This window comes from Mycobacterium sp. WMMD1722, from assembly GCF_049315205.1.
Classification (GTDB): Bacteria; Actinomycetota; Actinomycetes; order Mycobacteriales; family Mycobacteriaceae; genus Mycobacterium.
This window is the reverse complement of sequence record NZ_CP186056.1, coordinates 3705681-3762910: the sequence shown is the minus strand read 5'-3', so window position 1 is coordinate 3762910 and position 57230 is coordinate 3705681. Positions and strand designations below refer to the sequence as shown.

55 protein-coding genes (1 of these 55 only partly in view) are annotated in these 57230 nt (G+C 65.0%); 27 read left to right on the top strand and 28 right to left on the bottom strand.

Annotated elements, in window-relative coordinates; translation table 11 throughout:
- From ACN27E_RS17960 to ACN27E_RS17920, 9 genes are all read left to right on the top strand, one after another.
- Window positions 1–1671, top strand: partial view of a transglycosylase domain-containing protein gene (locus ACN27E_RS17960; protein ID WP_422749963.1) — the 3' portion only. Its footprint begins 690 nt before the window's first position; the window shows 1671 of its 2361 coding nt (coding positions 691–2361); its start codon lies off the left edge, out of view; it ends in the stop codon at window positions 1669–1671.
- Window positions 1668–3299, top strand: coding sequence for a glycosyltransferase family 87 protein (locus tag ACN27E_RS17955; protein WP_422743485.1), 1632 nt, complete (start codon window positions 1668–1670; stop codon window positions 3297–3299). The genes ACN27E_RS17960 and ACN27E_RS17955 overlap by 4 nt, the downstream gene beginning before the upstream one ends.
- Window position 3300: 1 nt before the next feature.
- Complete coding sequence (locus ACN27E_RS17950) at window positions 3301–3939, top strand: DJ-1/PfpI family protein (RefSeq protein WP_422743484.1); 639 nt, start codon at window positions 3301–3303, stop codon at window positions 3937–3939.
- A 248-nt stretch (window positions 3940–4187) separates the two neighbouring features.
- Window positions 4188–4478 carry a 30S ribosomal protein S6 gene (rpsF, locus tag ACN27E_RS17945; RefSeq protein WP_422743482.1) on the top strand — a complete coding sequence of 97 codons (291 nt, stop codon included), beginning with the start codon at window positions 4188–4190 and terminating at the stop codon, window positions 4476–4478.
- A gap of 85 nt (window positions 4479–4563) precedes the next feature.
- Window positions 4564–5085 (top strand): single-stranded DNA-binding protein, encoded by a 522-nt coding sequence (locus ACN27E_RS17940; protein ID WP_422743481.1) that lies wholly within the window; start codon window positions 4564–4566, stop codon window positions 5083–5085.
- Window positions 5086–5124: 39 nt separating this feature from the next.
- Window positions 5125–5385, top strand: a complete 261-nt coding sequence (rpsR, locus tag ACN27E_RS17935; protein WP_422743480.1) for a 30S ribosomal protein S18 — start codon at window positions 5125–5127, stop codon at window positions 5383–5385.
- Window positions 5386–5399: 14 nt separating this feature from the next.
- Complete coding sequence (gene rplI, locus ACN27E_RS17930) at window positions 5400–5858, top strand: 50S ribosomal protein L9 (RefSeq protein WP_422743478.1); 459 nt, start codon at window positions 5400–5402, stop codon at window positions 5856–5858.
- A 444-nt stretch (window positions 5859–6302) separates the two neighbouring features.
- Window positions 6303–8894 (top strand): replicative DNA helicase, encoded by a 2592-nt coding sequence (gene dnaB / locus ACN27E_RS17925; protein ID WP_422743477.1) that lies wholly within the window; start codon window positions 6303–6305, stop codon window positions 8892–8894.
- Between the two features lie 209 nt (window positions 8895–9103).
- Window positions 9104–9409: a hypothetical protein gene (locus ACN27E_RS17920; RefSeq protein ID WP_422743476.1), complete on the top strand. Its 306-nt coding sequence runs from the start codon at window positions 9104–9106 to the stop codon at window positions 9407–9409.
- A 112-nt stretch (window positions 9410–9521) separates the two neighbouring features.
- Here ACN27E_RS17920 and ACN27E_RS17915 read toward each other — a convergent pair whose 3' ends face one another.
- From ACN27E_RS17915 to ACN27E_RS17875, 9 genes are all read right to left on the bottom strand, one after another.
- Complete coding sequence (locus ACN27E_RS17915) at window positions 9522–10019, bottom strand: cupin domain-containing protein (protein WP_422743474.1); 498 nt, start codon at window positions 10017–10019, stop codon at window positions 9522–9524.
- Between the two features lie 72 nt (window positions 10020–10091).
- Window positions 10092–10655, bottom strand: coding sequence for a carboxymuconolactone decarboxylase family protein (locus ACN27E_RS17910; protein ID WP_422743473.1), 564 nt, complete (start codon window positions 10653–10655; stop codon window positions 10092–10094).
- A gap of 835 nt (window positions 10656–11490) precedes the next feature.
- Window positions 11491–12318 (bottom strand): MBL fold metallo-hydrolase, encoded by an 828-nt coding sequence (locus ACN27E_RS17905; RefSeq protein ID WP_422743471.1) that lies wholly within the window; start codon window positions 12316–12318, stop codon window positions 11491–11493.
- A 19-nt stretch (window positions 12319–12337) separates the two neighbouring features.
- Window positions 12338–12937 (bottom strand): carboxymuconolactone decarboxylase family protein, encoded by a 600-nt coding sequence (locus ACN27E_RS17900; protein ID WP_422743470.1) that lies wholly within the window; start codon window positions 12935–12937, stop codon window positions 12338–12340.
- Window positions 12938–12972: 35 nt separating this feature from the next.
- Window positions 12973–14175: an alpha/beta hydrolase family protein gene (locus ACN27E_RS17895; RefSeq protein WP_422743469.1), complete on the bottom strand. Its 1203-nt coding sequence runs from the start codon at window positions 14173–14175 to the stop codon at window positions 12973–12975.
- A gap of 385 nt (window positions 14176–14560) precedes the next feature.
- Window positions 14561–15250: a YoaK family protein gene (locus ACN27E_RS17890; RefSeq protein ID WP_422743467.1), complete on the bottom strand. Its 690-nt coding sequence runs from the start codon at window positions 15248–15250 to the stop codon at window positions 14561–14563.
- A gap of 88 nt (window positions 15251–15338) precedes the next feature.
- Window positions 15339–17030 (bottom strand): acetolactate synthase AlsS, encoded by a 1692-nt coding sequence (gene alsS / locus ACN27E_RS17885; RefSeq protein ID WP_422743465.1) that lies wholly within the window; start codon window positions 17028–17030, stop codon window positions 15339–15341.
- Between the two features lie 51 nt (window positions 17031–17081).
- Entirely contained in the window at window positions 17082–18101 is a 1020-nt protein-coding gene (locus ACN27E_RS17880) for an alpha/beta fold hydrolase (protein WP_422743463.1), read from the bottom strand.
- 3 nt (window positions 18102–18104) lie between these two features.
- Window positions 18105–19286 (bottom strand): DUF3500 domain-containing protein, encoded by a 1182-nt coding sequence (locus tag ACN27E_RS17875; RefSeq protein ID WP_422743461.1) that lies wholly within the window; start codon window positions 19284–19286, stop codon window positions 18105–18107.
- 149 nt (window positions 19287–19435) lie between these two features.
- Here ACN27E_RS17875 and ACN27E_RS17870 point away from each other — a divergent pair, with 149 nt between their 5' ends.
- Entirely contained in the window at window positions 19436–20146 is a 711-nt protein-coding gene (locus ACN27E_RS17870; RefSeq protein WP_422743449.1) for a cupin domain-containing protein, read from the top strand.
- Between the two features lie 272 nt (window positions 20147–20418).
- Here ACN27E_RS17870 and ACN27E_RS17865 read toward each other — a convergent pair whose 3' ends face one another.
- Together ACN27E_RS17865 and ACN27E_RS17860 are read right to left on the bottom strand one after the other, a co-directional pair.
- Window positions 20419–21177, bottom strand: coding sequence for a TetR/AcrR family transcriptional regulator (locus ACN27E_RS17865; protein WP_422743460.1), 759 nt, complete (start codon window positions 21175–21177; stop codon window positions 20419–20421).
- Between the two features lie 4 nt (window positions 21178–21181).
- On the bottom strand, window positions 21182–21385 hold the full coding sequence (locus ACN27E_RS17860; RefSeq protein WP_422743458.1) for a tautomerase family protein: 204 nt from the start codon (window positions 21383–21385) through the stop codon (window positions 21182–21184).
- 531 nt (window positions 21386–21916) lie between these two features.
- On the opposite strand from ACN27E_RS17860, the gene ACN27E_RS17855 reads away from it, so the two are divergent.
- Both ACN27E_RS17855 and ACN27E_RS17850 read left to right on the top strand, forming a co-directional pair.
- The gene (locus ACN27E_RS17855; RefSeq protein WP_422743456.1) at window positions 21917–22609 is read left to right on the top strand and encodes a cupin domain-containing protein; all 693 of its coding nucleotides are present in this window, start codon (window positions 21917–21919) and stop codon (window positions 22607–22609) included.
- A 39-nt stretch (window positions 22610–22648) separates the two neighbouring features.
- Window positions 22649–23305, top strand: a complete 657-nt coding sequence (locus tag ACN27E_RS17850; protein WP_422743454.1) for a TetR/AcrR family transcriptional regulator — start codon at window positions 22649–22651, stop codon at window positions 23303–23305.
- Between the two features lie 95 nt (window positions 23306–23400).
- Here the strand turns inward: ACN27E_RS17850 and ACN27E_RS17845 are convergent, their stop codons facing one another.
- Window positions 23401–24003: a carboxymuconolactone decarboxylase family protein gene (locus ACN27E_RS17845; protein WP_422743452.1), complete on the bottom strand. Its 603-nt coding sequence runs from the start codon at window positions 24001–24003 to the stop codon at window positions 23401–23403.
- A 38-nt stretch (window positions 24004–24041) separates the two neighbouring features.
- Window positions 24042–25241, bottom strand: a complete 1200-nt coding sequence (locus ACN27E_RS17840) for an alpha/beta hydrolase family protein (RefSeq protein ID WP_422743451.1) — start codon at window positions 25239–25241, stop codon at window positions 24042–24044.
- Window positions 25242–25442: 201 nt separating this feature from the next.
- Here ACN27E_RS17840 and ACN27E_RS17835 point away from each other — a divergent pair, with 201 nt between their 5' ends.
- From ACN27E_RS17835 to ACN27E_RS17825, 3 genes are all read left to right on the top strand, one after another.
- On the top strand, window positions 25443–26153 hold the full coding sequence (locus tag ACN27E_RS17835; protein ID WP_422743449.1) for a cupin domain-containing protein: 711 nt from the start codon (window positions 25443–25445) through the stop codon (window positions 26151–26153).
- Between the two features lie 291 nt (window positions 26154–26444).
- A complete protein-coding gene (locus ACN27E_RS17830) occupies window positions 26445–27101 on the top strand; it encodes a cutinase family protein (protein WP_422749961.1) in 657 nt (218 codons plus the stop codon).
- Window positions 27102–27106: 5 nt separating this feature from the next.
- Window positions 27107–27661: a WhiB family transcriptional regulator gene (locus tag ACN27E_RS17825; RefSeq protein ID WP_422743448.1), complete on the top strand. Its 555-nt coding sequence runs from the start codon at window positions 27107–27109 to the stop codon at window positions 27659–27661.
- Window positions 27662–27760: 99 nt separating this feature from the next.
- Here ACN27E_RS17825 and ACN27E_RS17820 read toward each other — a convergent pair whose 3' ends face one another.
- The 4 genes from ACN27E_RS17820 to ACN27E_RS17805 all read right to left on the bottom strand — a co-directional run bounded on the left by ACN27E_RS17820 (window position 27761) and on the right by ACN27E_RS17805 (window position 32302).
- Window positions 27761–29041, bottom strand: coding sequence for an amidohydrolase family protein (locus ACN27E_RS17820; protein ID WP_422743446.1), 1281 nt, complete (start codon window positions 29039–29041; stop codon window positions 27761–27763).
- Window positions 29042–29120: 79 nt separating this feature from the next.
- The gene (locus ACN27E_RS17815) at window positions 29121–30044 is read right to left on the bottom strand and encodes an MBL fold metallo-hydrolase (protein WP_422749959.1); all 924 of its coding nucleotides are present in this window, start codon (window positions 30042–30044) and stop codon (window positions 29121–29123) included.
- Between the two features lie 221 nt (window positions 30045–30265).
- Window positions 30266–31012, bottom strand: a complete 747-nt coding sequence (locus ACN27E_RS17810) for an alpha/beta fold hydrolase (protein ID WP_422749957.1) — start codon at window positions 31010–31012, stop codon at window positions 30266–30268.
- Window positions 31013–31351: 339 nt separating this feature from the next.
- The gene (locus ACN27E_RS17805; protein ID WP_422743444.1) at window positions 31352–32302 is read right to left on the bottom strand and encodes a LysR family transcriptional regulator; all 951 of its coding nucleotides are present in this window, start codon (window positions 32300–32302) and stop codon (window positions 31352–31354) included.
- 531 nt (window positions 32303–32833) lie between these two features.
- Between ACN27E_RS17805 and ACN27E_RS17800 the strand changes: the two genes are divergently transcribed.
- Window positions 32834–33442 carry a TetR/AcrR family transcriptional regulator gene (locus ACN27E_RS17800; RefSeq protein ID WP_422743442.1) on the top strand — a complete coding sequence of 203 codons (609 nt, stop codon included), beginning with the start codon at window positions 32834–32836 and terminating at the stop codon, window positions 33440–33442.
- 1057 nt (window positions 33443–34499) lie between these two features.
- Window positions 34500–35852 carry an MFS transporter gene (locus ACN27E_RS17795; protein WP_422743441.1) on the top strand — a complete coding sequence of 451 codons (1353 nt, stop codon included), beginning with the start codon at window positions 34500–34502 and terminating at the stop codon, window positions 35850–35852.
- Between the two features lie 136 nt (window positions 35853–35988).
- Here the strand turns inward: ACN27E_RS17795 and ACN27E_RS17790 are convergent, their stop codons facing one another.
- From ACN27E_RS17790 to ACN27E_RS17775, 4 genes are all read right to left on the bottom strand, one after another.
- Complete coding sequence (locus ACN27E_RS17790) at window positions 35989–36633, bottom strand: TetR/AcrR family transcriptional regulator (protein WP_422743440.1); 645 nt, start codon at window positions 36631–36633, stop codon at window positions 35989–35991.
- A 115-nt stretch (window positions 36634–36748) separates the two neighbouring features.
- Entirely contained in the window at window positions 36749–36955 is a 207-nt protein-coding gene (locus ACN27E_RS17785) for a tautomerase family protein (protein ID WP_422743438.1), read from the bottom strand.
- Between the two features lie 351 nt (window positions 36956–37306).
- A complete protein-coding gene (locus ACN27E_RS17780; RefSeq protein ID WP_422743437.1) occupies window positions 37307–37966 on the bottom strand; it encodes a TetR/AcrR family transcriptional regulator in 660 nt (219 codons plus the stop codon).
- Between the two features lie 470 nt (window positions 37967–38436).
- Window positions 38437–39156, bottom strand: coding sequence for an SDR family oxidoreductase (locus tag ACN27E_RS17775; RefSeq protein ID WP_422749955.1), 720 nt, complete (start codon window positions 39154–39156; stop codon window positions 38437–38439).
- Window positions 39157–39616: 460 nt separating this feature from the next.
- Between ACN27E_RS17775 and budA the strand changes: the two genes are divergently transcribed.
- Together budA and ACN27E_RS17765 are read left to right on the top strand one after the other, a co-directional pair.
- A complete protein-coding gene (gene budA / locus ACN27E_RS17770) occupies window positions 39617–40411 on the top strand; it encodes an acetolactate decarboxylase (protein ID WP_422743435.1) in 795 nt (264 codons plus the stop codon).
- Window positions 40412–40578: 167 nt separating this feature from the next.
- Window positions 40579–42045 carry a catalase gene (locus ACN27E_RS17765; RefSeq protein ID WP_422749953.1) on the top strand — a complete coding sequence of 489 codons (1467 nt, stop codon included), beginning with the start codon at window positions 40579–40581 and terminating at the stop codon, window positions 42043–42045.
- Between the two features lie 604 nt (window positions 42046–42649).
- Here ACN27E_RS17765 and mdlC read toward each other — a convergent pair.
- Window positions 42650–44266 (bottom strand): benzoylformate decarboxylase, encoded by a 1617-nt coding sequence (mdlC, locus tag ACN27E_RS17760; protein ID WP_422743434.1) that lies wholly within the window; start codon window positions 44264–44266, stop codon window positions 42650–42652.
- 1015 nt (window positions 44267–45281) lie between these two features.
- Here mdlC and ACN27E_RS17755 point away from each other — a divergent pair.
- The gene (locus ACN27E_RS17755; RefSeq protein ID WP_422743433.1) at window positions 45282–46271 is read left to right on the top strand and encodes an amidohydrolase family protein; all 990 of its coding nucleotides are present in this window, start codon (window positions 45282–45284) and stop codon (window positions 46269–46271) included.
- Between the two features lie 441 nt (window positions 46272–46712).
- Here the strand turns inward: ACN27E_RS17755 and ACN27E_RS17750 are convergent, their stop codons facing one another.
- The 3 genes from ACN27E_RS17750 to ACN27E_RS17740 all read right to left on the bottom strand — a co-directional run bounded on the left by ACN27E_RS17750 (window position 46713) and on the right by ACN27E_RS17740 (window position 48883).
- Complete coding sequence (locus ACN27E_RS17750; RefSeq protein WP_422743431.1) at window positions 46713–47126, bottom strand: nitroreductase/quinone reductase family protein; 414 nt, start codon at window positions 47124–47126, stop codon at window positions 46713–46715.
- A gap of 96 nt (window positions 47127–47222) precedes the next feature.
- On the bottom strand, window positions 47223–48218 hold the full coding sequence (locus tag ACN27E_RS17745) for a zinc-binding alcohol dehydrogenase family protein (protein ID WP_422743430.1): 996 nt from the start codon (window positions 48216–48218) through the stop codon (window positions 47223–47225).
- A gap of 62 nt (window positions 48219–48280) precedes the next feature.
- A complete protein-coding gene (locus ACN27E_RS17740; protein ID WP_422743429.1) occupies window positions 48281–48883 on the bottom strand; it encodes an NADPH-dependent F420 reductase in 603 nt (200 codons plus the stop codon).
- A 147-nt stretch (window positions 48884–49030) separates the two neighbouring features.
- Between ACN27E_RS17740 and ACN27E_RS17735 the strand changes: the two genes are divergently transcribed.
- Window positions 49031–49705 (top strand): TetR/AcrR family transcriptional regulator, encoded by a 675-nt coding sequence (locus tag ACN27E_RS17735; protein ID WP_422743427.1) that lies wholly within the window; start codon window positions 49031–49033, stop codon window positions 49703–49705.
- A gap of 30 nt (window positions 49706–49735) precedes the next feature.
- Here ACN27E_RS17735 and ACN27E_RS17730 read toward each other — a convergent pair whose 3' ends face one another.
- Window positions 49736–50542 (bottom strand): SDR family oxidoreductase, encoded by an 807-nt coding sequence (locus ACN27E_RS17730; protein ID WP_422743425.1) that lies wholly within the window; start codon window positions 50540–50542, stop codon window positions 49736–49738.
- 226 nt (window positions 50543–50768) lie between these two features.
- On the opposite strand from ACN27E_RS17730, the gene ACN27E_RS17725 reads away from it, so the two are divergent.
- Both ACN27E_RS17725 and ACN27E_RS17720 read left to right on the top strand, forming a co-directional pair.
- Window positions 50769–51503 (top strand): SDR family oxidoreductase, encoded by a 735-nt coding sequence (locus ACN27E_RS17725; RefSeq protein WP_422743423.1) that lies wholly within the window; start codon window positions 50769–50771, stop codon window positions 51501–51503.
- Between the two features lie 26 nt (window positions 51504–51529).
- Window positions 51530–52345: an SDR family oxidoreductase gene (locus ACN27E_RS17720; protein ID WP_422743422.1), complete on the top strand. Its 816-nt coding sequence runs from the start codon at window positions 51530–51532 to the stop codon at window positions 52343–52345.
- A 24-nt stretch (window positions 52346–52369) separates the two neighbouring features.
- Here the strand turns inward: ACN27E_RS17720 and ACN27E_RS17715 are convergent, their stop codons facing one another.
- A complete protein-coding gene (locus ACN27E_RS17715) occupies window positions 52370–52945 on the bottom strand; it encodes a MarR family winged helix-turn-helix transcriptional regulator (protein ID WP_422743421.1) in 576 nt (191 codons plus the stop codon).
- Between the two features lie 73 nt (window positions 52946–53018).
- Here ACN27E_RS17715 and ACN27E_RS17710 point away from each other — a divergent pair, with 73 nt between their 5' ends.
- The 4 genes from ACN27E_RS17710 to ACN27E_RS17695 all read left to right on the top strand — a co-directional run bounded on the left by ACN27E_RS17710 (window position 53019) and on the right by ACN27E_RS17695 (window position 56478).
- Window positions 53019–54218, top strand: coding sequence for an FAD-dependent monooxygenase (locus ACN27E_RS17710; RefSeq protein WP_422743419.1), 1200 nt, complete (start codon window positions 53019–53021; stop codon window positions 54216–54218).
- Between the two features lie 2 nt (window positions 54219–54220).
- The gene (locus tag ACN27E_RS17705; RefSeq protein WP_422743417.1) at window positions 54221–54934 is read left to right on the top strand and encodes a dienelactone hydrolase family protein; all 714 of its coding nucleotides are present in this window, start codon (window positions 54221–54223) and stop codon (window positions 54932–54934) included.
- A gap of 215 nt (window positions 54935–55149) precedes the next feature.
- Window positions 55150–55929: an MBL fold metallo-hydrolase gene (locus tag ACN27E_RS17700; RefSeq protein ID WP_422743415.1), complete on the top strand. Its 780-nt coding sequence runs from the start codon at window positions 55150–55152 to the stop codon at window positions 55927–55929.
- The gene (locus ACN27E_RS17695; RefSeq protein WP_422743413.1) at window positions 55930–56478 is read left to right on the top strand and encodes a helix-turn-helix transcriptional regulator; all 549 of its coding nucleotides are present in this window, start codon (window positions 55930–55932) and stop codon (window positions 56476–56478) included.
- A 108-nt stretch (window positions 56479–56586) separates the two neighbouring features.
- Here ACN27E_RS17695 and ACN27E_RS17690 read toward each other — a convergent pair whose 3' ends face one another.
- A complete protein-coding gene (locus tag ACN27E_RS17690) occupies window positions 56587–57081 on the bottom strand; it encodes an FBP domain-containing protein (RefSeq protein WP_422743412.1) in 495 nt (164 codons plus the stop codon).
- Between the last annotated feature and the right edge of the window lie 149 nt (window positions 57082–57230).

The following is a 57230-nucleotide window of genomic DNA, read 5'->3' as shown; positions in this document are numbered from 1 at the left end:
ATCATCTATTTCGGTCGCGGCGCCTACGGGGTGGCCGCGGCGGCGAAGGCGTACTTCAACAAACCGGTCGAACAGCTCAACGTCGCCGAGGGTGCGCTGCTGGCCGCCCTGATCCAGCGGCCCTCACAGCTCGATCCGGCGGTCGATCCGCAGGAGTCCGCCGAGCGATGGAACTGGGTGCTCGACGGCATGGTCGACATCGGTGCGCTGTCGGAGGCCGATCGCGCCGCGCAGGTGTTCCCCCCGACCGTGCCGCCGGATGCCGCGCAGAGCCAGAACCAGACCACCGGGCCCGACGGACTCATCGAACGTCAGGTGCAGAAGGAGCTGCTGGAGCTGTTCAACATCAGCGAACAGCAGCTCAACACCGAGGGTCTGCAGATCACCACCACGATCGATCCGAAGGCTCAGCAGGCGGCCGAGGACGCGGTCGCCGAGTACATGGACGGCCAGGAGCCGGACATGCGCACGGCGGTCGTGTCGATCGATCCGAAGACGGGCGGCGTCGAGGCCTACTACGGCGGTTCGGACGCCAACGGCTTCGACTTCGCGCAGGCCGGTCTGCCCACCGGATCGTCGTTCAAGGTGTTCGCCCTGGTGGCCGCGCTGCAGCAGGGTATGGGCCTGGGCTATCAGGTCGACAGCTCGCCGCTGACCGTCGACGGCATCCAGATCAGCAATGTCGAAGGTGCCGGCTGCGGCACCTGCAACATCGCCGAAGCCCTCAAGCGGTCTCTCAACACGAGCTACTACCGCCTCATGCTGGAGCTCAAGAACGGCCCGCAGGACGTGGCCGACGCCGCGCATCAGGCGGGTATCGCCGAAAGTTTCCCCGGCGTGGATCACACGCTTTCCGAGGACGGTAAGGGCGGTCCCCCGAACAACGGTGTCGTGTTGGGCCAGTACCAGTCGCGGGTGATCGACATGGCGTCGGCATACGCGACGCTGGCCGCGTCCGGCGTCTACCACAAACCGCACTTCGTCCAGAAGGTCGTGAACTCCGAAGGCCAGGTGCTCTTCGATGCGAGCCAGGAGGACAACAGCGGCGAACAGCGCATCGACAAGGCCGTGGCCGACAACGTGCTGGCCGCGATGCAGCCGATCGCGGCCTACTCCAACGGTCACGCACTGGCCGGCGGGCGGCCGTCGGCGGCCAAGACCGGCACCAATCAGCTCGGCGACACCGGAGCCAACCGGGACGCCTGGATGGTCGGGGTGACGCCGTCGCTGTCGACCGCGGTGTGGGTCGGCACCACGGACGGCACCCAACCCTTGGTGAACCAGTGGGGCTCGCCGGTGTACGGGTCGGGTCTGCCGTCGGACATCTGGAAGGCCACCATGGATGGGGCCCTCGAGGACACCGACAACGAATCGTTCCCCAAACCGGAGGAGATCGGCGGCTACGCCGGGGTGCCGCAGGCCCCGCCGCCGCCGTCGACGACAGCACCGCCCACCCCCTCGCAGACGGTGATCCAGCCCAGCCTCGAGGTGGCGCCCGGTATCACTATTCCGCTCGGTCCCCCCACGACGGTGCCGGTGGGCCCGGCGCCGCCGCCCGGCGCGCCGGTCCCTGCGCCCGGTGTGCCCGCGCCCGGGGTCCCCGCGCCGGGGGCGCCCGGCGTGCCCCCACCGCCCGGCGCGCCGGTCGTGCCGGGTCCGCCGCCTCCGTGACGGACGACTCCGGCCTGATCTCGCCGGACCCGCCGGCCGCCGATCGGCGCAGTGCGGACGGGCGCGATCTGCCCAGCCGCAACGATCCGATCGGCGCGGCGCTGTCAGAGGTGGTCGGCGGGCCGGTCGGGCGGCACGCCCTGATCGGCAGGCAGCGGTTCATGACGCCGTTGCGGGTCATGTTCCTGATCGCCGTGGTGGTGCTGGCGCTGGGCTATTCGACCAAGGCGGCGTGCCTGCAGACCGTCGGCACCGGTTCGGCCGACCAGCGGGTCGCCAACTGGGAGAACAACCGCGCATATTACGAGCTCTGTTATTCCGACACCGTCCCGCTCTACACCGCCGAGCTGCTCAACCAGGGCAAGTTCCCGTACAAGTCCAGCTGGATCGAGACCGACAGCAGCGGTGAACCGCGGATGCAGTACGACGGGACCGTCGCCGTGCGGTACATGGAGTATCCGGTGCTCACCGGGCTCTATCAGTACGTGTCGATGGCGTTGGCCAAGACGTATTCGGCGGTGACCCGCGCCGTGTCGATCCCCGTCATCGCCGAGGTGGTGATGTTCTTCAACATCGCCGCGTTCGGGCTGGCGCTGGCGTGGCTGGCGACGGTGTGGGCCACCGCGATGCTGGCCGGGCGCCGGATCTGGGATGCCGCGCTGGTCGCCGCGTCGCCGCTGGTGGTCTTCCAGATCTTCACCAATTTCGACGCGCTGGCAACGGCTTTCGCGGTCGGTGGGATGCTGGCGTGGGCTCGGCGAAAACCGGTGCTGGCCGGTGTGCTGGTCGGGCTCGGGGTGGCGGCGAAACTGTTCCCGGTGCTGCTGCTGTTCCCCCTGGTCCTGCTCGGAGTGCGGACGGGACGCCTGCGGGAAGTGGCCACCACGGTGGCGAGCGCCGGCGCGGCGTGGCTGGTGGTCAATCTGCCGATCATGGTGTTGTTCCCCCGCGGGTGGTCGGAGTTCTTCCGGCTCAACGCCCGTCGCGGTGACGACATGGATTCGCTCTACAACGTGATGAAGTCGTTCACCGGGTGGCGCGGCTTCGACGCTGATCTCGGGTTCTGGCAGCCCCCGACGCTGCTCAACGCGGTGACCGCCATGCTGTTCGCCGCATGCTGCATCGCGATCGGATACATCGCGCTGACCGCCAAGCAGCGCCCGCGCGTGGCGCAGTTGGCGTTCCTCGTGGTGGCGGCGTTCCTGCTGACCAATAAGGTCTGGAGTCCCCAGTTCTCACTGTGGCTGGTGCCGCTGGCGGTGCTGGCACTGCCGCATCGGCGGATTCTGCTGGCGTGGATGGCCATCGACGCACTGGTGTGGGTGCCACGGATGCTCTATCTCTACGGTGAATCCAACGGCGGACTCCCCTTGCAGGCGTTCACCACCACGGTGCTGTTGCGCGATATCGCCGTGGCGGCGTTGTGTGCCTTGGTGATCCGTCAGATCTATCGGCCCGAACTGGACCTCGTGCGGGCGGGTGGCCGGATCGACGATCCTGCGGGCGGGGGGTTCGACCGCGCACCCGACGATCCGCCACGCCAGTTGCCCGACTGGTTGCGTCCCACCGCCGACCGCGTGAAGATCGATCCCGCCGAGGACCGAGAACCCGCCCGATTGGTGCACTGACATGCAGATCGCGATCCCCCTGTTTCCCCGCTTCACCGCTCTGGACGCGATTGGTCCCTACGAGGTGCTGCAACGCATTCCGACCCTCGACGTGGTGTTCGTGGGGCACCGGCGAGGCGAATTGCGCAGCGACAACGGCATGCTCGGGGTGACCGTCGACCGCACCTTCGCAGAGGTGCCGCGCCCGGAGGTGCTGGTCGTGCCCGGTGGCATCGGCACGCGGTCGTTGCTGGAGGACGAGGAGATCGTCGGCTGGATCCGCGATGCCCACCCGCACAGCAGGTTCACCACATCGGTGTGCACGGGTGCCCTGCTGCTCGCCGCGGCGGGTCTGCTGTCCGGGCTGACCGCCACCACCCATTGGCGTGCGGTCGAGGTGCTCGAATCCCTCGGCGCCGGCTATGTGGCCGAGCGGGTGGTCGAGCACCTGCCCGAACGGGTGATCACCGCGGCCGGCGTGTCCAGCGGCATCGACATGGCGTTACGACTGGTCGAACTGCTCGTGGGGCGCGACGCGGCACAGGCCAGTCAGCTGATGATCGAATACGACCCGCACCCACCGTTCGATTCCGGTGCGGTGGCCACCGCCTCACCGGCGGTGCGGGCGCTGGCCGAGGAGTACTTCCGGCACCGGGCCTGAGCGAGAAGGCGGCGGTGCGGCTGTCGCCGAGTGTGCGCTCCGGGCCCCGGGTGTGCACCAGCGGCGGGATTCGCACCGATGCGCCGCCCTGATTGCACACCGAGCGCCCTCAGCGCACAGTCGCCGGGCCTGAGCGATTTCGCAGCTCAGCCCCTCGACATGTAGCCTGGGCAGGTTGCCGACGCAGGCGACCCTCCTGCCACGGATCGACCGTGGCCGACACGACCATAGGAGGTGATGGGTTCCTCATGCGTCCATACGAAATCATGGTCATCCTCGACCCCACCCTTGACGAGCGCACTGTTTCGCCGTCGCTGGAGACGTTCCTCAACGTCATCCGCAAGGACGGTGGCACCGTCGACAAGGTCGACATCTGGGGCCGCCGGCGCCTGGCGTACGAGATCGCCAAGCACGCCGAGGGCATCTACGCCGTCATCGACGTCAAGGCCGCTCCTGCCACGGTGTCCGAGCTCGACCGTCAGCTCAGCCTGAACGAGTCCGTGCTGCGCACCAAGGTCATGCGGACCGACAAGCACTAGCCGGAACGGACGTCGCGCGTCAGAGCAGTTCCGTAGGCTCACCTGCGACTCGTGCTCGCACACCGCCCCATCCCAGGAGGACATCGTGGCTGGTGACACCACCATCACCGTCGTCGGAAACCTGACCGCCGACCCCGAACTGCGTTTCACCCCGTCCGGGGCCGCCGTCGCGAACTTCACCGTCGCGTCGACGCCGCGGATCTTCGACCGCCAGAGCTCGGAGTGGAAGGACGGCGAAGCGCTGTTCCTGCGCTGCAACATCTGGCGTGAGGCTGCCGAGAACGTGGCCGAGAGCCTGACCCGCGGATCACGGGTGATCGTGACCGGGCGGCTCAAGCAGCGCTCGTTCGAAACCCGTGAGGGCGAGAAGCGCACGGTGTTCGAGGTCGAGGTCGACGAGATCGGCCCGTCGCTGCGTTATGCCACCGCCAAGGTCAACAAGGCCAGCCGCAGCGGCGGTGGCGGCGGAGGCTTCGGCGGCGGCGGCGGTGGCGGTTCCCGCAGCGGTGGCGGCGGTGGCGGCCAGTCGGCTCCGGCGGAAGACCCGTGGGGCAGCGCCCCGGCATCGGGTTCGTTCAGCGGCGCCGACGACGAACCGCCCTTCTGACCAAACTTCAGCATCACCTGAGAAAGAGATTCGAAAGACATGGCCAAGACCAACAAGCGCAGGCCGGCGCCCGAGAAGCCGGTCAAGACCCGCAAGTGTGTGTTCTGCTCCAAGAAGGGCAAGGGGCAGAACATCGATTACAAGGACACCGCGCTGCTGCGGACCTACATCAGCGAGCGCGGCAAGATCCGCGCCCGCCGCGTGACCGGCAACTGCGTGCAGCATCAGCGCGACGTCGCCATCGCGGTGAAGAACTCCCGCGAGGTGGCTCTGCTGCCGTTCAGCTCGTCGACGCGGTAAGGGAGGTTGGAGACATGAAGCTGATCCTGACCGCTGAGGTGGATCATCTCGGTGTCGCTGGTGACACCGTGGAAGTCAAGGACGGATACGGCCGCAACTTCCTGCTGCCTCGTGGACTGGCCATCGCTGCCAGCCGAGGTGCGCAGCGTCAGGCCGACGACATCCGTCGGGCGCGCGAGACCAAGACCGTCCGCGGCTTGGAGCACGCCAACGAACTCAAGACCGCGCTGCAGGGTCTGGAGTCGGTGGAGGTCCCGGTCAACGCTTCGGCGGAGACGGGCAAGCTCTTCGGTTCGGTGACGGCCGCTGACGTCGTCGCCGCGATCAAGAAGGCCGGTGGTCCCAACCTCGACAAGCGGACCGTGCACCTGCCCAAAGCGCACATCAAGTCCCTCGGGGCACATTCGGTGTCGGTGCGGCTGCACCCGAGCGTGGAAGCCACGGTCTCGGTGAACGTCGTCGCCGAGAAATAACACATACGACGAACGCCCGGGTCGGAATCTGCGGATTCGACCCGGGCGTTGTCGTGCGCGCTGGCGAACTCGCCGGCGCCGTCGACCGCCTAGCGAAGCTAACCTGCTGTTAACCCAGGTGGCGCCCGGTCGATACACAACACGCCCGAGAGCGCAACCATCGGCGACACGCCGACGATTTTCCATCCCCAGTCCCACACCGCCTCCGGACTGCGCTTATCAGCGCGAATAGCCGAGAAGCGAACGTTCATCCACAGGTTGTCCCCAACAAGTCAACATGGTCGTCCAGCACTATCCACACTCCGTCCACAGCTTGATCAACAGGGGGTCGTGGACACCCCGCCAGCAACGCCATAGCGTGACCGGTCGCGGGACTTGTCGGGGGTCTGTCCTACCCTCGCTCTGACCGTGTTCCGAACTGACGTTCGAGCTTGAGGGGGCCCCGTGGCGGTTGTGGACGACCTTGGCCATTCCGACATGGACGCTCCTCCGCCCAGCGAGGAGTTCGGTCGCCAACCCCCGCACGACGCGGCCGCGGAGCAGGCTGTCCTCGGCGGCATGCTGCTCAGCAAGGACGCCATCGCCGACGTCCTGGAACGGCTCCGCCCAGGCGACTTCTACCGGCCCGCGCATCAGAACGTGTACGACGCGATCCTGGATCTGTACGGCCGCGGCGAACCGGCCGACGCGGTGACCGTGGCCGCGGAACTCGACCGGCGCGGATTGCTGCGGCGCATCGGCGGTGCCCCGTATCTGCACACCTTGATCTCGACCGTGCCGACGGCCGCCAACGCCGGCTTCTACGCCGGCATCGTGGCCGAGAAGGCCTTGCTGCGCCGGCTGGTGGAGGCCGGCACCCGGGTGGTGCAGTACGGCTACGCGGGCGCTGAGGGCGCCGAGGTGGCCGAGGTGGTTGACCGTGCGCAGGCCGAGATCTACGACGTCGTCGATCGCCGGTCGACCGAGGATTTCGTGGTGCTGGAGAACCTCCTGCAGCCCACCATGGACGAGATCGACGCCATCGCCTCCCAGGGCGGCATCGCCCGCGGCGTGCCGACGGGATTCACCGAACTCGACGAGCTGACCAACGGCCTGCACGCCGGTCAGATGGTCGTGATCGCGGCCCGGCCGGGTATGGGGAAGGCACTGAAGACCGACACCTTGCTGCCGACGCCCGACGGTTGGACCACGATGGGCGAGGTCGCCGTGGGGGATTGGCTGATCGGCGATGACGGATTGCCGACACGCGTCGTCGCGGCGACCGACGTGATGGTGGGCCGGCCCTGCTACGAGGTCGAGTTCTCCGACGGCACGGTCCTGGTCGCCGACGCGGAGCATCAGTGGCTGACCGACACGCGGGCCTCACGACGGTCCGCGCGGGTGCCCGCAGCGATCCGGACCACCGAACAGATCGCGGCGACGTTGCGCTGTCCTACGGCCGACCGAAGACTCAATCACAGCGTGGTCAACGCCGCGCCACTGCAGGCACCTGACCGCGAGCTGTTGGTTCCGCCGTACACGCTGGGGGCTTGGCTGGGAGACGGCACGACCGCGTCAGCACAGCTCACGTGCGCCGACCCCGAGATCGTGATGCGCATCGAGGCCGAAGGAGTTGCGGCGCACCCGTCGTCCAGCGCTCCCTACCGGTACCAGCTGCGACTGCCGCAGGCCGAAACCACTGCACCGCGGGCGTGCCGGGTCTGCGGAGCAGAGTTCGTCCCCGCGACGAGTCAGGTCCGCACCTGTGGTCGTTCGTGCGGGGGACGGGCGCGGTTCCTGTCTGCACCGGTGCCCGCACCTACATGCACGAGGTGTGGAGGGAAGTCCTGCGGGCTGCGGCTGTGCCAGAGCTGCCGCAATGAGGTGGGGACACTGCAGGGTCGACTCCGCACGATCGGTGTGCTCGGCGACAAGCACATCCCTATGAACTACCTGCGCGCATCGGAGTCACAGCGGCGGGCGTTGTTGGCCGGGCTGCTCGACACCGACGGCACCGTCGCCGCCGGCGGAGGTGTCCAATTCAGCGTGACCAGCAAGCGTTTGGCGGACGACGTCGCCGAACTCGTGGTGAGTCTGGGGTACCGCTGCCAGACAGCCAGGAAGGCTGTCCGGGGACGCCAGGCCAACTCGTCCGTCGCCTATACCCTCAACTTCTCGACCGATGACGATGTCTTCGGGTTGAGCCGCAAGGCCATCCTGCACAAGGAGCGTCGCGGTGAGGTGAACACCGTGCGGTCGGGGTCGCGGTTCATCGTCGATGTCCGTCGAGTGGCGAGCGTGCCGGTGCGATGCGTCGAGGTGGACAACGCGAGCCACATGTACCTGGCGGGGCGGTCGATGGTGCCGACGCACAACTCGACGCTCGGGCTCGATTTCATGCGCTCGTGCTCGATCAAGAACCAGCTGCCGAGCGTGTTCTTCTCGCTGGAGATGAGCAAGTCCGAGATCGTGATGCGTCTGCTGTCGGCGGAGGCGAAGATCAAGTTGGCCGATATGCGGTCGGGCCGGATGAGCGATGACGACTGGACGCGGCTGGCCCGTCGGATGAGTGAGATCAGCGAGGCGCCGCTCTACATCGACGACTCACCGAACCTGACGATGATGGAGATCCGCGCGAAAGCCCGCCGGCTGCACCAGAAAGCGGGTCTGCGGCTCATCGTCATCGACTACCTGCAGCTGATGACGTCGGGCAAGAAGGTCGAGTCGCGGCAGCAGGAGGTGTCGGAGTTCTCGCGGAACATGAAGCTGCTCGCGAAGGAACTCGAGGTCCCCGTGATCGCGATGAGCCAGCTCAACCGTGGACCCGAGCAGCGCACCGACAAGAAGCCGATGCTGTCGGATCTTCGCGAGTCCGGCGCCATCGAGCAGGACGCCGACATGGTGATCCTGTTGCACCGTCCCGATGCCTTCGAACGCGACGACCCGCGCGGCGGCGAAGCCGATCTCATTGTGGCCAAACACCGTAACGGCCCGACCAAGACCATCACCGTCGCGCATCAGCTGCATCTGTCGCGCTTTGCGAACATGGCCCACTGATCGACAGCGGCTGTGACTTTTCATACTTCATGACCAAATCCCATCTGAAATGACCACCGAATGACCAATTGGTCACGAAGCGTGAGACAGACTCGTTACGGGCGCGTTTAGCAGAGAGCGCCGCGAGAGAGGTACCACCGCCGATGGGTAAAGGGGCTCGGAATCGTGAGAGACGTGAGCGAGAGCGCGAGCGCCAAGCCGCACGAGCGGTGAGCAGTGCTGGCGGCGGCTTGTTCGGCATGCAGCCGATGGGAGGGCCGTTCGGCGTCGCACCCCCGTGGAAGCAGCCGAGCACGCCCGACGAGGCCATTGACGCGATGAAGCAGTTCATGGAATCGATGCCGCGCCTGATCGTGTGCGGGCGCCTGGGCCTCGACCCGCTCACGGAGACGCAGCGACGCGACATTCTCGCCGGTGTCAATCTTTACAACGCTGTCGAAACTGTTGCCGACTTTCAGAGCCGCTGGGACGTCGCGTTCACCACCACGCAGCGCCCGGACCTCGTCGAGCAGTGAAAGCCGATGCGGCGCAGGGGCTGGCGACCTTCGACGAGTATGCCGCCGACATCGGCGGCTGATGTCCATGATGCGCGGTGGCCGGGCCGTCACGGGCGCTGACGAATTGGGGCTAGCCCGTGGGCCACAGGGTCGTCTCACCGGCCTGGATTGGCCGCGAGCCGGTCATGGCGAAGAACATGACGCAGGGCTCGGTTGTGTTGTTGATCCAGTTGTGGATGGTACCGCGCTGGATCAGCACGTCTCCTTCGTGCAGGCTGACGGTCTCTTCGTCGAGTTCGCAGTCGATCGAACCTGACAGTACGGCGACGAAGTCGATGGATGCGGTGCGGTGTGGCCGGGGTGCCACCCCCGGTTCGTATTGGACGATCCGCAGCAGGCTGCCCCATTCGACTGCGGTCGGAATGTCCTGCGTCGCGGTGTCGGCTGATCCGTTGTTGTCTGCGGGCAGTTCGGCCGTCGTCCACATGACCCGCGAGGTTGAACCATGTCGGTTCTCCTTGCCGGACTCGTCCGCCCCGCCCAGCAGTGGGAGGACCGAGTCGAAGACGACTTTCGATTTGCCTTCGGCGGTGTGTCCGGTCACGACACGGCGTCCAGTGAATGCCATTTAATTCGTCTCCCTGTGAGTGGGCAGGATTGTCGAGCAACTCTGTTTGAAGACCGGTTGAAGAATGGTGGTTTAGTCGTCTTCTTCGGGGATGTCGTACGCGTTCAGCGACATGGAGACCAGGCAGTACTGGCTGACTAGGTAGACGAGGTGCTCAAAGCCGTCTTTGCCGAGTTCGTCGACCGCGTGCCTGAAGACGGGACCGGGCAGGGGTCCGCCGCGTAGCAGCTTCTTCGCCACCCCGACAGCTACTCGAGTCTTTGGGTCGAGATCCGGGGGGCAGTCCCCGGCGCACAGCGCGGCGACGTGACGCTCCGGCACTCCAACCTCGGCTGCTACCGCGGAGTGCGCGTACATGATGTAGGCGGCGTCGAAATGCGAACCCACCGTGAGGATGACCGACTGCACTGTCGTCGGCTCAAGGCCCGGCATGTCACCGATGGCTTCAAGCAGCTGATCGATCGCGAGGCCCGTTCTGGGAGCTTGGATCCAGACAGACCACGGTCCCACCAACGCGCCGTCGGACGTCATCGTCGTGAAACTCGAGTAGTTGCTATTTACCCGCTCCACGAAGGTGTCGTACAACTCCTGCTGAGCCGGTGATACCTCGGACTTCTTGACCAGCGGAACTCGCATGTGACCCACACTCCTCCGAACATCGGCAACGCGCTTGCGAATCGCGGGACACAGGGCACACGCGTTGGGAGACAGCTTGACTGACATCAAATCTCTCGCACTGCGCAACCGCTGTCACATGCTCATTTGTGATCGACTGCATGCACGACATGCATGCATTGCTTCGCGTCGGGCCGCCGATAACGTTCTGGGCGAGAAAAATAAGCCGTCGCCGGTGCCTTCGTCGAGCGTGCACAACCCCATCCCGTTTGGCCACCACCCGTCAACAGGGGACTGGCTCGGTGTAACGGGACCGAGCGTGACAATCAGACGTCCCAGTCGTAATGACATGCTGGGAAGGAGATTTGGCCCACTTAGCCGACGCCCAGCAATAAACTTCGACTCATCGGTCTGGGCAAGACGATCCTGATACATCCGCACAGCCCGCTCACGGGTCTCACGGTCGATCTTCGTCGGCGCAGCCACAACATCGATAGTGCTCCATCCACTAGGAGCCACAACTACACAGACCATCTGACGCCCCGGAGCGACGGCACCGTCGATGGTGAGCCCGACAACGACCACCACGATCGCCAAAGTGACTACGCACCAGCGCAGCACGCGCAGCCGGATCACCGCACCGACCGATGAAAAGGGCTCATCCGATACAGCGAACCCAACATCATTGACGAGACTCCTGCGGCTCGAACGCTCCAACGATTCAGTACGAGCGCACCGGTAGCGGGCGATATACACGACATGCAGTCCGGCACGCCGGCCGGCCGAGCAGTGAGTGAGATAGCAGCCTGGGTGGCGCCGGGGACCAAAACTGAGGTGCTCCCCGAGAGCCACTCGGTCACTCGGTGTACCGGATGAGCAGGTCGGGCTGACCCCGATCCGCGGTCCAGCTTAGGTACTCGCTTTGATCGTGAGTACAGAACATCTGGATCTCGTCGGAGTGGGCCAACCGGAGTTCGCGTAGCTTGGCCAGTGTTGCCACCCTGTTGGTGTAGTCGGTCTGGAACGCGATTTCCAGCGGTAGCCCTGGGGCGTGGGCGAGGAAGTTCATCTTGTGATCGAAGTAGGAGTCGCCTGCGTGTAACGACCATTTGCCATTCTCGCGGTAGGCGACGCCGCAGTGTCCGGCTGTGTGCCCGTGCAGTGGAACGAGTTTCGCGTCCAGCACATCCGGGAGGTCCAGGGATCGGGCCGGCAGGCCGAACCACTTTTCGTCGGTGGGACCGTAGGGCTTGAACTTCGTCTGATGCGACACCTGATAGGGCATGTAGGGGCCCCGCTGCTGGGTGCTGTCGTATGCCGCCAGTTCCTCGGCGGCGACGTGCACCGTGGCGTGCGGGAAGTCGTGCAGCCCTCCTACGTGATCGTTGTCCAGGTGGGTGACCACGATGTCGGTCACCTGAGCGGGTTCGATCCCGCGCGCCTGCAGGCGGTGCAATGCGGTCAACCGCGGGTCGATGAGAATGCCGAGCTTGAATAGTGCGTCCGCACCAAGGAGTTTCTGCGGATCGTCCATCTCTTGCGTACCGAAACCGGTGTCGAGCAGGATGATCCGGTCACCGATGTGGAAGATCACACAGTGGATGGACATTGACGTCGTCGCGGTGTGCGCTAACGGGCCCATCAACCCGAACGTCGTGTGTTCGATTTCTAGCTTGGGTGTCATCTCATTCTCCTTGGAGCGGTCAAGCGTGGTCGGGTTTGGGGATTTGGAAGGCGTTGAGTAGTGCGCAGGTGAGTAGGTAGAGCCCGACGAGGTAGACGAGGTCGACCAATGTTGCTGACCCGAAATGGGTTTCGGCTTCCCGGTACAGGTCGTCGTCGACTTTGTATTCGCGGGTGAGTTGGCTGGCGAACCGGTGCGCCAGGAGTTGGCCGGATGTCAGATCCGGTGGCGTTTCGCCGCGGCACAGACCGTCGATGGCGGCCTCGGGGAGCCCGACGGTGCGTGCGACGGCTGAGTGGGCGTACATCTCGTAGGGTGCTTTCCAGATGGCGCCGACGGTGAGGATGACCACCTCGTGGGTTTGCTTGTCGAGGGTGGTGTGTGTGGAGTCGGCGTGCATCCAGGCCAGGAAGCCCGGCGTGATCCCGGTGCTGTACAGGTACGGGTTGAACGGGCCGATGAGCTTGCCGTCGTCGGTCATTCCTCGGAAACCGTTGCTGTCGGCCCACGTGATGAGGGTCGAGCGCATCGTCTCGTAGAGATCCTTCTGGTCACCGCTGAGGGTGGCGGGGTCGATCAGCGGCAGACGCCCGCCGAGGGTCGAGTCTGTGTTTGTCATCATGCATCCTTCTGACGTATCGGGTGTGGTGGGGCTCAGGCTTTGAAGGTGTCATCGAGCCAGTTGAAGACGACCTCGTCCTTGAAGGCCAAAGCACCTGACTGGCAGTGGTTCTCGGCCCCGTCCTCTTTGTGGAAGGCCACGAAGGTCTTGGGCGCATTAGTCAACGCGTCGTAGACCCTCTCTGGCTGCCCCTTAAAGAACTGGTCGCCATCGGCCTCCATGACCAGCGTGGGGCAGGTGATCTTCTCGGGGATGCCGCCGTCGAGGGTCATTTTCTTGCACTCGACCATGAAGTCGTACGGGGTCTTTTGCCCGAAGCTCCAGGTGCCCTGGTCGAACGTCCACCGCATCTGGGTGTTGGCGTCCATCAGTTTCTGGGCGAGCTTGTTGAAGGTGTCGGCGTCCTCGTCCTCGAGAGCCTTGGCGGCCTCGTCACCCATGATCTTCACGATGCTGTCGTAAAGGCTCCACACGCCGTCGAAGAGGATGGCCGCCTTCAACCGGGGTTCGAAGGCAGCGGCCCTGGCTGCGAGGTACCCGCCCAGGCTCATACCCTTGAGGGCGATCCGCTCGGGGTCGACGTCTGGGCGGGACAGGACGTAATCGACCGCCGGGGTGACAACCTTCTCCCAGTCGTACCGGAAGTACAGCTTCTGCTCGCGCACCGGTAGACCCTGACCCGGTCCGTCCCAGGTGAGGCAGTTGTAACCCCTGGCGACTGCGCCTGCGGCCGCGAAGTAGTACAGCTCCTCGACGCTGGAGTCGTAGCCACCGTGGAAGATCAGGGTGGGTCGCGGCTCGTTCGACTCGTCGGACTTGTAGAAGTAGCCGGGCAACGTCGTTCCCTCGTAGGGAATTTCGACCTTCTCCCAGGTGGGGCCCGTCAATTCGGCGGCCTGGCTGTACAGATCGGCCGAGGTCTTAGCCTCTTCCAGGATGCGCGGATCCTCGGGGTTGCCGTGCAGGTAGAACTCGCCGACCCGGTAGTAGGTCGACGCGCGCAGCAGTGCTCCGCGGGCGCTGACCAGGTGCCCCTGTTCCAGGTACTCCTTCGCGCGGGCGGCCACGCGCTTGCCGCGGGCGAGCCAGGCATCGTGCCAGCTGTCGAGGTCACCTTCGGTGATGTCCTCCACGGTGGCGTACAGCTCGCCGATGTCGGAACCGCCGTAGTAGGCGTATCCGAGGTTCCGGACGAACTCGAAAGCGAATGAATCATCTTTGAAGTAGACCTTCATGGCTTTGTCTCCTTGAGAGCGATTGTCGAGTGTGATCAGTAAGGAGTCGTGCGAGCGGCGAATCAGTCGACTGCACTGCACTGTACAGTCGCGTGCGAGCCGTCGACAAGAGTTACTCGTCGCCCTGTGAAGCTTTTCCCGTTCTCCTCCGTCACCTCTTCCGGCTAGCCCCCACCTGCATGCCCAGATGCGCAACCGACTGGCCGGCGAATCCCAGGGCAAGTGCTCACCTCCGAGGAATCGGGCCACCGACGTTGGCGCAGAAGTCTTGGAAGCGATGTGCATTCGTGCTGACGCCACACGCAGCGACATGGGCTTATGCTTGGCGAATGAGGCTGTGCGACAACCGTACCCAAGACGGCATTGGTGGACGACGCGGAGCCGATCACGGGGTGCCCGTCGCCCATTGAGGGCGAGCCACCAACAGCGTCACCGCGATGATGAACGCCAGCGTGGCCGAGATCAGCAACGTCGCGGCTTCGATTGCCATATAGCTGACGGTGCCCAGGACGGCCCCGCAGACGAAGAAGAACCACTGGCCGAAATCGGCCACGACATCCAGCGGGCCGCCGGATAACTTCGTCGCGATGGCTCGCCCGAGCCGAACCAGCGTTCCGGTGAGCATCGTGCCGACCGGACTGCCCCCTGCCTCGTGGAGGACCGCGTTCTGGATACCCATCGCCACGACGGTGCACGGGAAGGCGATGACGGTCGCGGTGGTCGTCTGGCCGGCCGGCACGGCGACGGCAGCCGTTCCCGCGACCGCTAGCAGGGCGCTCTCACCGAGCATGAGGTAGGCGCTGCTGAGTCGGTGTACGCGATACGGCACGAAGTGACCGATCGCGACCCCGCATACGAAGAGCAGTTGTGCGCCAAGGAACGTCGCGGCCGTTGACGGATTCCACTGTCCGATCTCAATACCGGTTTGGGTGACGTCCCCGCTCATGAAGGACACGTACAGCCCGGCGAAGAACAGGAACCCGACGGCGTCGGTGAGTCCCGCGATACCCATGAGGATCCAGCTGAACCACACTCGGCTGCCGGCCTGCCACTGCGTAGTCGACGATTCGGACACGGCCGCGCCCTCTCAATCCGAAGATGGGTATGCCTGGCGAGCGGACGTGGGGCGCGGGCCCAACGATCGACCGCCGGACCGGTGGTGTCTACTCGAAGGCGTCGTCGTGTAGTTCGGCGCTCAGTACGCCCGTCCGGCTGTAGTCCACGGCGACGTCGATCAGGGTGATGCCGTCGCGGTCGAGTGCGTCGCGCAAGGCAGTCCGGAACTCCGCGAGGGTCGACACCCGTACGCCGCTGGCCCCAAAGGCCGCTGCGTAGGAGGCGATGTCGTAGTCGCCCAGTTCGACACCGTTGGCACGGCCGTATTTGAGGATCGCCTCGAACTTCACCATGTCGTAGGAGTTGTCGCGCATGATGACGTGGGTGAACTTCAATCCCAGCCGCCGGGCTGTCTCCAGCTCCTGAGCGCTGAACAGGAAGCCGCCGTCGCCAGAGATCGAGACGATCTGCGTTCCCGGTCGCAGCATCGAAGCGGCCATGGCCCAGGGCAGCGCCACCCCCAGAGTCTGTTGACCGTCCGAGAACAGGAGGTGGCCGGGCTCGTAGGTTCTGAAGTGCCGAGCGAGATAGATGTAGTGCGTGCCGATGTCGCTGGCCAAAGTGGCGTCGTCGTCGAGTGCCTCCCGCAGGGCCAACACCACGGCGACCGGATCCACTGCCGTGGCGGGTGTCTCGTCGACATCGGGCACGTGGTCGAGACGCTGCAGAGCGGTGCGCTGTTCGTCGACGATCGCCGCTGCCGAGGGAGGCAGGCGCAGGCCGGTCAGCGACGCCGACATTGCGGCCACGGTGGCCGCGATGTCGCCGCGTAGTTCCTCGACCGGCTGGTAGTGGTTGTCCCAGTCGGGCAACGTGGAGTCGACGTGGACGATGTTGCGATGCTGGGGTTCGGTGTTGCGGAGCCGAGGGATGTTCCAGAGCCGAGGGTCGTATTCGACCGGGTCGTAACCTATGGCGATCACCAGGTCGGCATGGCTGACGACGACGTCGCCGGGCTGGTTACGGAAGAGGCCGACACGACCGAGGTAGTGCGACTCCAGTGCGCGGGAGACGGTCCCGGCGGCTTGGAACGTTTCGACGACGGGCAGCTCGGTGACGTCGAGCAGGCCGCGGATCGCGTCGGAGGCGGCCGTGTCGGCGGCCCGCATGCCGGCCAGTATGACGGGGAACTTGGCTTGTCTGATCCGCTCGACTGCTGAGGCGATGGCATCGGCCGGCGCGGGCCCGAGCCGGCCGGGAGCGGCGACGCGAGACATCGGTGTGCGCGTCTCGGCTCGGGCGACGTCTTGGGGCAGGATGACCGCGGTGGCGCCCTGCGGGATGCTCACCGCGACCCTGAGGGCGTTGGCGACCGCTTCACCGACGTTGTCCGGGTCGTCGACCTCGGCAACGTATTTGGTGAACGGCCGCAGTGCCTGTGCCGCATCCATCGACTGATGGGTTCGCTTGAGTCGGTCGGCACGGTCGACTGCTCCGCAGATCGCGATCAGCGGGTATTGCTCGGTGTTGGCGGTGAGCAGGCCGGTGGGCAAGTTGCTGGTGCCGGGGCCCGAGGTCACCAGCACTGCGCCGGGTGTGCCGGTCAGTCGCCCTACCGCCGCGGCCATGAATGCCGCGTTCTGCTCGTGCCGGCAGACCACCAGTTGCGGGCCGCCGTCGAGCAGGCAGTCGTACACGGCGTCGATCTTGGCTCCGGGAACACCGAACACGTAGCGCACCCCGAAGGCGTCGAGCGCGTCCACGACGCGCTGCGCGGACCGAACGGAGGGTGGGGTCATGACATCGTCCTTTCGACAACGGGGCAGTGGTCCTGCCGGCTGATCCGCAGTTCACGATCTCGGGTGGGCACCGGCTTCCGTCCACGCGAGAATCTGCCGGACGTGCGACGCCCACAGACGGGCGTCGGTAAGTGAGAGATGCCCGTCTGATTCCGGGCTGGCCGGGACGATCGCGGCACGTCCCCGTGCGACGCGCGCGATGGCATGCTGCAAAACGCCCAGTCGATTGGGATTGACCTCGTCGTCTTCGAAGTTGACCGCCAGCAGCGGCGCGGTGATGTCACCCAAACCGCCGCTGGGGTCGTAGTCGAAGGACGCCGCGAATTCCCAGATGACGTCGTTCGCGTCCTGGTGCCCCACGGCGTTGTCGCTTTCCTGCCTGATGCGCGCATCGGCGGTGGCGATCGAGTCGACCGCGCTCTCCAGCGCCCCGACGCCGTGGCTCATCAGCGCGACGACGTTGACGGCGAGGCCCACCGAGCGCGGCTGGCTGTCGTAGTCGCCATCCTGGTAGGCGGGATCGGTGCGGATGGCCTCGATGAGCAGGCGCCGATACAGTAGATTGCGTCCCCTGACCGGCTGAGGCAACGCCGCAATCGGCATCAACGCGCTCATCGCATCGGGATACATCTGGCCCCACATCCAGGTCTGCATGCCGCCCATCGACGTGCCCGCGACCAGTCGCAGCTTGCGGATGCCCAAGTGCTCGGTGACGAGTTGATGCTGCGCGGCGACGATGTCGACGTAGCCGTACTGCGGGAACCGGCTACCCAGACCGTCACTGGGCTTGCTGGAACCTCCGTGCCCGAGCGCATCGGGAACGATGACGTAATAAGTGTCGAGGTCGAGCGGCTGCCCAGGGCCGAACAGATGCTCAGCGGTAGCCGGCATCAGGAACTGCGCGCCGCTGCCGGTCGTCCCGTGCAGCAGCAGAACCCCGTTGGTGATCGCGCCGTCGGCGCCGTGTCGGGGGGTTCCGAGGGTGCGATAGTTCTGTGTGATCGCTGCCAGTGTCTGGCCACAGCTGAACCGGAAGTCGGTGAGCGTGACGTGAGCTTCGGTTGCCTGCATGGTTCAGCTGTGTGGTACCTGGGCGTAATGTTCCTTGAGAAGATCTATTCCGAAGTCGCGCAGTGGGTTTCGCAGTACCGAGTGAACGTGGTTGCCCTTGCGTTGGGTGTTGTCGTACTCGTAGAGGAACTCGGCGCCGGCTTGTAGGCGGAAGTAGGCGGGGGTGCCGTCGAGGGGTCCGCCCCAGGCGATGTGCATGTCCGCCAAGGGATCGGTTCCCTTCGACGACAGGTCGACGCGAACGCCCGACGATGCGGCGGCGACCAGGTTGTGCAGCAGTTGCTGCTGATCGGCGGCCAGGTCGGAGGCGGCCAGCCCTTTGGGCTTGACGGTGTAGGCCATCAAGCGGTGGTCGTCGCTAGTGAAGCCCGACTGTTCCTCGCCCTCGGTGTAGATGCCGTCCGCGAGCTTGAGCAGTTCGGGTTTTTCGAGTCTTCCGCGGAACAGATCTCTGGTGATCATCATCTCATCTCCGTCGGAGAGCCGGTCGCGGTTTCCGGTCACGATGTCTCCCACGGCGCGGTCGAGGAGTTGCATCTGTGAGCGCTGCACCCCGTCGAGCGACGCGGCGAATTGGAAGGCGAGGGCTTCGATGCCGCCGAGTGGTGAGTAGCGTCCGCCGCCGGGAAGTGGCGACGAGGCTGGGTCGGCGCCCAGGAAGAACGGCGTGGTCGCGGCGACCTCGCCATCGATCACCAGGACGTTGATGGAGAGGTGATGACCACCGAAACGCCAACTCCACGTGCCGCTTTCGCGAGGGTCACCGAAGATCCGCACGTAGTAGCGGCCGGTGTCGCGCCCGCGGGGGAAATCCCACTGAATGCTGAAGTCCTCGTACAAGTCGAGGATGTTCTCCAGTCCCATGATCGCTGCGGCGGCGACGTAGCCTTCTCGGCTCAGCCCGCTGGCGAGCAGGATCATCGCCAGCTGCCGCTGATGTGGATCCTGCTGTTCGAGGGTAAGGCCTCCGTGATCGGTCGGTACGTAGAAGAACAGTCGCCGCTCGCGATCGGCGTCCTGCTGGGACGGCGCCGGAAGCAGGGCCAACGCAATCTGGCTGTCCGACAGAGTGTTTAGCCACGCACGGGCACGCTCAGCCATCTGACCGGCGATCGCGGTGGCCGGCTTCGGGTCACCGCTCGACGACGCCGTGGGCAGCGGTTTCGAACTGTTGCCAGTGGCCATGTCGGTGCTCCTTTGATGCACGTAGCCGATGCTGCTGGGAACCTGGGGTACTTCACGTTGGGTGCACTGCACTGTACAGTCGTACCTGTCGGCAGACAAGAGACAGCTCTCGTCATCCGGCGTAATCCGTTTCCGCCTACCCGTATTGGATGACCATGACTGATGCTCGCCCGCACGGACTCGAGCCCTCCAGCGACGCACGCAATGTCGCCACGCCGACGGTTTCCGAAGCCGGCTTCCCTCCGCCGCCGCCCATCCCGATCAAGCCCGGCATCGGCTCACCCTGGCTGGGTCTGCCCGCCGCGGACTACACCCCCGATGCCGGCCTGGACCCCGACCACCCCCACGTGTTTCACCTGCAGACCGCACCGGGCAACTTCATGCCCGGTGGAAGCCTGCAGGGCGCACACGCCCAGAATTTCCCCATCCTGCGCGGCCAGAAGGCCGCGGTCTACCTGATCCACCTCGCACCGGGGGGAGTGCGTGAGCCGCACTGGCACCCCAGCGCGTGGGAGGTCAACTTCGTCATCTCCGGCACCACCCGCTGGAGCTTCGTCGGGCCCGACTCAACTCAGGACAGTTTCACCGTCAGCGCCGGTGATCTAGTGTTCGCACCCCAGGGCCACTTCCACTACTTCGAGAACGCCAGCGACACCGAGGACCTCTACGTCCTGGTCGTGTTCAACGCCGAGACCACCGAGCCCGAGGACGACGTGCCGCTCGCGCAGTCGATCTCCTCGGTACCCGCCGACGTCCTGGGTGCGGTCTTCGGCGTGGACCCCTCGATCTTCGAACAGCTCCCGGTGGTCAAGCACCGCAAACCCGTGGTGCAGAAACCCGGATACGGCAACGGCACCTAACCAACCCAGCCCAGGAGAACCCAGGCGGCGGTCACCCGCGCCGACCCCTGGGCGCGCCGGGGCCGGCTGGCGGGTCGACGACCAGGCGAATCGACCTTCCGACGGTCGAAAGGCGTCTGTCACTCTGGTCTCGGTAGCCGTGCAATTGTTCGCGAAGCGGACGACCCAGAGCGTCATGGGTCCGGCTCGTGTCCCGCGACAAGCTGGCCACCACCGGTCACCGGAGTATCGATCGGCCCTCGTCAAGTCGCCGATCGTTCGATGAGAGCGAGTCAGCGCCGTCGTGGAGAAGATCGGCGGTAGCGGGAAAGGAACAGTTCCAACGCCTCCCGCACCACGTAGTCGCACCGTTCCTCGTCCAGGACGATCGTCGACGTGGCAGAGACGAGTCGACCGAGTAACACCTCACCGAGAATGACGTCGATGAACTGCGCGGTCGCCAGATCGGGATCTTCGATGCGAAAGTGACGGTCGGAGCTGAGCCGGCGTATGTACTCGTTCACCGCGCCGCGAGCGGGCCCCCTACCGTTGTGGAAGAAGCTCTCGCCAAGCTCGGGGAATCGCGCACTCTCCCAGATCACCAACCGCATGAACGCCACCGACTCCGGCGGCGCCCAGAAGTTCGCGATCGTGCGGCCGATCGAGTACAGCACCTCTTCGGGTGGCCTTACCGCGGCGGTGGCTGAGATGATGGCGTCCAGCGGCATGCCGTCCCACATGTGGGCAATCGTGGCGTCGAAAAGCGCTTTCTTTGACCCGAATTGGTTGTACACCGTTCGCCGTGCCACTCCAGATTGCAGTGCGATCTGGTCCATGCTGGACTCCTCGTAGCCGTGCGCGAGGAAAACCTCCGCAGCGGTGCGCAAGATGGCCTCGCGGGTCGATCCCGCATCGACCGGAGAAGTTGACGCGCCGCGGCCGGCTTGAGTCATGTAATCACGGTACTTCGTGCGTGCGCCATAATCGGTGAAGGCTGGCGGCCCACCGGGCGGTCTGCTCGGCGGGAGACGGCCCCTGCCGCCCCTGGGCATCAGCTCACGATGCCAGCATCGCCTTGGCCAGAGCCTGCCCGCCGATGCCCCATCCACCGTCGACTACCTCGTTCACGATGGCCATGACGTTGGGCCCAGCCTGGTCGCCGTAGATACCGACGAAGAGGTCGGCTGCGCCGTCCACCAGTCGCTTGTTCATGTCGTCGGACGAAGTGCCGACGGAAACTTCGAGATTGGAGAGCGGCACGGCGTCACGTCCCTTCTCGCTCGCGGCAGCCCCGACTAGAGGGTGCCTCTCTAGCCTGCCTCCTGACGCCCCCGGTGTCACATGTTCCTTTGCGATGCGCACTATGCGTCGAGCGCATCTTCGGCTTCAGCGAAGGCGGGGTGGCCGTCATCGGCGCGTTAGCGTGGAAGCCTCGGAATGGTGACGCTGGCCCCTGGCGGGGCCACTCTTTCGCAGGTGTGTGTACACCGGGCCGTGTGCGATGCGCGTTGCTGCAGTTCGTGTCGGGGAATCGTGTGTGCATCGCAGATGTCAACACAGGCAACCCCATCGGCGTGGTGGTGGGCTTTGGACTGGACGACCTCGAAAGTGTCGCGGGCCCGCGTTGATCCACCGATTCCACGAATTCGAAACGCGGTCCTTGCGCTGTAATGCATATGCACTGTACGGTATAGTGCAGAACCCGTCACCCCGCGCAAATTTTCAGGCCGGTCTATCGCCGCCGAGGGCAGCGGATGGTTCATCGCCAGACACCTCATGGAGGGACGTTCGATGGGGATCAATCGTCGGAAGGTCTTGGGGGGAGCGGGCCTGGCAGGGGCCGCCGCCGCCACCGGCGCAGGCGTTGATCGCCTCCTCACCAACGGCACTCCCGATTTTCCCGCCGACCGCGTGGAGCCGCCGGCCGAGGATGCCACACGCTTCGGCGATCCACGTATACCCGCCGAGACGATCACCTCGGAATCCCATCTGTTCCGTCTCGGTGCTCAACCCCCCACGACTCTCGACGGCGGATCGTTCCAGCAGGCGGACGAGGACAACTTCCCGATCCTCAAAGGCCAAGAAGCCAGCATCCTGATGCTCACCTTGCAGCCCGGCGGAATTCGCGAGCCGCACTGGCACCCCAGCGCCTGGGAGATCAACCTGGTCACCAGTGGCGTCGCGACATGGGTCGTCATCGACGGGAACGGCAACCAGGAGGCCTTCGATCAGCACGTAGGAGACGTCGTGTTCGCCCCCCAAGGCTCTTTCCACTACTTCGAGAACGGGGGCCCGGCCGAGTTGAGCATTGTGATCATCCAGAACACCAGTGCCGCCGAGGGCAAGGACAACATTGGCATCGGTCAGTCGCTGAGCAGCCTTCCGCCGCGGGTGTTGTCCGCCGTCTTCGGAGTCCCCGCGGAGACGTTCACCCCCTTCAAGAAGATCGACCGCGCGATCGTCATTCTGAAGTCGTCGCCCTAGCCGACACCCGTCTGCCAAGAACCTCACCTCTCCAAGACCATGCCTCGCAGCAGCGAAATCGACGCATCTGCTGCGCCGCTCGGGCCGGAAGCGACCCGCGGTGCGATACTGCGTGCTGCTGGTGAGGTGTTCCTCGCCCGTGGTTACGAGCGGTCGAGTATGGCTCAGATCGCATTGCAGTCCGGGGTGGCTCGGCGGACGCTCTACAACCACTTTCCCGGCAAAAGGGCGCTTTTCGACGAAGCCATCGCCCGGCTGTGGGGGCAGATGTCCCTCAATCCCGTCATCGCGGCTACCTCCGGACCGCGATCTCCGAATGAGGTGCTGTATGCGATCGGGCTGGCAATCGTCAACTTCTGGAGTCGACCGGAAGCGATAGCCATTGTACGACTTGCAATCTGGGAGAGTCCGCGCCTCTACGAGATGGGCGTGAGCTTCCTCAACGGTGCCACTGAACCGGCCAGGGGAGCGGTCAAGCATTACGTACGCCGTCTGAGTCGTCTCCACGATTTCAGAATTGCCGATCCCGACTTCGCGGCCAACCAGTTCATCGATATCCTTCTGGGCGAGGTGGTCCTGGGGCGAATCGCGTCTTCTCGCGGCGAGACGATTGACCAGGACCGGCGCGGCTATGTGGTTCGTGAAGCGGTTGCGCTCTTCTTAGCGCGCTACCAGGTATCGACAACTCACCCGTGATCGAGTCACCGAAGTTCGGCGGCGCCGGGGGTAGGGCGGATGCCCAGTCGTTGACCCCACTGTTCACTCGAGCATCTCGTTGTTCCTCTGACCGGTCAGGCCCGGCCGGGTTTCGGGATCTGGAAGGCGTTGAGCAGTGCACAGGTGAGTAGGTAGAGCCCGACGAGGTAGACGAGATCGACCAACGTCGCTGACCCGAAGTGCATTTCGACTTCCCGGTACAGGTCGTCGTCGACCTCGTGTTCGCGGGTGAGTTGGCTGGCGAACCGATGCGCCAAGAGCTGTCCGGCTGTCAACTCCGGTGGGGTTTCACCCCGGCACAGACCTTCGATGGCGGCTTCGGGGAGCCCGACCGTGCGTGCGACGGCTGAATGGGCGTATGTCTCGTAGGGGGACTTCCAGATCGCGCCGACGGTGAGGATGACCACCTCATGGGTCTGCTTGTCGAGGGTGGTGTGCGCCAAATCCGCCTGCATCCAGGCCAGGAAACCCGGCGTGATCCCCGTGCTGTACAGACACGGATTGAACGGACCGATGAGCTTGCCGTCGTCGGTCATCGCTCGGACATCGTAGCTGTCAGCCCATGCGATAAGGGTCAAGCGCATCGTCGCGTAGAGATCCTTCTGGTCTCCGGTCAACGTGGCCGGGTCGATCAGCGGGAGCCGGCCGCCGAGCGTCGAGTCTGCACCGGTCGTCACGCGTCGTGAGTGTCGGGTGGGCATCGGGTCCGCTGCCGCTAGGCCTTGAGCGTGTCGTCGAGCCAGTCGAAGACCACCGCGTCCTTGTAAGCCAAAGCACCGGACTGGCAATGGTTTTCAGCCCCATCTTCTTCGTGGAATGCTACGAATGTCTTGGGCGCCGTGAGCGTGTCGTAGACGTGTTCGGGCTGCCCCTTGAAGAACAGATCGCCGTCGGCCTTCATCACCATGGTGGGACTGGTGATTTGTTCGGCGACCTCGCGGTTGAGAGAGAACTCTCGGCTGAAAACGGTGAGGTCGTAAAAGGACTTCTGGCCACAGCTGAACATGCCCTGCGTAAAGGTCCACCGCACTTGAGTATTCGCTTCCATTGCCTTGCCGACGAGTTCGTTGTAAGTCGACGCGTCCTCGTCGTCGAGTGCCTCCTTGGCCTCCGGTGACAGGATTCCCACGATGCAGTCGTAGAAGCTCCAGACCCCGTCGAACAGGACGACCGCCTTGAATCTGGGCTCGAAGGCGGCTGCGCGGGCGGCGAGGTACCCGCCGAGGCTCATCCCTTTGAGCGCCAGGCGATCCCCGTCGACGTCGGGGCGCGACAGCGCGTAGTCGACCGCTGGGGTGACGACATTCTCCCAGTCGTACCGGAACACCAGTTTCTGCTGGCGAAGCGGCATACCCTGACCGGGTCCGTCGAAGGTCAGACAGTTGTACCCCCGACGCACCGCCGCCGCGCCGGCGTAGTAGTAGAGCTCTTCGAGGCTGGAGTCGTAGCCGCCGTGGAAGATCAGGGTAGGTCGGGGCTCGTTCGACTCATCGGACTTGTAGAAGTATCCGGGCAACGTCGTTCCCTCGTAGGGGATTTCGACCGGCTCCCAGGTGGGGCCCATCAACTGGGCCGCCCTGGCGTAGGCGTCTTGAGAGGCCTTGGACTCGGCCATAATGCGCGGGTCCTCGGGATTGCCGTGCAGATAGAACTCGGCCATCCGGAAGTAGGTCGAGGCCCGCAGCAGGGCCTCCCGAGCACTGACCAGGTGGCCAGTGGACAGATAGTCGTTGGCTCGCCCAAGCACGCGCTCGCCGCGGTCGTGCCAGCCCTGATACCAACTGTCGAAATCACCTTCGACGATGTTGTCCGCAGTGGCGAACAGTTCGCCGATATCGGAGCCGCCGTAGTACACAAAACCCAGATTTCGGACCAGTTCGAAAGCGAACGAATCGTCTTTGAAACCAACCTTCATGGCTCTACTCCTTGAGACCAGATGTCGACGCGTGAGGTGAACACGTCTGCGCTCAACTCCGGCACGGCATCATCTACGCCCGTCGCCGAATCCCCCTGTGGGCTTCACGTTGGGTGCACTGCACTGTACAGTCGTACCTGTCGGCAGACAAGAGACAGCTCTCGTCATCCGGCGTAATCCGTTTCCGCCTACCCGTATTGGATGACCATGACTGATGCTCGCCCGCACGGACTCGAGCCCTCCAGCGACGCACGCAATGTCGCCACGCCGACGGTTTCCGAAGCCGGCTTCCCTCCGCCGCCGCCCATCCCGATCAAGCCCGGCATCGGCTCACCCTGGCTGGGTCTGCCCGCCGCGGACTACACCCCCGATGCCGGCCTGGACCCCGACCACCCCCACGTGTTTCACCTGCAGACCGCACCGGGCAACTTCATGCCCGGTGGAAGCCTGCAGGGCGCACACGCCCAGAATTTCCCCATCCTGCGCGGCCAGAAGGCCGCGGTCTACCTGATCCACCTCGCACCGGGGGGAGTGCGTGAGCCGCACTGGCACCCCAGCGCGTGGGAGGTCAACTTCGTCATCTCCGGCACCACCCGCTGGAGCTTCGTCGGGCCCGACTCAACTCAGGACAGTTTCACCGTCAGCGCCGGTGATCTAGTGTTCGCACCCCAGGGCCACTTCCACTACTTCGAGAACGCCAGCGACACCGAGGACCTCTACGTCCTGGTCGTGTTCAACGCCGAGACCACCGAGCCCGAGGACGACGTGCCGCTCGCGCAGTCGATCTCCTCGGTACCCGCCGACGTCCTGGGTGCGGTCTTCGGCGTGGACCCCTCGATCTTCGAACAGCTCCCGGTGGTCAAGCACCGCAAACCCGTGGTGCAGAAACCCGGATACGGCAACGGCACCTAACCAACCCAGCCGCGTCGGTCCCGCCGAGTTGGTCGGTCGTCGGGTGCCCGGATCGAGGTGCTGATGTCGATCCCCACCACGTCGTGTTGTTGGCGCGGAACGGATTTCCGTCCGCCTCCCAAGCGGCGGCGCCAACCCCGCGTAGCCAACGGAGACCGCACGTTCGAACAGTCTGCAGTGCACCGTGTTCGGGGTCCCAGCTCGTGACCATGACGCAATCGAGAGAGAGTCGGCGTGAACCACCTTGCATTGATCTGCCGTCGCGCGGTGCGGGCCGCCGCCGGCTGCGTGATCGCCGCTACCCTCACCGCACCCGGTGGCCTCGTCGCGATCGCGGTGGCCGAGTCCTGCCCCGACGTCGACGTCATCTTCGCCCGCGGCACCTTCGAACCCCCCGGCGTCGGTGTTACCGGCCAGGCGTTCATCGACGCGCTGCAGGCGCGTCTGGCTCCCAGGACCGTCGAGGCCAGCCCGGTAGACTATCCCGCTTCGCTTGACTTCACCAATGGCGCCGGTGCAGGTGTCGTCGACGCCAGCGCCAAGGTGACCGACGAAGCTTCGCGCTGTCCGAAGACCAAGATCGTTCTCGGCGGGTACTCCCAAGGTGCGGCGGTGAGCGGCTACGTCACCTCCGACACCATCCCGGCCACCTTCCCGCTACCCGAAGGGATCACCGGCCCACTACCAGCTCAGCTCGCCGGGCACGTCGCCGCTGTCGCGTTGTTCGGCAAGCCCTCCCCGGCGTTCCTCGACTTCCTGGTCCGCGGTGCCCCGCCGATAGACATCGGCCACCTCTACGCTGCCAAGACGATCGAATTGTGTGCCCCCGGGGACCCGGTGTGCTCACCAACCGGCGATCAAAGACAAGCCCACGGTTCCTATCCCACCAACGGGATGGTCGATCAAGCCGTCGACTTCGCCGTCCGTGCGATCCAGCGGCCCGTCTGACCTGAATGATCGACGAACGACGCGCCGCCTGCCACGAGGAGCCAGCTCATCTTTCACGCAGGACCCGGGTTTCCCCATCCCCGCCCTCCGCGGCCTCCTCCCGTTCACAGGGGGGACCGGCCGCCATGGCCACCGGTTCCGCAGTAGCCAGAACCACCACTGGTAGAGGCGGCACAGTCGAGCGGGTCGGTGGGCAACGCACCCCGCGGGCTGCCCAAGCCGCTGCCAGCTGCCGCCTGCGGCAGGACCACGGGATTACGGCGTGGCAGCTGTGCGCAGCGTGCGCTGGGATGCCCCAGGAGATGTTCTTCCCACCCGATGGCGAACGTGGACGCATGCTGTGGCGGCGCTACGAGACCGCGAAGAAGATCTGTCTGTCCTGCCCGGTCATCGAGGCGTGCCGCGCCCACGCTCTGGATACTGCCGAGCAATACGGCGTGTGGGGCGCGACCACCCCCTTGGAACGGCGACGCCTGATTCAGGCCCGCCTGCGCGCAAGCGCGTCGATGACTGCCCCCCTGTCTGACGACATCGACCCCGCCGGGATTGCTCGGCATTGACCGCGGCCCGGCGAATCGACCTCACCACGTCGGTGGGATGCGACCACGTCGCTGGCTCACCGGCGGAGGCACACGGCTCGCGCGTCGAAATCACGCACGTCACCGGTCCGGCAGCCGGCGGGTATCAGGGGGTGCGGTGCGCTTCACGATCGCCCCGGCTTGCATCACCAAATCCACTGACCGACCGTCCGGATCACCCAGCACGCTGAGATCCCGAAGCGGATCGCCATCGACGACGATGAGGTCGGCGACGTAACCGGGGGCCACCCGACCGATGCGATCGTCCATCCGCAGGATCGCGGCGTTGACCGTGGTCGCCGACCGCAGGATGTCACCGGCCGGGAAGACCTGGGACCGCAGCTCGAATTCAGTAGCCTGTCGATCCTGTTGTGGGCCAAGCAGATCGGTCCCGAAGCCGATCTGAAGGCCGTGTCGGCGCATCGTTTCCAGGCCCCGCAACACGCCTTCGGCGAGAGCTTGGGCCTTCTGCTGGCTGGCGGCGGGCAGGCCCTGGCGGGGTCCGTCTTCCAGGAGCGCCCAGACGGTGGCCATGGTCGGAACGACGTAGGCCCCTGCTTCGGCGACGGCGTGCGCCGCCTCGTCGTTCATGAAGGAGCCATGCTCGATGGAGCGGACACCCAGTCGAGCGCACCGTTCGATTGCGGATGCCGGATGGCAATGGGCCATCACGTAGGCTCCGCGCCGCTCGGCTTCCTCGACTGCGGTTGTGATCTCGGCATCGCTGAACTGCATGCGATCGAGTGGATCGGTGGGGCTGGCAACACCGCCGGAGGCCATGAGCTTCACCTGCTTCGCGCCCGTGCGCAGCTCCTCACGTACTGCGCGAATCATCTCATCGGTCCCGTCGACGATCGTCGCGAAGCGAGCTGCACCGCCGGAGAGACGCCCACATCCACACGGCGGGTCGAACCGTTCGGCAGTTCGCACATCGAAATGCCCTCCGGTCTGAGAGATGAACCGTCCGGTGTGCAGCAGACGTGGGCCCCGCACCAGTCCGGCTTCGAGTGCAAGGGTGTAGCCGACTTCCGTTCCTCCGGCATCACGCACGGTGGTGAAACCGCGGTCCAACATGCGTCCTAGGGTTTTGAAGGCGAATGCCGCGAGATAGGGGTTGCGGCGTTGTGTTGCCAAGGCGAGGTCGAGATCCGCCAGCCAACAGTGGACGTGGGCGTCGATTAGGCCGGGCATCAGCGTTCGTCCGGCTACATCGACGACCTCACATCCCGGCGGCCCGATCACCGGTTCAGGGCTCACCTGCTCGATTCGCCCGTCAACCACGAGCACGTTCATCGTCGGCTGCCGCTCGTCGGAACCGTCGAACACGGCCGCTTTGGTGAACAGCAACGGGGAGGTGGTCATGGCGACCCCATCGTCAACGGGAGTGAGCGCTCGGGGGCCGGGTCCGAACTGGGATGGTCGGCTGTGCTGATGTTGGGCATCAGAGGGGACTCAAAGCGGCCCAGTGCCCGGTGCGATAACCGTCGCCGTCGTCGTGCACCGTGGTGGCGCCGCGGCCGGGGTAATGCGCCGGTATGACCAGCGCCCCTCGACTGGACGCCTGGGCCAGTACTCGGCGGCGGCTGGCCGTCGCAGTCGCGGAATCCAAGTCAAAGGAACAGGGATCATCCGGGCGGTACACCTGCAGCGGCGTGTGGGTGAGGTCTCCTACGAAGACCGCGTCGTGATTCAGCCAGAGCACCGCAGATCCCGGCGTATGTCCGGGGGTGAGGAGAAGACTCAGCGACGGGCTCAGTCGATAGTCACCCGACCAGGTCACCAGCTGATCGCTGTCGGCGATCGGCGTGATGCTGTCTTCGACGACCAGCCGCATCCCCTCGAACCGGGCAGACTCATCGGGGGTCCGCGGAGCCCGTCGGGCAGAGGCATTGTCGGGGTGAAAGTAGCGATAGTCCTCGGCGCTGATAAGGTAACGGGCATTGGGAAACATCGGGCGCCAAGCCTGCCCGTCACGATAGGTGTTCCACCCCACGTGGTCGAGATGGATGTGGGTGTTGATGACGACGTCTACTCGTCGCCGGTCGACGCCGACTGCCTCCAGCGCCGAGTCGAATTCGGTGGCGAGCTGATGGAATACAGGGCTCTGCGGACGGATGCGGTCGTTGCCGACTCCGGTGTCGACGACGACGGTCAAGCCGTCGACCCAGATGACCCAGGTTTGTACCGCCAATCGGCATCGCCGCGTCACCGGATCCCAGAACGTCGGCGCCAATTCTCCCTGGTGATCGCGCCACGCGTCCTCAGGGGTCTCTGGAAATAGGTCCTCCGCGGCGGCGATCGGTCCTACCCACTCAACGACGCGCGCGACCTGAGCCTTACCGATCTGGCATCGATTGTCCGGCATCACTACTCCGCTCGTCGTGACGGTCCATCGAAACCACGTCGTGTCCCGGCAGGACATCTCGATGCAGCAACCCTGCGCGTCGGGTGAACAGACAACCGCACCACCGTGAGGTGCCGACACTCACCGGTGCGGCATGGCCGCGCCAGTGGGGCAGACGGTGGTGTCGAGCGGAGACGGGGACGGTCCTGTCATTCACAGGTGCCGCGGGCGTGGTTGAGGCATCAACGGACACCCGCCCAAAACCGGTTGAGCGCATCGGCGCTGCGCTGCGGGTCTTGGACCATCCACCAGTGCCCCAGCCCCTCGAGTTCCTCGATGCGCGCGCCGGCGCGGACGGCGGCCTGCCGAGTGTCCTTGGCTTCGTTGAAGGAGTCCTCGGTGGGCAACAACGCCAATCCGGGTCGCGTGCCGGCATGTTCGAGCTGGCTGCCGGCTTCGGCCATGGCCGGCTGCGTCGCCGATCGGTAGACCGCGAGGATCGCCCGACCCATATCGGCGTTCTGGTGCTCGGCAATCGCAGCGGCGATGTCGTGATCCGGGAAGCCGAGCGAGATCATCTGCTCCGTGCGCGCGGCCAGGTCGCGATCGAACATGGCTTGAACCGATTCCTCACCCTTCCCAGGTGTCTGCCACTCCTGGGCTAGGCCGTGCCACTTGAAGTCGGCGTTGAAAATCCCGAGTACGTCGCACACCCAGCTGCGGGCGAGTTCGGGTCGGTGCATCACGACGTTGACGACGTGGCCGCCGCCCCAATCGTGGCCGACGAGGTCGATGGGCCCGTCGATGGCCTCCAGCTCGACTTCGAGCCAGTCGCGGTAGTCGCGGTATGTCGCGCCGAACCCGCTGGGCAGGTGTGCACCAAATCCCGGTGGGGTGAGGAGAACCACGTCATCGCGATTCAATGCTGATACCAGCGGGCCCCAAATCGCCGACGTCTCAGGATTGCCGTGAACGAACACCACTGTCATGTTCCGCAGGCTATCGCGGATGCACTGCACCGTAAAGTACACAAACACAGGGGCCGTTCTGCGTGCCGACTACTGGTCGCCGCGCGCTGCGTCACTGGTGTGTGGAATCCCACGGCTTGGCGGTCGAGGTTCAGCCACGAGCAGTATTGGGCTGCATCCACGTGATGGGCGCGCGCGAGACGATCTGCCGGCGCGACGAGCACATCCCGTCCTCCCCTCAGCGGTGAGGGGCCGACGATCCGGGTGGTGGGTGCATTCGACCACCGTCCGTTCTGAAATGTCCGGACTACCACGGCCTCCGGCGTTCAGGCGAAACGGTCGTACGGCGCCCGCGATCGGTCAGCCGCTCGCCTCGCCCACGGACGGCGGGCGCGCATCCTTGTCTGCCGCCGGAGCGGCGTCGAGCGCGGTGACCGCTCCGATGACCAGCCGACGCAGCCAGCGATGACCTTTGTCATGATCGGCGCGGGGGTGCCACGACATGTAGTAGGGCAACGCACGGACCTCCGTAGGGAGGTCGAGCACTCGGAGTTCTTCGCGGTGGCGGTCGACGAAGTCGGGCAGTACCCGAGCGGGAATGGACAACACCAGGTCGGTGCCGGGCAGCGCGGCCGGCGCGGTTCCGTGGTACGGCATGGTGAGCCCCGGGCGCCGCTGTTCGCCGCGGGCGGACAGAACGGCGTCGATCGAGGGCTGCATTCCATCCATCATGTCGATCATGAGGTGTCGTGCGGCGAGATAGTCGTCGAGACCTACCGAGGCGTGATCACGCCAAGGATGGTCGCGCGCGACGACGGCGACCATGGTGTCGGTGAACAGCAGCTCGCTTCGCAGGGGCGGGCGGACGTGGATACCCGAGAACACGACGTCGACGTCCCCGTTGGAGAGCGCAGCCATTGCGTTCGCGTGCCAGGGAGAGAAGCGCAACGAGGCGTTCGGCGCCGACGACACCACCGTGGTGAACAGATGAGAGCCAAACGCGGCGATGGCGTAATCGCTTGCCGCGATGCGAAATGCGCGTGCTTCCTTGGCGGGGTCGAGGTCACGGTTGAAGAACATCTCCGACAGCCGTGGGATGATGTCGTTGAGTTCGACCTTGAGTTGCTCGGCGGCGGGAGTGAGGCGGTATCCGCTGTCTGCGCGCACCAGCAAGTCGTCGTCGAGGGTGCGGCGCAGCCGTTGCAGCGCACGACTCATCGCCGACTGACTCAGTCCGACCGCTTCTGCGGCGCGTGAGACGCTTCGTTCGTCGAGCAGCATCGCCAGTGCGGGAATCAAATTGAGGTCCACGCGACTCAGACGCATGCGTTGGTCAGAACGCCTCACCATGGCCAACCCTCGTCCGCCGTGATGGCCTTCATCGGGTCGATTGCGCCGCGCGCATACTGCCAATCACCATTCTGCATGTCGCTGACAACCCTCCGGTGTCCGCGTAATGGCAAGCTCCTTGCTGTCGGAGTTGCCAGTGGCGAACTGTGTCGCGCGATAGTCGTCGAGGAAGGTAGGCACGTGTTGTTCGTTGATGCAAAAGTCCCCGCCGCCAGCGTGAGTGACAATCATCGGTGACACTCGACTACACCGGTAGGTCCTCGTCGAGGCAGGGGCCATGTGCGGAACCGGCACGTGGCCGCTGCGTGAATGACACCGGGGATCGCCTTGACGTGGGCGCTCCGGCGATCCCGACCGGGGTCGAGCACGGCATCGTACTGCGGCGCAGTGAGGCCGTGCTTTTCTCCCCAGTCGGCGCCAGTTGGTCGCATGCGGGGTTGCGGCCGCTTGCCCGACACGTTGCGGGTCCCTTCCGCGTTGGGCGCAAGGGTCATGACACCAGATGCGAATCGAGGCGGCGAAATCCTGGCCGTCGCCGCGCAGGTCCTCCTCACGCACGGCTACGAGAAGTCCAGCATGGATGAGATCGCGGTGCGGGGAGTGGCGCGCCCGACGTTGTACAATCAATTCGCTAGCAAGAAGGCTCTTTTCGACGCAACGATGGCGCGCATGTGGGATGCTGCGCCGCAGGATGCGATCATCGAAGCGGCTGCAACCGTGCAGCCCCCCGAGGATGTGTTGTTCTCGATCGGACGCACGATCGCGAGTTTCTGGGCGCCCCCCGAGGCGGTGGACTTCATGCGATCGGTGATCTGGGACAGTGCCCAGTTTCCGGAACTGGGGGAGAGTTTCCTGCGGTCCGGCCATGAGCCGGTCCGGCAAGCGGTCCATCGGTTCGTCCAGCGGCTCAGCCGTGAGCCCGCGTTTTGCATCGATGACCCCGATATCGCCACTGCGCAGTTCGTCGACGTCATTTTGGGAGAGGTGCTGTTGGGTCGTCTGGTGGCGGCGTCGCCCCCAACGCTCGACCACGACCGTTGCGACTACGTCGTGCGTGAAGCCGTCGCGTTGTTCATGACTCGCTACCGCCGTCACTCGTGATGCCTGACGCGAGGTGCGGGCAGGCTGCGGTCGTCGATGCAGCTGACGTTCTGTGCGCGGTCGTCGAGGATGCCGGGGGCGAACGTGACTGTCATGGAGACCTTTCAGTCGACGGCGATGCGTCACCGGTTGGAGTCGTGAACGGGTGCGGCGCCGGTCGTCGTCGGTACTGCGGGCGTTGCATCCCGCTCGACCACGTGCGGTCAGACCGCCGCCGGCGCCACCGGGCTGCACCCCCATCACGCTGGTGATCCCCGTTGAGCAGCCTCCGGCCGTTTGTCTGCCCAACGTGGTGTCGGCGTCGCTGTCGGCATGGAGGCGGTGAGGGTGCAGCAAGCGCACCGCCGGGCGAGTTGACCTGACGATCCGACGCGTTTCGGCGCGAGCGGATTCACCCCGATGCCCAGACGTTGGTCTGCCGCGCGGGGCTCGCCATCAGATCCGTGGATACCGAGCAGGACATCGCCGACGTCGTCGCGACGGTGCTCTCGATGCGTGCGCCGACGTGATCCTTCGAGCCATGTCGACTACGGCTGTCAGTCTGGCGCCTCCTACGCTCTGGATGGTCGAAGTGGCGGTCGACCCGTTCGTCGGCATGCACTGTACGGTACAGTGCATATGTTGTGCAAAATCGCCTCGGCCGGATCCCGTCGCGGAAACCGCGCCCGGCGTCAGTTCGTGGAACTGCTGGAGGGTGTTAGAAGTGTGCGGACGCTCGACGACGCGGAATCGCGCTCCTCGCGCTGGTACACCTCGATCTGCACCCCAGAAACCTTTTCGCAGACCACAGGGCACCCGGCGGTGATCTCGCCGGGCGGCGTCGACCACCCCCCGCGAGTCGCCATAGAGGTCGACGATCACCGCGTCATCCATCCGCCCGAGGTCTGCCCAAGACGGGGAGCATTCGGCTCCGCTGGATCCGTCCGGCCAGAGCGCCGATCGCCGACTCGGCGCCCCGCGACACGCGATGCGTCGACCAACGCGCCTTGCACAACCCACGGGCAGGACAACCCCACACAGCGACACGATCGGTTCACGCTGAAGAACCGGACCTCCCGTGCTGGCCGCCACGACAGGCCAGGCCAGGCCCAGCGTGGCTGACGGCGAAGCGGACAGCACGCCGAAACGCGCGAAGGAACAGCCGACAACGGGCACCGCGCCGGCGAGGTCGGAGGGGGCCACGCACCGCGGCGGCGTTCGAGGTGCCTTCGGCGTGCCGAATTATCGGCGGTTCGTGGCGGGACAGTCGCTGAGTTTGATCGGATCGTGGGCTGAGACCATCGCGTTGGGACTTCTGGTCCTTCAGCTCACGCATTCGCCGCTCGTCCTCGGGTTCGTCATGGGCACCCGGTACCTGCCGGTGTTACTCGCGACGCCGTATGCGGGACTGATCGTCGATCGCAGCAGCAAACGGCGTGTGCTGATGCTGACCAACGGCGTACTCGGACTGACCTCGCTGATCCTCGGCGGATCAGTCCTCGCGGGAACGATCGCCTTGTGGCAGATCTTCGTTGCGGCGACGGTCTTCGGGGTCATGACGGCATTGGACAACCCCGCACGGACGGCGTTGATACCCGAACTCGTCGGCACGGACCTCCTTCGGCCGGCCATCACCGTCAACAGCACGATGGCCAACGTTGGGCGCGCCTTGGGGCCCGCCGTCGCGGCCGGCCTGATCCGGTGGCACGGCATCGGATGGTGTTATCTGTTCAATGCCCTGAGCTTCGCCTTGGTGATGGTCGCTCTGCTCGCCGTCGACACGCGTCAACTACACCCGACAACGCCGGCCGGTCGCAGCAAGAGGCAACTTCGAGAGGGATTAGCGGTCGCTCGGGCGAACCGCGACATCGCCGGCCCGTTGCTGATGATGGCCTGTGTCGGCACCCTGACCTATGAATTCGAAACCAGCCTGCCGGTGTTGGCCGAACAGACCCTCGACGTCGGTGTCAACGGGTACGCCTGGCTGACAATGGCATTCGGTATCGGGTCAGTGATCGCCGGTGTGGTGATCGCCCGCTGGCCCATTACGGGCTTGAAGCGGATGATCCGCGTGACGGTCGTGTACGGCATCGCGATGCTGCTGCTGACGGTGAGTTCGACCCTGCCGATGGCGCTGGTGTCCGCGGGGCTCGTCGGCTGTGCCAGCATCGCGTTCCTGACCACCGGGAACAGCACCATACAACTTGAGGCGCCCCCTCAGATGCGTGGTCGTGTGACCGGTTTGTGGACCACGGCATTCATCGGGTCCACCCCCATTGGCGCCGTCATCATCGGCGCGGTCGCCCACCGGTTCGGAGGCCACGCCGGCGTGGCCGCCGGGGTGGTCGGATGTGCACTCGCGGTGATCATCGGCACTGCACTCACACGCCGCGATGACCCTCCATCGATCACCGTTGCCGAGAGCCGATGACAGCCGAAGCATATTCGGCAGGGTGATGAGTCACACGCACGCACCGGGCGATCTCAGCGTGAATCGGCGACCCTGGTCAGTGGCTCGGTGCGCCTGCACGCAGGGCCCAGACCAGCGGCAGCCCGGCCGTCCGCTCTCAGAGCTGAGGTCGATACCGAGTCAAGAACAGCGTCACTGCTTCCCGCACCACGTAGTCGCAGCGCTCCTCGTCGAGGATGTCGGTGGGAGAGGCGACCAGCCGACTCAGCAGTACCTCACCCAGGATGACGTCGACGAACTGCGCGGTCGCTAAGTCGGGATCCTCGATGTGAAACCCACGTTCACCGCTGAGCCGGCGCACGTACTCCCTAACCGCAGTGCGAGCCGGCTCCCGGCCCCTGTCGAAGAAGCTCTCGCCGAGTTCCGGGAACCTCGCACTCTCCCAGATCACCAGGCGAACGAAGGCGACCGCCTCCGGTGGCGCCCAGAAACTCGCGATTGTTCGGCCGATAGAGTATAGAACCTCCTCCGGCGACTGCACCGCCGAGGCGGCGGCGATGATGGCGTCCAGCGGCATCCGATCCCACATCTGGGCCATGGTCGCGTCGAAAAGGGCCTTCTTCCCCCCGAACTGGTTGTACACCGTGCGCCGCGCCACCCCGGACTCCAGCGCGATCTGGTCCATGCTGCACTGTTCGTAGCCGTGAGCGAGGAAGAGTCGCGACGCGGTCGCCAAGACCATCTCGCGGGTCGACCGCGCCCCCAATGACGAGATCGGTGGACTAGAGGCGGCTGGCGGCATACCTCCACGGTACGTCGGCGGTCTCCTCGATCCGTGGAGGTCGCGACCCAAGCCGCTGGAAACGTCCATGGCCCGACGTGTGGGGCAACAGCCCGGCTGCACGTGCGACGCCGTGTTAGGACTCGTCGAGCAGTGCCTTGGTCAGGACCTGGCCGCCCATACCCCAGCCGCCGTCGACGACTTCGTCGACGAGGACCATGACGTTCGGTCTGGCCCGCTCACCGTAGACACCGACGAACACATCGGTGACAGCCTCGACGAGCCCGCGTTTCTGGTCGTCGGTCAGCGTGTCAGCGGGAACCTTGAGATTGGCGAACGGCACGATGGCGCCCCTTCCTCGTCGGTTGCGGCGACCTTGCCGTCAAGGCGCACAGATGGGTACTTATTCACCACCATGCCGCCCGAAAGGCCGTCAGGCACATGCATATTCGTGATCCGCACCATGCATCGCATGCAAACTCGCCCCGCCTTCCCCAACCCGCTCATCCCGAGGGCGCGGCGAAGACGTTCGCGGTGGTCAGGTGCAGCTCGCGAGAACCCGCGACGACGCGCAAGGCGACACATGAGACGGTGTTCGCGCACCGGCCAAGATCTCCCGGCGAAGCGGCCGACGAATCATGACTTCCGTGCCCCACGACGGGCGAAGGAGTTCGCTGTTCACGTTCACAGCACGTCAGCGCGCAGCGTTTGCGCCCGCTCTGTGATAGCGGGCGAGGAACATTCGCACCGCCTCCCTCACCAGGTAATCGCACCGATCTTCGCTGACTGTGGAGGTCGACGTGGCAACCAAGCGGCCCAGCAGCAATTCGCCCAAGATGGCGTCGATGAATTGCGTGGTCGCCAGGTCGGGATCCGCAATGCGGAAGTCACGCCTGCGGCCGAGCCGGCGCACGTACCGGTTCACTGCGCGCCGCGCGGGGCTTCGACCGTTGTCCATCATGCCCCGTCCGAGTTCGGGGAAGCGAGGACTCTCCCAAATCACCAATCGCAGAAATGCCACGGCTTCCGGAGGCGACCAGAAATCTGCGATGGCACGCCCAACGGCATACAACACCTCTTCGGCCGGACCGTCCTGGGTCGTCGCGTCGACGATCTCGTCCAACGGCATGCGGTCCCACAGTTGTGTCATCGTCGCGTCGAAGAGCGCCTTCTTGCTGGAGAACTGGTTGTACAAGGTGCGTCGCGCCACCCCGGCCTGCAAGGCGATCTCATCCATGCTCGACTGCTCATATCCCGACGCGAGGAACACCTGGCCGGCGGTTCGCAGAATCGTGTCACGGGTCGACTCCGTGTCGAGCGCACGGGCCGAGACGGCAGCATCAGCTCGCGGCATCCTCCTACTTTACGTGCCGTGACGGACAACGCCCGCGTCGAGCGCAGAGTGTCACTGGGACATGGTCTGCAGCCACGAGCCTGGTTCGGAGGCCTTCGAGCCAAAGGCGCGCATCAGACGAGCCCGGAAGCAGGAGAACCGGCCCGGACTTTTCGCTCGGGCCGAGGGACCCGAGCAGTGATTCGTCTTCCGTGCTGCGCGGTGTCAGCCCTGTTGCCCCCCGATGGGATTACGGGCGGGCGAACAATGGCGATCCCGCCAGGCACCAAGCCCACACCGACGGATGCCACTATCCCCGAACGGCCTCGGACGTCATCGGTCTCCTCTGGGTAAGAGGACGTCACGTCATCGAGGTCCAACGGTTGCGACGTCGGCGCGGGGGTATGGCGCCTGTGCGGGACCGAGAGACGAACGACGCGAACACCGTTCATCGGCGCTGATTGGTCGCCCAGGCCGACGCAGTGGCCCGGTCAGTTTGCGCTGAGGGCGGCGAAGATTCGTTCGTAGCGTTCGGAGGGCTCCAGTACCAGACCGTCCTTGACCAAGGTGGTCCAGTCGTCGGCGAGAACCTCGGTGCGGCCCGCCTCGATGGCATCCAGTCCCGCGTCGGCAAGGACGGACGGAGCGATCTTCGGTCCGTCGAAGCCCTTGGACATCGCGGTGTCGACGAGGCCCATGTGAACGGCGACGACGTGGGTCCGCTGGGCCATAAGTTCGAGTCTCGTGGCGTCTGTGAGGCTCCACGCGGCGGCCTTGGACGCTGAGTACGCCCCGACGCCCGAGACGGTGAACCAGGACAGGGCGGATATGACGTTGAGGATCGCCCCGCCTCCATTGGCTGCCAGGATCGGGGCAAACGCACGAGTTGTCAGCAGCGGGCCGTAGAAGTTGGTCCGCATCTCCCGCTCGATGCTGGTCAGATCACCGGAGATCAGGGAGGTACCCGTGGAGATCCCCGCATTGTTGATCAAGACCTGTACGTCCCCGGCGACGTCGGCGGCAGCTTGGACCTGGTCAGATTGGGTGACGTCCAGCTCGATCGGCTCGACGCCGTCGACACCAATGGTGCTGGCGTCGCGCGCGGCCGCATAGATTTTCGCCGCGCCGCGCTGCTTGAGCTGCGCCACGAATGCGGCTCCGATGCCGCGGTTGGCTCCCGTGACCAACACGACCGAATTTCTGAGCTGCACGTTTTCCTCATTTCCGTTGCCTCGACCGCCTTGGTTCGCGCGCGCCCAATGGACGTGACTCTTGTGCGGTGAACATGTGCACTGTACCGTATAGTGCATTGGGTGCCGCGCGGTTCTTGGCCGGTCAACCATCCGACACGACGGGGGGCCATGGACTCGCAACGTACGCAGATCGGCATCCCGATCGCACCGGACCGCGCCGAGTCTCGCAATTTTGTCGCACCGCAGCACATTTTAATTTGCCCAGTTAATTTGCCCAGCGGTTCGCTTAGCGCGATGTACTCGATGATCCCTCACGGACACAACCCAAGATCGGTGTGCCGCGGCGTCCATTCCACGCTCCCACGACGGACACCGACAGAAGATCACCATCGCACACTCATGAGCCCTGCATTCTCGCAGTTTCGTTAGGCGCCTAATCGGAGCGGCTTAGCCCGATCACACAGGACGGATTGACCAGATGCCGAACACCCAACATTCTCCGTGGCTGCGTACCTGGCTCGCTCACTGGGAGCATCCGCACGGCGTGCACCAAGACCCCCAGTGGGGGCGCGAGGTGTATCAACGGTCGACTATCGGTGCGCTTCTGGATGGCATCTACGACGGTGACGTGACCATTGCGGAGGTGCTGGCGCACGGCGATTTCGGGCTGGGCACGTTCAACCGTCTCGACGGTGAGATGGTCGTCCTCGACGGCGCGTGCTACCACCTCCACGCCGACGGCAGCGTCAACCGTGCCGACTCTCAGGACCGCACTCCGTTCGCGGCAGTGACCTGGTTTCGCCCCGACCACGCCTTCGACATCGACGCCCGCACCGACCGCGCCGGCCTCACCGCCGCCATCGACGACAAGATCGAAAGCACCAATCTCATCTATGCGATCCGAATCACCGGTCAGTTCAGCACTATTCACACGCGTACCGTGACGAAGCAAGACCCGCCCTACGTCGGGATGACGGAAGCGACGAAAAATCAGCGCGAGACCGTACTCAAGGACTCTGAAGGTGTCATGGCCGGTTTCCGCATGCCCGACTACGAACAAGGGATCACCGTCGCCGGGTACCACCTGCACTACCTCGACCAGGACCACACCCACGGCGGCCACGTGTTGGACTTCGTGATGACCCGCGGGCGCGTCGAGGTCAGCATGCAATCCGACCTACACCTGAGCCTGCCCACCACGCCGCAATTCCTACACGCCCATCTCGACCGCACCGATGTCGACGCCGATATCAACCGGGTGGAAGGCGGCTAAGCGTTGGGCCCGCCTTCGATGGGTTGAGTTCGCGGCAACCTACACCAGATGGCGTGCGCGCTGGCGTCGAAAACCATGACGCCGAGTCAGGGCACGCCGCAACGCAATTGGGGCCACCGACCACCGACCGCGGCGCCCACACCGTGGACAACGAAGGAGAACAGCTGATGGGATTCGAGGAGAACACCAAACCGTTGACGACCGCCGCGGGTGCGCCGGTGGTGGACAACCAGAACAGCATGAGCGCCGGGCCCAGGGGTCCGCTGTTGCTGCAAGACCTGTGGCTGATCGAGAAGCTCGCGCACTTCAGCCGCGAAGTCATCCCCGAGCGACGCATGCACGCCAAGGGAGCTGGCGCCTTCGGCACCTTCCGCGTAACCCATGACATCACCGCGTACACCAAGGCGGCGATCTTCGCCAAGGTCGGCAACACCTGTGAGATGTTCGCCCGGTACTCCACGGTCGCCGGTGAACGTGGCGCTGCCGACGCCGAACGTGACATCCGCGGCTTCGCCTTGCGGTTCTACACCTCGCAGGGCAATTGGGACGTCGTCGGTAACAACACCCCGGTGTTCTTCCACCGAGACCCGTTGAAGTTTCCCGACCTCAACCGCGCCGTGAAACGCGATCCACGCACCAATCTCCGCAACCCGGAGAACAACTGGGGATTTTGGACGGGGCTACCCGAATCCCTCCATCAGGTCACCTACGTCATGGGTGACCGCGGCATCCCCGCGTCCTATCGGCACATGCACGGGTTTGGTTCCCACACGTTCAGCCTGATCAACGCCGCGGGTGGACGACACTGGGTGAAGTTCCACTTTCGCACTCAGCAGGGCATCGAGAACCTCACCGACCTGAAGGCGGAGCGGGTCATCGCGCAGGATCGAGAGTCCCACGGCCGTGACCTCTTCGAGGCCATCGAACGGGGCGATTATCCGCGGTGGAAGCTGTTCATCCAGGTGATGCCCGAGAAGGATGCGTCGACCTACCGGTTCCACCCGTTCGATCTGACCAAGGTGTGGAGCCAGCGGGACTACCCGCTGATCGAGGTCGGTGAGTACGAGCTTAATCGCAACCCGGACAACTACTTCGCCGATGTCGAGCAGGCGGCATTCACCCCAGCCAACCTGGTGCCGGGCATCTCCTACAGCCCCGACAAGATGCTTCAGGGCCGGTTGTTCTCCTATGGCGACGCCGCCCGTTACCGGGTGGGCGTGAACCATCATCAGATTCCGGTGAACTACCCGCGGGCTGCGGAACTGGTCAACACTTACCACCGCGACGGGGCGATACGCGTGGACGGCAACCAGGGTGGTGTCCCAGGGGTGGAGCCCAACACCTTCGGGCGCTGGGCCGATCAACCAGCCTACGCCGATCCGCCTCAGGCGATCGGGGACACCGCTGATCACTTCGACTTTCGCGCCGACGACGACAACTACTTCGAACAACCTGGCAACCTGTTCCGTCTGATGGGCCGAGAGGAACAGCAGCGGCTGTTCGACAACACCGCGCGCGCCATCAAGGGCGCCCGGTCAACCACCGTAGAGAAGCACATCGAGAACTGCACGCAGGCAGACCCCGCCTACGGTGAGGGCGTGCGTAAGGCATGCAAAGTCATCGGGGCTGTATAGACGCTGTTGATCTCGTCGAAGCCAGATGCCATGCGGGGCAGAAAGCAATCGCGTGAATACTTCAGATCGCGCCCGGTGCTCGGGCCCCAATGCACCGGGCCGCTCACGGTTCGGCCAGCGATGTAGGTCACGCGCGTCAACTGCGCCGTTCGTCTGGTAAGTCCCGGCGCGCTCGACTCGCAGTCCGCGCCCCTGATGACTCGGCCTAAGGGTCCGCGGTCGTGCACGGACCGATCGCAACCGTCGCCGCGCGCGGTGTTGCCCTCGCAGGGCGAGGCGGTCACCGTGCACGAATTGACGAACTCCTGGCGGCGCGGGCCGCCACGTCGTGGCACCTACATCAACGTGGGCCGCGTGGCGCCGGAACCGTATGCGCTCGACACGACCCGCATGTGCGTGACCCTGCGTCGACACCGAACGCACCTGACGATCCTCACTCAGCCGCTGTGGTCGGCGACCTCAATGCATACGTGACTGATGCTCCTAGTTATCGATGGGCGGGTGCGAATCGACGGGACCGGGAGGTGAGTCCTGGTGTGGCTGAAGGCGGTGGCGACGGTTGAGTGTCGGTGCCACGCATACCGGCCACAGCATGGGGGCCGGGTCAGCCCAGGAACGGCAGCTCCGGCTGGGTGTCCACGACGATGACTGTGGGCCCAGCCGCCACCAGTGCGGCGGTGAGTTCCTGGGCCAGAGCTTCGGTGCCGTCCACGGTGACCGAGCGCAGCCCAAAACCTGTTCCTAATGCTTCGATGTCAAGGCCGGGCAGGTCGAGTCCGGGGACGTTGGGCGTCTTCTCCAGCAGCGCGAAGGACTTGAGGATCTCGTAAGCGCCGTTGCGGAGTACGACGAAGATGATCGGCAGGTCGTGCTGCGCCGCAGTCCAGATGGCCTGCACCGAGTATTGGAAGGAGCCGTCACCGATCGTGGCCAGGACGTGACGCTTGACGCCGCGCTCGCGATCCCCGAGCGCCACACCGACCGCAGCGGGCACACCCCACCCGATTCCTCCGCTGGGGGTGCAGAAGTAGCTGTCGGTCTGGGTCGTCGGGCACCAGGTGAGCTGGTGGGCGATGGTCGAGGTGGACTCGTTGACCAGTGCTGCGTGCTCCGGCTTGACGATGCTGATCACCTGGTAGACCTGCTCGGGGGTCAGCGGGCTCGCGGCGGGGAACACGGCGGTGATCGTCGGCAGCTGCCGCGGCGTCGGTGCGGTGCGGTCGGCAGGCACGTCGATCAGATCGACGAGTTGCTCGAGCGCGATGCCGACCGATCCGATCAGGCTGTCGCCGACGGGCGCGACTGCCGAGAGGCGGGGGTCGGAGGTGATCTGCAGGACGTCGGTGCCTTCAGGAACCCAGTCGCCACCCACGTAGGGGTAGTACCGGAACACCTGTGCGCCAACGGCTATGACGAGGTCATAGCCCCGCAGTGCGTCGTGCACCCCGGCGATGGTCATGGGTAGCGGTCCCCGAGCCAGCGGATGGGTCTCGGGGAAGGAGATCCGGTCGGGAAGGGCGCTCCCGAACACCGGTGCCTTGAGCTTTTCTGCGAACGCGATGCCGGCCTCCCAGCCGCCGTCGCGGTCCACCTCGGGTCCGAGTAACAGCAGTGGCCGCCGCGCGAGGCTGATGCGCGCCGCGAAAGACTCCAGCCGGTCTGCGTCGGGGAAGATGCGGGTGCTGATGTCACGAATGACAGCCGGCCCCAACGCGGGCTTGTCCCAGTCATCGAGCGGAATGGACAAGAACACCGGCCCCTTCGGTGGCTGCATGGCCACCGCGTAGGCCTGCATGAACGCCGCCGGGACATCCTCGGCGCGCGCAGGCTCGTAGGCCCACTTGACCCACGGCTTCGGGAAGTCGATGGCGTCACGGTTGTTCAGGAACGGATCCACTTGCGACATCTCACGGGTCTGGTTTCCCGCTGTGACGATCATGGGGGTGTTGGCCTTGAAGGTCGAGACCAGCGATCCCATAGCGTTGCCGGTGCCCGCGGCGGTGTGAAGGTTGACCAGCGACGGCTTGCCGCGCACCTGGGCAAACCCGTCGGCCATCGCCAGCACGGACGCCTCTTGAAGACCCAGCACATAGGTGAAGTCGTCGGGAAAGTCGCGTAGGAAGGACTGCTCGGTGGAGCCGGGGTTGCCGAACACGGTGGTCAATCCCAGTGTGCGTAGCAGGTCATAGGTGACGTGCTGGACGGTCTTCTTCTCGGACATGGCAACACCCTTTGCTGTTTCGGGAATGGAGCTGATGGAACGGTGGTCCCTCCACTGAGGTGAACTGTGGTGCATCGCCGAGATCCGTCATTGCTGCTGACGCGCACCGGTCTGAGCAGGCCAGCGTGACCACGAAAAAAACGTGGGGCCAGCCTGGAACATTCGAATAGCGGCTATCGCCCGACCTGCCATGGTTGGACTTAAATCTTGCATCTCTGTTAGGTATGCACTGTACCGTACAGTACACCCCGTATCGGCGAGAGGTAGTGCCAGTCCAAACGTCGCGGACCTTGGTCGCGCGTTCGGCCGTTCAGACAGGCCTTTGCTGGCCATGTCCCACCAACCGGGCGCAGAGTGACCCGACGCCGCGCTGGTGGACCCGCTGGGCCGGGAGCCCAGCTATCTGATCTCTACAGATTGACGCGCCGCGACAGCAGCGCAACCTGAGCCAACCTCGACGTCGAGGTCGCACGGGAGTAGCCACGGCCGCGTCGACGCGGCGATTGACGGCCGCCCGCAGCAGAGGTCGTCGGGTACCGAGGTCGACGGCAGGGTCTGATTGCCAGCCTTGATCTTCAAGATGCGGTTCCGTCGTGCGGTATTCACGAATCTCTATAGACTGCAGCAGGTTTAGTTTGCGATTTAGTGGCTGACCGCGGCCGCGGCCACCACGATACTAAGGTGTGTTTAAATTGAGTCGCGTGTCTGTGCCAATTGCTAGCGGAGGATGTGCCGGTTCTGCGGGGTCGGCGGACGTAATGATTCCGTTTCGGAACGCGAACGATCCTCGATGCCCATACACGGCGTGTCGGCGGAGCGACAGCCGTGTCTATGCATCACGAGCGAGCAACCCCGCGGGACAATGGCAATACGAAACTACTGGCTAGGCGCTACACCCTGGTCCGTCGCCTGACAACAATGGCGGAGGCATGTTGAATCATCCCTCCTACTGGTGTACTGCACTGTATAGTGCAGAATAGGGGCCGGCGATTGCTTGCTCGTAGGTCGGAGCGCGATGGAGGCAACCGTGCGAGTCGTTACCATCGAGGAACACTGGAGCACAACGGAACTCGACGCCGCTCTGCGTATTCAGCCGGCGGAAACGCGTGACCCCAGCGTTGCGCTGAACGACGACGGTGACATCCCGATCCGGCTGCACGACATCGGTGCCGATCGCGTCGCGTGGATGGACGCCGCTGGTGTCGACGTCCAGATACTTTCACTTGCACCGCCTGGGACCCACGGCCTGCCGGCCGCGGAAGCGGTCGCGCTGAGCCGCGATGCCAACGATCGTGCCAGCGCCGCCGTCGCGGACCACCCGGCCCGGTTCCGGGCCATGACCACCCTCCCCATGTCGGACCCCGACGGTGCGGTCGCCGAACTCGAGCGCACCGCGGGCTCGTCCGCGCACGTCGGCATCATGACGCACGGTCGTTGCGGTGACCGCACTCTCGACGACCCCGTCTACGACGACGTGTTCGCGACCGCCGTACGGCTCCACCGACCCGTATTCATCCATCCGCAGATCGCTCCTCGGACGGTCGTCAACACGTCGTACGGCGGCTTAGCCCCTGATCTCGAACTGGCACTGGCAACCTTTGGTTGGGGTTGGCATGTCGAGGCGGGCCTGGCCGCGGTTCGACTAATCGTCAGCGGGGTGTTCGACCGACATCCCGATCTGCAGCTTGTGCTGGGTCATTGGGGCGAGATGGTGCTCTTCATGCTCGACCGTGTGAACAGCCTGTCGGAGGTCGCGCGTTTGGACAGGCGGATCGCAGACTACTTCAGCACCAACGTATACATCACGGCCAGCGGTATGCTGACGCCCCGATTGCTCAGGCATGCTTTGGACTTCACAACGGTCGACCACATCCTGCTCTCCGGCGACTACCCATTTCATCTGCTCGATCGGGCTACTACGGCGACGTTTCTCGACACGCTTGCCGACCCCCTGGATCGGGAAAAGATCGCCCATGCCAATGCCGAATCGCTCTACGGCCTGTGAATTAGCCGGCACGAGGATTGCCGTACGGAAGTACACGTGACGAGCGCGCCCCTCAACCAACCGGCCTAATACTCGGGTGGTCGCCGTACGACCAATCGCCGACATCCGAGCACCGAGAACGAACGACGCGCTCGGCCGCACGACCAAGCGTGAATCTTGGTCACAAACGTGGGACAAACTCTGGTGGTCGCGCCGTGAGACAACGCGCACCACAGCAGTTTGGCAAGGCAAGGTTGGTCACGAAGCGTGAGAAGTCACAGCAGCAGCTGTCGCGACGAGCGACGATCACTCATCGATCGATGCATAACGAACCGGCTGACCGGTTCTGACCGACATCTGAGGGCGATCAGCAGTTCGTTCACTCGGAGGTCTTCGTCATGTCACCACGTCACTCCGTCGCCAACGTCCCGTGGTCAGTACCCCGGGGCCGCAACACTCCAGTCAGGGCGCGGGGTCGAGTACTACCACGGGGATGACGCGGCTGGATCGGGCGGCGAAGTCGTCGATCTCCGGCATCACTGCTCTTTGCGCGTCCCAAATTCGTTGCCGCTCGGTTTCGTTGGCTACCCGTGCTATGGCCTCGTGCGTGGAGTTCCCCACTTCGATTTCTACATGCGGATTGACGATGATGTTGTGGTACCAAGCCGGGTTGGTGGGCGATCCTCCGTTGGAGGCGAATATCGCCCAGCTTTCGCCCAGCTTCTGATAGATCAAGATCGAGAGGCGTTCGTGCCCGGTCTTGGCGCCGGTGCTGTGCAATACCAACAGGGGCGTGTCGCCAAAGCTGGTGAGTTTGCCATCGTTGGCGCGGAATTCGTCGATCAGTGTTGCCGTCACTTCCCTCGAGTCAGTCATGTAGTGCCCCTTCGTTGAGTCGGTCTGGTGGACAGAGGCTCTCGCCGTGAGCCGTTGGTGACTGGCCAGTGCTTGCCAGGAGATCGCTGCCGACGCTCACGTCTCGATGACGATCTTGCCGATGGTGCGGTGACTTTCGAGCAACGTGTGGGCGATCTTCATGTTGTGCACGGTCAGGCCCGCGAGTCGGGTGGTCACGACCGGACGCACCAGGCCGCTGAGGACGTATTCACTGATGGTCTGCAGAATTCGGCCTTGATTGCTGGCGTCTGTGCCGCCGCTTATCTGGCTGAACACCATTTCGGTGTGCAGCGAAATGGACTTCTCGATCAGCGGTGCGAGGTTGACCGGGGCGCTGAGGTCGATCGCCGTCAGGTGACCGAAGGGCCGGAGGAGTTTGGCGATCCAGGCGAGTTGGGTCGCGGTCCCTGCTGTCGACAGCACCATGTCGATTTGATGGATATCGGCTTGTGCCAGTTGCTCACACACATCGGCGGTGTGGTCGACCACCAGATCGGCGCCCATCGCGCGACACCAGTCCTGCGACTGCGGACGGGATGCGGTGCTGATGACAAACGCTGAAGTTCTTGCCTTCAGCAGCTGCGTTGCCAACGATCCAACGCCGCCGGCGCCGCCGACGACCAGAACCCGTTCCACACCCGGCGGGAGGGTCCGCTGGTCGCGGAACATCGCCTCCCAGCTGGTCAGGGCGCCGATCGGCAATGATGCGGCATCGGTGAAGGAGAGCTGGTCGGGGATCTTCGCGACCACGCGATGGTCCACGGCCAGCTGTTCCGCCCAGCAACCATCCCGCGTGACATCACCGGTGCCCATCACCCGATCACCGACGGTGAACCCGGTCGCGGCGGTGCCGGTCTTGATGACCACACCCGCGAACTCCCAGCCCAGGATCACCCGCCCGCCCGGCTCGGCACTGCGTACCGAACGGATCAGCGCCTCTCCGGGGTTCACGCCGATCGCTCGGATGTCGACCAGTAAGTCGCCCGGACCGAGCCGCGGCTCGTCAACGTCGATCAGATCCATCGCGAACGCGGTCAACGGGTGTGCTCGCTGGTAGGCCAGTGCCTTCATTGCTCCTCCAGTTCTGCAAATTTCGTCCCATCTGCCGACGGGGCGGCGGGCACGGGGGCCGGTCAGTCCTGTCTGAGGGCATGCAGGGCCGACAGCGGGCCACCGTCGACCTGCATCAGTCGGCCGCCGTCCCGTAAGGCTCCGACGTCGACCGGGGCGAAACCGAAACTGTCGACCAACTCACGAAAGGTTGCCTTCGCGGCGGCGTCATCGCCGGCGTAGAACAACACTTGCCGTCCGGCTGGGTGGCGCGGGTCGGCCGCGATGTACTCGGCGTGCAGTGTGTTGAACGCCTTGATCACACGGGCATTCGGCGCGTGGGCGGCGACCCACTCGCTTCCGGTCTGATCGCCGAGGTCGGCTACGACGACGGGATCAAGTCGCGCGAACTGGTTGGTGCAATCGACGAGGATGCGTCCTTCCCATGGGGGCAGGTCAGCCAATGCGGCCGCGATATCCGGCCACATCACCGTGAGAAACACCACGTCGGCTTCAGCAGCTTGCGCGACCGTTCCCGCCGAGGCCAACGGCCCCAGATCGGCGACGACCTCCCCCAAGGTGGACGGACCGCGACTGTTGCTCAACATCACGCGATGTCCGGCCGTCACCAGATGTCGAGCTATGGCTTGCGCGATGGTGCCGGCGCCAATGGTTCCGAAGTTCACGTGCTGCCCCGATCTCAAGGATTATTGATGACGGACGACATTTAAAGAATGCTGTCATGCGTCATCAATAATCGTCAACACAAGACCGCTCGCGACGGATCGACGCCGTGGTCGTCCGGCAGTCAGCGTTGGGTTAGGATGGGTTTGATGACGGGTGCCATCGATCCCGCATTGGAGATGACTCAACTGTCCCGTCGTGGAGGGAGTCCGGTGCCTCGTATTTCACGGCAGCAGAAGGAGCGCAACCGCGAGCGCATCGTGACCGCCGCCGGGCAAGGCTTCAGGGCTCGGGGGATCGACGGGGTGGGCATCGACGAGCTGATGAAGACGGCCGGGATGACCCACGGCGGGTTCTACAACCATTTTTCCTCCAAGGAAGACCTCGCCTTGGAAGTCCTCAACCAGGGATTTACTGCCTCTTTGGGCTCTGTCGACGCTCTGATCGGCGCCCATCCCCGCTCTAGCCGGGCGGCCTTGAACGCCATCATCGACAGCTATCTGAGCACCTATCACCGCGACCACCCCGAAGAAGGATGTGCTTCTGCTGCCCTGGCAGCCGACGCGGGACGGCACGGGGTTCAGGCCCAACAGGAATACCGGCGGGGATTGCAGGGCTACATCGCCGCCATCACCGACCTACTCCGTGGCAGCGCGAAGCAGACCAACGCCAAGCTCGATCCACGCAGGGCGCGAGAGCAGGCCATCGCCCTGTTCAGCCAGTTGGTCGGCGCACAACTCATCGCGCGCGCCGTCGCCGAGGCTGATCCCGATCTGTCCGATGAAGTCCTGACCGCCAACAGCAGAGAGCTCAAACGGCGTTGACCTCACGGAGAGCGCTCTTGCCCTGGGCTGTCAGATGGCCTGTTGGGTGGGCAAGACCGTGATCTCCGCGAGGTTGACATGCTTGGGCAGCGCCGCGATGAATGCGACGAGCTCGGCGATGTCGTCGGACTGGAGCACGTCGATGTTCTTGATCAAGTCCGCCATGAGCTTGGTGGCCGCTGGATCTGTGACGTGCTCGGGCAGTTCGGTGTCGACCATACCCGGCTCGATGGTCGATACCCGGACCTTCTGCTGCCCGAGCTCGCTGCGCAGCAGGCGAGACAGCTGCGTGATGTAAGCCTTGGTCGCCGAGTACACCTGGAAGCGATCGAGGATCCGAACTGCGGCAATTGACGACGTGGTGATGAGGTCTGCTGGCCCTCCGCTGTCGGCTGATTCGCGGAGGGGGCTGAGGAAGGCCTGAATGGTATTCATGACGCCGTGCACGTTGGTGTGCACCTGGGTGTCCCAATCCTCGATCGACAGGTCGGACATGCTCGAGATCAACTGAATACCGGCGTTGGCAAAGACCAGGTCGACGGTGCCGAGGTCCTGGGCGACCCGATCGGCGGTAGCGAGTACATCGGCGCGGTCGCGGACGTCGGTGGGGAGGGCTAGCGCCTCGCCGCCCGCACTGGTGATGCGGTCATTCAGGTCGTCGAGGCGATCCCCCCGGCGGGCGATGAGTGCCACCTTCGAGCCGAGTTCAGCTAGCCGAACCGCTGTCGCCTCGCCGATGCCGCTCGACGCGCCCGTGACGACGGCGACGCGCCCCGCCAGCGGACTTCCGGACATGAGACGCGGGGATGTGGCTGTGTCGGAGGAGGAATTGGTCATATCCACCACTGTTGTTCGTGACGGGCCAAACCGGGAGTCGACGCCGCAGATGCAGCAATTTCCGAGGCACTCGCAGCAACGAGTCGAACCTCGACTGCCCCACCGCGGCCTAGCGTGAAGTCACCTTTCCTTGCTGCGCCATCGGCTGGCCAGGCAGGGCCGTCGCAGAGTTCGTCTATCGCGTAGCGCTACAGCGGTTCTACTGTCAGCGCAGAGGGAGACTGATATGCCCGACGCCGACAAGGTGGTGCTGATCACCGGAGCCAGCAGCGGTATCGGTGAGGCGACCGCGTTACGACTGGCTCACGACGGTCATCGCGTGTACCTCGGGGCGCGCCGCACCGACCGGCTGCAGTCGATCGTGGACCGCATCGTCGCCGTCGGTGGCGAGGCCGCTTGGCGGCGCCTCGACGTGACCGACGTAGCGGACATGGGACGATTCGTTCGCGCTGCACACGAACGCTTTGGCCGAGTGGACGTCATCGTCAACAACGCCGGCATAATGCCGCTGTCACCGTTGTCGGCTGGCAACGTCGACGAGTGGAACGCGATGATCGATGTCAACGTACGCGGTGTGCTGCACGGTATCCACGCGGCCCTGCCGATCATGAAAGAACAGGGCAGCGGCCATGTCATCAACGTCGCGTCGGTGGGTGCCTATGAAGTGGTTCCCACGGCGGCGGTGTACAGCGCCACCAAGTTCGCGGTGCGCGCTATCACTGAAGGGTTGCGCCAGGAATCGTCGGGTGACGTACGGGTGACGCTGATATCACCTGGTGTCACCGAATCCGAATTGGCCGAGTCGATCTCGGACACCGGAGCGCGGGACGCGATGAAGTCCTATCGCGCCGGGGCGATGCCGGCGTCGGCGATCGGAGCAGCCATCGCCTACGCGGTGGAACAGCCGGCCGAGGTCGACGTCAACGAAATCATCGTCCGACCGACGGCCAGCTCCCAGTGAAGCGGGTCTGAACGAAGGGGAGTCGAATGGCCAAGGCATGGTTCATCACCGGCGCATCACGGGGCATGGGACGGCTGCTCATGGAGCAGGCACTGGAACGCGGCGACACGGTGGCGGCGACGTTGCGCCACCCGGCAGACCTCGACGAGCTCGTCGACCGCCACGGCACCCGGCTCTGGCGGCGAGCCCTCGATGTCACCGATACCGGCGCGGTCCGTCACGTGGTCGGCGAGGCGTTCGAAGAGTTGGGCCGTATCGACGTCGTCGTCTCCAATGCCGGATATGGAGTGTTCGGCGTCGCCGAAGATCTTGCCGACGAGCACATCGAGCGGATGATCGCCACCAACCTCACCGCCCCGATCCAACTCGCCCGTGCGGTGATACCGCGCTTACGAGCCCAAGGCGGCGGGCGCCTGATGCAGATGTCGAGCATGGGCGGGCACCTCACGTTCCCTGCCTTTTCGCTGTACCACGTCACCAAATGGGGTATCGAGGGCTTTTACGACGCGCTGGCCGTCGAGGTCGAACCCTTCGGCATCCACACCACGCTGATCGAACCGGGTGTGGTGCGCACCGGGTTCTTCGACGCGGCGCTCCGGGTCGAACTCAGCGAGCCCTATCGCGGGGGGCCTGCCGACGTTCCGCCAACAGCCGAGGAGGACATGCCCGACAGCCCGGAACGCACCGTGGCGGCGATCATTCGGGCGGCCGACGCGGATCGCCCGGTCCGGCGCCTGGTGCTGGGGTCCGACGCCTGGGCCCTGATGACCACGGCGCTGTCGGAGCGACTGATCGAGGTGGCTGCCCAGCGTGACAATGCCGCGACGGCCGATTTCGATTGACGTCGGTATTGCTCAGCCGTTCGATTAACGTTCGGCTGCAGGCAATCTCGGCGGGATGTCCTCTTCAGCTCGTGCGATGAACTCCGCCATCGCGCCGTGCACCTCCTCGAGGCAGTCGGCCATCCGGTCGAGGAACTCCGGGGCGTAGCCCGACAGCACCGCGTCCAGGCGTGCCGCAAGTGGGCCGAAGAAGCGGGGTGCCTCGCGCCGGATGGCGGGGTCGCTGCGGAGCGTGACCACCCGACGGTCCGTGCTCTCGCGGCTGCGGATGATGAGCCCCGCGGCTTCCAAGCGGTTGAGCAGCGAGGTGGTCGCCCCTGAGGTCATGGGGAGGCGTTTGGCCAGCTGCGCCGGGGTGAGCGGTTCGCCGCGATCCTGCGCGTACAGGATTTCGGAGTAGGCGGCGGCGTCGGCGGTGTGTACACCCAGCCACGCCGCGAGTTGACGATTGATGTAGGTGTAGTCCGCCGCGTACGACCGCAAGCGCTCCAGGACGCGTACCTCGAGCGCGCCCAGCAGGCGGCCGGGTTCATCGGCACGGGTCTCCACGGCGTTCCTCTTGATCTCGGCGAACTGCTGCGCTCGACACGACGCTATCACGTTGGTACTTTGATCGGAAAGTAACTTCATGGTGAAGGCATAATGGTCTGAGCGCTTGGGGAATGGAGCCTTCGTGAGCACCGCACTCAAAGTGCTGGTCTGTGGTTCGAGTATCGCCGGCCCCGCCGCGGCGTACTGGCTGCTGCGCAATGGGCACGACGTGACGATCATCGAACGCAGTCCCGTATTGCGCGGCGCTGGCCAGAACATCGACGTCCGGGGCAGCGGTCGCGAGGTGCTGCGGCGGATGAACCTCGAACGAAAAGTGAAGTCACACAGCACCGGAGAGATCGGCACGCGTTTCGTCGACGATGAGGACCGGACGCTGTGGCAGATTCCCGCCGGTGACTCCGACAGTGGCGGCACCACGGCGAACGTAGAGATCCTGCGCGGTGAGCTGTCCCGGCTGCTGGTCGATGCCCTGCCCGACGACACCGTCATTCACTTGGGTCGACACATCACGGACGTCGACCAGGACGACGGCGGTGTGACCGTGACCTTCAACGACGGCGAGCGAGCGCGCTACGACCTCATCGTGATCGCGGAGGGAACGCGTTCATCGACCCGACGGATCGTGTTCGGTGACGTGCCGACCCAATCTCTAGGCCTCTATACGGCTTTCGCCACCATTCCGCGCGCCGAAGACGACGACCTGTATTGGAACTGGTACAACGGCACCGGCGGCCGCTCGATCACCGTGCGCCCTGACAACAAGGGCACCACGCGGATCGCGCTGTCCTTCCTGTCCCCACCCATGGGCTACGAGAACATGCCGGGGGACCAGCAGAAGACGGTCCTCATCGAGAAGTTCGGAGACCTCGGGTGGAAGACGCCGCGCATCCTGCAGGGTGTCGCCGGCACCGACGAGCTGTATATCGACTACCTCACTCAGGTCTGCGCACGCACCTACAGTGCGGGGCGTGTGGTTCTCCTCGGTGATGCGGCCTGGTGCGCCACTCCCGTGAGCGGTCTCGGCGCGACGCTGGCACTGACCGGCGCCTATGTCCTGGCAGGCGTACTGGCCGGCGGCGATACCGTGGACGCGGCACTATGCAACTACCAGGAACGGATGTCGGTTTTCGTCGACGGGGCCCATAAGCTCCCCCCTGGCGGTCCCCGACTCCTGCATCCGAGGACGCGCGTCGGTCTGAGCACCCTGCGCACTCTCATGCGCGTCGCCGGATCACCACCCGCCCGCGCTCTCGCTGCCCTTATCCCGTCCCGACCCTCTCCCACAACGGATCTTCCTCACTACCCTGATTCGGGGGTCTGAACATGCCCGACGTCACCCTTGCCGACGGCCCCCACCCGCTCCAGGGCTACCTGCAACATCCGCCTGGCGTCGGACCGTGGCCCGGCGTCCTAGTCGTTCACGATGTCGGTGGTCTCACCGCTGACATCCGACGCAGCGTCGACCGTCTCGCCGCTGCCGGATTCGTCGCGCTGGCCCCCAACCTCTTCCGGCCGGGCGCGCGGCTGCGGTGTGTGGTAGCGATGACGCGCGCCATGTCGACCGGGCACGGTCCACCTATCGACGACTTACTCACTGCGCGCCGTCATCTCGCAGACGATCCTCAGTGCACCGGCAAGATCGGCGCGGTGGGCTTCTGCCTCGGTGGAGGATTTTGTCTGCTGCTGGCGCCCAGCGGCGCATTCCACGCCACTGCACCCAATTACGGCAATTGGCCACCCAATGCCGAACGTCTCACCGAGAGCTGCCCTGTCGTGGCCAGCTACGGCTCCCTCGACAAGGCGTTGCGCGGCGACGCGCTACGGCTCACCGAGAAGCTCGAGGCGGGCAACGTCGCCCACGACGTGAAAGAGTATCCCGGGGTGGGCCATTCCTTCATGAACGACTGGCGGGCAGCGCCGCTGAGACTGCGGGTCTTCGAATGGGTCAAGGGGTTCAAGTACTACGAATCCGAGGCCGAGGACGCATGGGGCCGCATCATCGCCTTCTTCGGCCATCATCTCTCGGACACCACGTGAACCTGCCGCGCCTGGGCCGGCGATCGCTGTTGACCAGTTGTTGTCTCGTTCCGGCCGTACTGACCGCGTCCGCGTGTGGCGCGAAACCCGACCCGCGCCCTCCTGACGTCGAACCTGCCGCGCTTATGGTGCGCACGTCGGCAGACCGCCCTTTGACATTGTTGGGGACCAGCGGTGGACCCACCGCAGAGCCGGGGCGCGCGGGGATCAGCAGCTTGGTAACGACGGCTATAGGTCACTTCCTCATCGACGCCGGCACGTCGACCATCGGCCGACTCGCCCAGGCAGGATTGCGCCCCGACGACCTCACTGCCGTGTTCCTGACCCACTTGCACGACGATCACACCGTGGGTCTCACCGACCTGCTCAGCTTCCGGTACACGTCGGCGATCTACGGTCCGCCCCAAGCCCCGCTCACCATCATCGGACCACCGGGGACCCACCGACTGATCACCGCGCTATCGGCCGTGCTCGACGTCAGTGGGGGTATCCGCCGCTCCGAGAACAACTCGGTGGGACCGCCCGTCGCCGCGACGGTGATCGCGAAGGAGGTCGGTGAGGGTGCGGTGTACGACACCCCGCAATTGCGGGTCGCCGCCGTCGAAAACACCCACTACTCGGACCGGGGCACGCGCAATCCGGCGGGCAGCGCCTCGTATTCCTACCGCGTGGAGACGCCCGAGTGGGCGATCGGATTCACCGGTGACACCGGGCCGAGCGCGGCGGTCACAATGTTGTTCGACGGCGTGGACGCCATTGTCGCGGAGATGGTCAGCGACGAACTTCCCGAGGATTTCCCACCGGGAGTCGATCCCGCGGCGTTGCGGGCAGGACACCTTCGACCGTCGCACGTGGCTGACATGGCCTCTGGCGCGAGGGCCGGACGGGTGATTCTGTCCCATTACAACGAGGCGACCCCCACGGACCTCTCGACCATCGGCTCCGCGTTCAACGGCCCCGTCACGGCCGGAACCGATCTACTGCAGCCCCTTTGAGTGGTGGTCTCGGTGAATTGCCCACATGTGCCTGCCACGGGGCAGCCGGAATTTCCCGACGGTCGGGACGCGCACGATCCGGTGGCTGCGGCCATCTTGCGCGCGCTGCACACCGCGAGGCGCAGTCACGCCGAAGTGCTGGTCGCCCAGGCGCTGGCCCAGGCCTTGGCGGCGCACATGCTCGCACCAGATCGCCCGGCATCGGCTGACACCCGCGGCACGCGAACGAGGCTCCCGGCAAGCGCTTTGAAGCTAGTCACCGATTACATGAAGGGGCACCTGCACGACCAAGTCGCTCTCGCGGACTTGGCTCGCGCGGCCCATCTGAGCAAGTACCACTTCCTGCGCGCGTTCAAGGCCACGGTGGGCGTCACCCCTCATCGATACCTCACCGATCTGCGGATGGACCGCGCTGCCGAACTGCTGTCTACGAGGAGGCACACCGTGTCAGCGGTCGCGTCGATGTGTGGCTACGCCAGCGCCGGCCGCTTCACAGCGGTGTTCCGCGAGCATTACGGCGTGACGCCGGGCGAATTTCAGCGACTCTGAACCGCTGCGCGCCGACTTCGCATTGAAGGGCACCAGGTCCGCGGTAGCGGACCTGGTGCCGGGTCAGCCGGTATGGCAGAGGGGCGGTGCGGCGTCGCTCGGGGACAGTCAGTCTTGTGTCGAGAGAACCTTTTCCACGAAGCCGTGCACCTTCCGCAGCAACTCTCCGACCTGTTGTTCACGTATGTGCTTGAGGTCGGTGTCCTTGTGATAGGCCGGAGGCAGTTGCCGTACGTTACGGGAGCACCCGAAATTCGCGCAGATCAATGTGCCGATGGTGTCGCCTTTACGGCCAGCCGCGCCGCCCCGGCGAACCGTGTAGAGCACGGCCTCATCGTTGAGGTTCACGTCGTTGCACCACGTGCACATCGCTCGTCCTCGTGGCTTGACCGCGGCCCGGTTCAGTAGCAGCGCAACCAGTCCGTCGGGCCGTTCGACCACGAGGTAGGCACGACGCGGGATCTTCGGGTCGGCCCAGCCGTAGTACTCCAATGCGGCGAAGTTGACGGCATCGAAGTCCGCGGCGAAGGTGACCTTTTTGACCTCGCTTCTGGTGGCGCCGCGAAAGGCGCCGAGAATTTGGGTACGGGTGAACGAGTCCATGGGTGAATCCATCCTTGAGAAGGGAGCGCACGCCTGTGCGATCCCGAAGAGTGAGGGTATGACTGCACCGCCGGCCCAAGGGGTCGGCGACGGGGCGCGGTCATCTGATGTCGGCGCGAGCGCCGACGACCTCCTCAACTCGGATGTTC

Excerpts from the sequence above, each read along its gene's own strand:
- rpsF (WP_422743482.1), top strand. The coding sequence starts at position 4,188 with ATGCGTCCATACGAAATCATGGTCATCCTCGACCCCACCCTTGACGAG.
- ACN27E_RS17815 (WP_422749959.1), bottom strand. The coding sequence starts at position 30,044 with ATGCCGGACAATCGATGCCAGATCGGTAAGGCTCAGGTCGCGCGCGTC.
- ACN27E_RS17705 (WP_422743417.1), top strand. The coding sequence starts at position 54,221 with ATGCCCGACGTCACCCTTGCCGACGGCCCCCACCCGCTCCAGGGCTAC.
- ACN27E_RS17780 (WP_422743437.1), bottom strand. The coding sequence starts at position 37,966 with ATGCCGCGAGCTGATGCTGCCGTCTCGGCCCGTGCGCTCGACACGGAG.
- ACN27E_RS17735 (WP_422743427.1), top strand. The coding sequence starts at position 49,031 with ATGACGGGTGCCATCGATCCCGCATTGGAGATGACTCAACTGTCCCGT.
- rpsR (WP_422743480.1), top strand. The coding sequence starts at position 5,125 with ATGGCCAAGACCAACAAGCGCAGGCCGGCGCCCGAGAAGCCGGTCAAG.
- ACN27E_RS17895 (WP_422743469.1), bottom strand. The coding sequence starts at position 14,175 with ATGAAGGTCTACTTCAAAGATGATTCATTCGCTTTCGAGTTCGTCCGG.
- ACN27E_RS17900 (WP_422743470.1), bottom strand. The coding sequence starts at position 12,937 with ATGACAAACACAGACTCGACCCTCGGCGGGCGTCTGCCGCTGATCGAC.
- ACN27E_RS17820 (WP_422743446.1), bottom strand. The coding sequence starts at position 29,041 with ATGACCACCTCCCCGTTGCTGTTCACCAAAGCGGCCGTGTTCGACGGT.
- ACN27E_RS17825 (WP_422743448.1), top strand. The coding sequence starts at position 27,107 with ATGATCGACGAACGACGCGCCGCCTGCCACGAGGAGCCAGCTCATCTT.
- alsS (WP_422743465.1), bottom strand. The coding sequence starts at position 17,030 with ATGACCCCACCCTCCGTTCGGTCCGCGCAGCGCGTCGTGGACGCGCTC.
- ACN27E_RS17800 (WP_422743442.1), top strand. The coding sequence starts at position 32,834 with ATGACACCAGATGCGAATCGAGGCGGCGAAATCCTGGCCGTCGCCGCG.
- ACN27E_RS17865 (WP_422743460.1), bottom strand. The coding sequence starts at position 21,177 with ATGCCCAGGGGCGGCAGGGGCCGTCTCCCGCCGAGCAGACCGCCCGGT.
- ACN27E_RS17750 (WP_422743431.1), bottom strand. The coding sequence starts at position 47,126 with ATGACTGACTCGAGGGAAGTGACGGCAACACTGATCGACGAATTCCGC.
- ACN27E_RS17905 (WP_422743471.1), bottom strand. The coding sequence starts at position 12,318 with ATGACACCCAAGCTAGAAATCGAACACACGACGTTCGGGTTGATGGGC.
- ACN27E_RS17910 (WP_422743473.1), bottom strand. The coding sequence starts at position 10,655 with ATGCGAGTTCCGCTGGTCAAGAAGTCCGAGGTATCACCGGCTCAGCAG.
- budA (WP_422743435.1), top strand. The coding sequence starts at position 39,617 with ATGCCGAACACCCAACATTCTCCGTGGCTGCGTACCTGGCTCGCTCAC.
- ACN27E_RS17840 (WP_422743451.1), bottom strand. The coding sequence starts at position 25,241 with ATGAAGGTTGGTTTCAAAGACGATTCGTTCGCTTTCGAACTGGTCCGA.
- ACN27E_RS17725 (WP_422743423.1), top strand. The coding sequence starts at position 50,769 with ATGCCCGACGCCGACAAGGTGGTGCTGATCACCGGAGCCAGCAGCGGT.
- ACN27E_RS17835 (WP_422743449.1), top strand. The coding sequence starts at position 25,443 with ATGACCATGACTGATGCTCGCCCGCACGGACTCGAGCCCTCCAGCGAC.
- ACN27E_RS17810 (WP_422749957.1), bottom strand. The coding sequence starts at position 31,012 with ATGACAGTGGTGTTCGTTCACGGCAATCCTGAGACGTCGGCGATTTGG.
- ACN27E_RS17870 (WP_422743449.1), top strand. The coding sequence starts at position 19,436 with ATGACCATGACTGATGCTCGCCCGCACGGACTCGAGCCCTCCAGCGAC.
- mdlC (WP_422743434.1), bottom strand. The coding sequence starts at position 44,266 with ATGTCCGAGAAGAAGACCGTCCAGCACGTCACCTATGACCTGCTACGC.
- ACN27E_RS17915 (WP_422743474.1), bottom strand. The coding sequence starts at position 10,019 with ATGGCATTCACTGGACGCCGTGTCGTGACCGGACACACCGCCGAAGGC.
- ACN27E_RS17950 (WP_422743484.1), top strand. The coding sequence starts at position 3,301 with ATGCAGATCGCGATCCCCCTGTTTCCCCGCTTCACCGCTCTGGACGCG.
- ACN27E_RS17690 (WP_422743412.1), bottom strand. The coding sequence starts at position 57,081 with ATGGACTCGTTCACCCGTACCCAAATTCTCGGCGCCTTTCGCGGCGCC.
- ACN27E_RS17790 (WP_422743440.1), bottom strand. The coding sequence starts at position 36,633 with ATGCCGCCAGCCGCCTCTAGTCCACCGATCTCGTCATTGGGGGCGCGG.
- ACN27E_RS17730 (WP_422743425.1), bottom strand. The coding sequence starts at position 50,542 with ATGACCAATTCCTCCTCCGACACAGCCACATCCCCGCGTCTCATGTCC.
- rplI (WP_422743478.1), top strand. The coding sequence starts at position 5,400 with ATGAAGCTGATCCTGACCGCTGAGGTGGATCATCTCGGTGTCGCTGGT.
- ACN27E_RS17765 (WP_422749953.1), top strand. The coding sequence starts at position 40,579 with ATGGGATTCGAGGAGAACACCAAACCGTTGACGACCGCCGCGGGTGCG.
- ACN27E_RS17720 (WP_422743422.1), top strand. The coding sequence starts at position 51,530 with ATGGCCAAGGCATGGTTCATCACCGGCGCATCACGGGGCATGGGACGG.
- ACN27E_RS17755 (WP_422743433.1), top strand. The coding sequence starts at position 45,282 with ATGGAGGCAACCGTGCGAGTCGTTACCATCGAGGAACACTGGAGCACA.
- ACN27E_RS17745 (WP_422743430.1), bottom strand. The coding sequence starts at position 48,218 with ATGAAGGCACTGGCCTACCAGCGAGCACACCCGTTGACCGCGTTCGCG.
- ACN27E_RS17880 (WP_422743463.1), bottom strand. The coding sequence starts at position 18,101 with ATGCAGGCAACCGAAGCTCACGTCACGCTCACCGACTTCCGGTTCAGC.
- ACN27E_RS17875 (WP_422743461.1), bottom strand. The coding sequence starts at position 19,286 with ATGGCCACTGGCAACAGTTCGAAACCGCTGCCCACGGCGTCGTCGAGC.
- ACN27E_RS17855 (WP_422743456.1), top strand. The coding sequence starts at position 21,917 with ATGGGGATCAATCGTCGGAAGGTCTTGGGGGGAGCGGGCCTGGCAGGG.
- ACN27E_RS17850 (WP_422743454.1), top strand. The coding sequence starts at position 22,649 with ATGCCTCGCAGCAGCGAAATCGACGCATCTGCTGCGCCGCTCGGGCCG.